Here is a 56,477-nt window from a genome sequence, read left to right as displayed (position 1 = left end):
GCAACTTATAAGGTTGGGCCGCTGGCTCTTGAGGAACTTGGAGCCAAGATAACTGTTATCGGCAACCAGCCCAACGGAACAAACATTAACGATAAATGCGGCTCGGTTTATCCTGAACTTATGTGTGAGGCTGTTAAAGAGAAGAAAGCCGACATTGGCATCGCTTTCGACGGCGACGGCGACAGGGTGATTTTCTCCGACGGTGACGGAGAGGTGGTTGACGGCGATATCATCATGGGTATCTGCGCAAAGCATATGAAAGAGCTGGGACTTCTCAACGGCGACACAATGGTGAGCACCGTAATGAGCAACCTCGGTTTCGAACGATCAATGAACAACGCAGGTATAGAGGTGGTGCGCACTGAAGTCGGCGACAGATACGTTATGGCTGAGATGCTGAAAAGCGGATACAACCTTGGCGGCGAACAGTCCGGACACATAATTTTCAGCGACTATAACACCACTGGCGATGGTCTGGTGAGCGCAATGCAGCTGCTCAAGGTGCTTGTGAAATCGGGCAAGAGCCTGAAAGACCTTAAAAATATGATAGAACTGTATCCCCAGACGCTTAAAAACTATAAAGTTAATAAAAAGATACCCCTTTCCGAACTTCCGAAGACCACGGCTGAAATTGCCTCTGTTGAAAAGGTTCTCGGCAAGTCGGGCAGGGTTTTTGTCAGATATTCCGGCACAGAGAACAAGATACGTGTGATGCTGGAGGGTGCTGACCTGAAACAGATAGAGGAATACGCCGAGAACATCGGCGCTGTTGCTCTGAAAGAGATAGAGGAGCTTTCATAAGATGGTAAGACTCGGAGTAAACATCGATCACGTTGCCACTGTTCGTCAGGCGAGACTGGCGGCAGAGCCGGACCCTGTCCATGCGGCGGTTCTGGCTGAGCTTGGCGGTGCGGATCAGATTACGATACATCTGCGTGAGGACAGACGCCACATATGCGACCGTGACCTTGCGATACTTCGCCAGACGGTGAAAACAAGGCTGAACCTTGAGATGGCAAGCACAGAGGAGATGGTGCGCATCGCACTTGAAACAAAGCCCGACATGGTGACACTTGTCCCTGAAAAGAGACAGGAGCTGACCACAGAGGGCGGTCTGAACGTGCTGGGCAATTATGACAGCCTCGCAGACAGCGTGCAGAGGCTTAAGGACGGCGGAATATTCGTCAGCCTTTTTGTGGATGCGGACGCAGACCAGATGGAAAAATGCGCAGAGATGGGTGCGGATGCTGTGGAGATACACACAGGACGCTATGCTGACACCAAAGGCGCACAGCAGAGAGAAGAGCTTTCCAGAATAATCTTCGCAGGGCAGAAATGCCGTGAGCTTGGTCTGGTGCTCAACTCCGGACACGGGCTGAACTATCACAACGTAGGCGAAATAGTGACCATCCCCGGTATGAACGAGGTGAACATAGGTCACTCCATTATCGCCCGTTCGATCTTCGTCGGTGTCGAGAGGGCGGTTCGTGAGATGAAAGAGACTATCCACAGGGCATTGATGGATGCTGGGCTGTGATATAGTCGAAACCGGACGGCTGAAAGATTCATACGAAAGGTATGGGAAGAAGTTTTTAGACAGAATTCTTAGTGAGCGTGAACAGGAGCTTTTTGAGAAAAAAGGCTCTAAACTGCAATTTCTTGCAGGCAGGTTCGCCGCAAAGGAATCCATAGCAAAGAGTTTCAAAACGGGTATCGGAGGCGATTACTCGTTTACTGATATAGAGATACTGAATGAAGAGTCCGGTGCGCCCCTTGTGTACATCAAGGGTGTTCTGCGTTCGGACATAGAGGTCAGCATCTCCCACGACAGGCATTATGCAATGGCTGTAAGTCTTATTAAGAGGTAATATTATGAGTGTTGTCGTCATTCCTGCCAGAATGGCATCCACCAGACTGCCGGGAAAACCGCTCAGAAAGATAGCGGGCGTACCTATGATTCTCAGGGTTGCTGAGAACTGCAAAAAATCAGTTGCAGGCAGGGTTATCGTGGCTACGGACTCCCAGGAGATTCTTGAGGCCTGCGAGGGCGTTGAGGGGATTGAGTCCACAATGACCGCTGACGATATCCAGTCCGGAACAGACAGGGTTGCCCGTGTGGCCAAATTCGTTGAGGACGACATAATTATAAATGTTCAGGGCGACGAACCCTTTATCGACCCCAACCTTATCAATGAACTGATAAAGGATCTGCGTGATAATCCTCAGGTGCTTATGAACACTGCGGCATGCGCATTTGACGAGGGTGAGGATGTAAAAGACCCTAACTGCGTTAAGGTTGTACTGGACAAAAACGGATTTGCACTGTACTTTTCTAGGTTGCCCATTCCATATGACAGAGACGGTTCGGGCAATGTAACATATTATAAACACATCGGTATTTACGGTTTCAGAAAGAGCTGGCTTATAAAGTTCGCCTCTCTGGAGCAGACCACGCTTGAAAACATTGAAAAGCTGGAACAGCTCAGGGCGCTGGAAAACGGCGTGAGCATAAAAGTGATAAAGACCGATTACAAGCCGGTGTCAGTGGACACCGAAGAAGACCTAATTAAAGCAGAAGAAATTATGGGCAGGAATAACTGATGGCTAAGTTTGTTTTTACTACCGGCGGAGTTCTATCATCACTTGGAAAGGGGATTACAGCGGCATCTCTCGGTGCGCTGCTGGAATCCAGAGGCTACAAAGTAGCTATTAAAAAATACGACCCCTACCTCAACGTTGACCCGGGCACAATGAGCCCCTTTCAGCATGGTGAGGTTTTCGTTACCGAAGACGGAGCAGAGGCCGACCTCGACCTCGGACACTATGAGAGGTTCCTTAACTTCAACACCTCCAAAGTGAGCAACGTTACGACCGGAAAAATATATAAGACCGTCATCGACAAAGAGAGAAACGGCGACTATCTGGGCGGCACAGTTCAGGTTATCCCCCACATCACTGACGAGATTAAGAACAACATCTATAAAGATGCTGATAAATATGACATAATCATTATCGAAATCGGCGGAACCGTTGGCGACATCGAGTCTCTGCCCTTCCTTGAGGCCATCAGACAGTTCAAGTTTGATGCCGGCGAAGACAACGTGTGCTACGTCCACCTGACACTCGTTCCCTACATCAAAAGTGCGGGCGAGCTTAAGACGAAGCCCACTCAGCACTCAGTTAAGGCTCTGCGTGAGATCGGTATTCAGCCGGACATCCTCGTATGCCGCTCCGAATATCCCCTTGATGAGTCCATCAGAAGCAAGATAGGTCTTTTCTGCAATGTATCAAAAGAATACGTTATCAATGCAATAGACGTGAGCACCATCTACGAGTCACCCCTCACCATGAGAAAAGAGGGCATCGACAAGCTGGTTCTGAAGAAATTCAGAATGGATGAGCGTGAATCCGATACTAAAGTATGGGAAGACATCGTCCACAGGCTTAAACAGCCCGATGATGAGGTGACAATCGGTCTTGTCGGTAAATATATTGATCTGAAAGATGCTTACATCAGTATCAATGAAGCCCTCATCCACGGCGGTATCGCAAACAGGGTGAAGGTGAACATCAAGCGTATCGATGCGGAAAAACTTGAAAACGGCGCAAAACCCGACGCATACCTTTCTGACGTTGACGGAATCCTTATCCCCGGCGGCTTCGGCGAAAGAGGCGTGGAAGGCAAGATAGTTGCGGTCAACTTCGGCCGTACCAAGGATATTCCTTTCTTCGGTATCTGTCTGGGACTTCAGTGTATCCTTATTGAGTTCGCAAGGAACGTTCTGAAGATGGAGAACGCCCACAGCGTGGAGTTCAATCCCAAAACTCCTTACCCTGTGATAGATTACATGAACGAGCAGAAGAACATCAAGCAGATGGGCGGAACAATGCGTCTGGGTGCATACGACTGTACTCTGGATGAGGACAGCACCGCTTTCAGGGCATACGGAGCGAAGCACATCTCCGAGCGTCACAGACACAGACTTGAGTTCAACAACGATTTCAAAGAAGACATGATAAAGAACGGTCTGCAGATGACAGGTGTTAACGAGGAGAGGGGACTTGCGGAGATTTTCGAATCAAAATCTCACAGATGGTTCCTCGGATGTCAGTTCCACCCGGAATTTAAATCCAAACCCTCTAAACCGCACCCTCTGTTTGCAAGCTTCATAAAAGCGGCATACGCTTACAAAAAAGAAAGAGAAAATCAAGGCGAATAATTTGACTGATAAAGACATCCTGTCCATAGGCAGGGAGACAATACAGACAGAGATTGACGCACTGAACGTCATGAAAGACAGGCTGGACGACAATTTTGTCCGTGCGGTGGAAATAATCCTCGCGTGCAGGGGCAGAGTGGTCATCACCGGAATGGGCAAAAGCGGCATAATCGGCAGAAAGATAGCCGCAACCCTCTCCAGCACAGGCACGCCGTCCCTTTTTCTGCATCCCGCAGAAGGGGTTCACGGAGACCTCGGCATGATAGTCAAGGGTGACGTATGCATCGCTCTGTCAAACAGCGGCGAGACTGCCGAAGTTATTAAACTTCTGCCGCTGATAAAAAGATTCAAAATTCCGCTGATATCAATCGTCGGCAGAATACCCTCAACACTTGCGGAGCGCAGCGACTGCGTTCTGGATGCATCAGTAGCAAAAGAGGCCTGTTCGCTGAACCTCGCTCCCACGGCAAGCACAACTGCGGCGCTGGCAATGGGGGACGCTCTCAGCGTTGCTCTCCTTGAAAAGCGAGGATTCGGGGCAGACGATTTCGCTCTGTACCATCCCTCCGGCGCACTGGGCAAAAGACTGCTCACAAGGGTAAACGATCTTGCCCACGGACAGGACAGAGTTCCCGTTATAGGACAGGACAAAAAGGTTTCCGATGCCGTGTTCGTCATGAGCGCAAAGGGCTTCGGCTGTACTGCTGTTGTTGACGATTCAGGCAGACTGGCAGGAATCATAACTGATGGCGACCTCAGACGTGGGCTTGAAAAGTATAATAATATTTTCTCCATGGATATAAAAGATTTACCATTGAAATATCCCCGAACGGTTGAAAGAAAGGCGCTGGCCGCAAAGGCTTTGCAGATAATGGAGGAGTTCTCCATTACCTCCCTTTTCACAGTTGACGAAGAAGGCAGACCGGACGGAATAATCCATCTGCACGACCTTCTGAAAGAGGGTATCGTATGATAAAGCTCCTTGTGCTGGATGTTGACGGGGTGCTTACCGACGGCGGGATCATCTATGATGATAACGGGGTCGAGATCAAACGCTTTGACGTTAAGGACGGACTGGGTATCAAACTTGCGCAGAACGCAGGGCTTGAGATTGCTGTCATATCCGGACGCAAGTCGAAGGTAACAGAGCTTAGATGCAGGGAACTTGGAATACGCCGCTGTTTCACAGGGGTTAAAAATAAGGTCGAGTGTTTCGAGTCGGTCAGGGATGAACTGGGTGTCGGATACGAAGAGACGGCTTTCATCGGCGACGACATAAACGATCTTGCTCTTTTAAAGCGTGTGGGTTTTTCCGCAACACTTTCCGATTCATTTGACTATATTAAGTCTCAGGTGAATTATGTGACGGTGCGTCAGGGCGGAAGGGGCGCTGTGCGGGAGTTCATAGAAAAGATTCTGGAAAAGAACGGCGTATGGGAAAATATACTAAAATCATTCTCGTAGTAACGGCGGTGGTGCTTGCACTTGCCTCGCTGACACTGCTTAAAAAGGACAAGAACAACATTAAGTTCAACCTGAAAGAGAATGAGGTCATCATAGACAACTTTGAGATGGGCAAGGTTCTGGACGAGCAGAATAACTTTTATAAAGTCACTGCAAAACAGGCCAGAATAAACAAAGCAAAAGAAACTGCGCAACTTACCGACTTCAAGGCTGTCTATAAGAAAGGTGATATCGACGTGGAGCTTCTGGCTCCTAAAGGATATATGGAAAAGGAATATATGGTGAGTGTCACCGGTGCGGTAAACGGCAGGCTCAATGAGTTTGATTTTAAATCCACCGATCAAAGCAGATTTCACTATGATTTTCTGACGGGAGTGGGTACGCTTTTGGGACGCTTTGAGATTTCCCATAACAACGGAAGCGTATCTGCCGATAAGATAATGGTATTCAGCAGGAATAACTATGCGGAGTTCATCGGAAATGTTCAGGTCACTTATTACAAATAGCCTTGTGGTTCTGCTTCTGGCAACAGCTCTCACCGCCTCTGCGGCAGAGGGGGTTGTTAAACCCGGACTGGGTAAAAAACCTATAAAGATTTTGTCCGACTATATGAAATATACGGGCAGCGACAATACATCCAGATTTTCAGGCAACGTTGTGGTCACAGACGGCGAGATGCGTGTTTCAGCCGACAACATGGACGTTACTTTTGACAAAAGCAATAATGTCAAAGAGATAAACGCTCAGGGCAACGTTAAGATAGAAAAGGAAGGGCTGCTGGCTCTTTCGGACAGGGCAAAGTTGTTCGCCGCTGAAGAGATGGCTGTGCTCAGCAGCAACGTAAGAGTCTGGCAGGGCGATAATTATCTTGAGGGTGAGAAGGTTACACTCTATAATGAGAACAACAGGATATTTGTCGACCGCGGAACGAACAACAGGGTCAAAATCATCATAGCACCGAAAGAGGCGAAGAAGTAAATTGGGACTTAAAGCTGAAAATCTGAAGAAAGTTTATAAGAAAAGAGCCGTTGTCAACGGCGTCAGTATCTCCGTCAGCAAAGGGGAGATAGTGGGGCTTTTGGGACCTAACGGTGCGGGCAAAACCACCACTTTCTATATGATAGTCGGTCTGGTGCGTCCGGATGCCGGAAACGTCTTTCTCAACGATGAAGATATAACCCGCAGCTCAATGCACAGGCGCAGTCTGAGCGGAATAGCATATCTGCCTCAGGAAGCATCCATCTTCCGCAAAATGTCTGTCTATGACAACATTTATGCGGCTCTTGAGCTTAAATACGAAGATAAGGAATACATGCGAGACCGTACCGAGACCCTGATTCAGGAATTCGGCCTCGAAAAGGTCAGAAAGTCTCAGGGTTATGCGCTTTCAGGCGGCGAGCGTCGCCGTGTTGAAATCGCCAGATGCATGGCGGGTGAGCCGGATATAATTCTTCTGGATGAACCTTTTTCAGGAATCGATCCCATCTCGGTCAGCGATATTCAGAAGATGGTTTTCGACCTCAAAAACAAAGGAATAGGCGTTCTTATAACGGATCACAACGTTCGTGAGACCCTGAAAATAACTGACAGAGCATACATTATAGCCGACGGAAGCGTGCTGACCCACGGAAATCCGCAGGAGATAGTAAAGGATCCGCAGGTCATCGACAGATACCTTGGCAAGGACTTCTCATTGTGAAAGGCGGAAAGCTCAATCTTGAAATAAGCGGCAAACTATCTCAAAAACTGCACATCACCCCACAGATGAAGCAGTCGCTTTCTATCCTTCAGATGCCGATCACTGAGCTGCTTCAGGAACTGAACAGCTACCTTGAGGACAATCCCGTTCTGGAAGAATCTGAGAACAAAGAGAATGAGGAATCATCAAAATCTTCCGACGACGACCGTGACGAAGAACCTGTTAAAGAGGATACGGACGGCGACGAGATCGATAAGATCGACTGGGAAGAATTTTACCGTGACAACAACGACATAACATATACTCCCACAGACGAGGAGGGCTACGACCTCGAAAAATTCGTTTCGGGTGAAAAGACCATCTACGAACATCTGATGTATCAGCTTAAAACATCCGGATGCTCCGGAGAAATAGGCGCAGCCGCAGAGAACATAATAGGAAACCTTTCCGACGAAGGGTATTTTCTGGATGAGTTCTGGGAAGTGGCGCAGGATGTGGACGTTGAGGAATCCGACGTTGAGAAGGCTCTGCTTCTGGTTCAGACTTTCGATCCTCCCGGCATTGCGGCCAGGAGTCTGAAAGAGTGCATCCATATTCAGCTTTCGCAGTTCAACGTTGAGCAGGTCTATGTGGACTTCATAGCCGAACTGCTTGAGAAACATGAAAAAGACCTCATCGCATACAGATACGATGAGATAAAGTCGTCACTGGGAATTGAGGACGACACGTTCGAATATATGATGTTCCTCATGCGCAAGACAGACCCCAAACCGGGATTAAATTTCGGCGGAAGAGGAAATCAGGCAATTAAACCTGATGTTTATATTGTAAAAAAAGAGAATGAGTACGATATTATACTTAATGAGGAGGGGATACCCGCCCTCAGGATGAATACTTATTATCTGAACCTGCTGAAAAATAAAGCTCTGGACGGCAACACGAAGGAGTATATCGAAGAAAAGGTCAAAAATGCTCTTTGGCTAATCAAAAGTTTAAATAAGCGTCAGAAAGCGATTTATCGTGTCGTTAAAGTTCTGACCGAGGTTCAGACTGATTTCCTCGAAAAAGGCATCAACTATCTGAAACCCCTTAAACTTAAAGATGTTGCCGACGAGACCGGACTGCACGAATCCACAGTGAGCCGTGTTACATCCGGAAAATATGCAATGACCCAGCAGGGACTCATTGAGCTGAAATCCTTCTTTGTGAAGGGGCTGGATACTGATACGGGGGATATGTCCACTCAGAAGGTCAAAAACATGATCAAAGATATCGTGGACAGTGAAAATTCCGACAAACCTTTCAGCGACCAGCGTATTGTTGAACTTTTGAATGGTCAGGGCATAAACATCGCCCGAAGGACCGTTGCCAAATACAGGGACGAACTGGGCATACCGACAAAATCACAACGTAAACGTATCAGGAGGTAAGTATGCAAATCTTAATCACTGCCAAAAACATCGCTCTAACCGATGCCATCAGAACTTATGCAGAAAAGAAAGTTGGCAGGCTCGAAAAGTACTTCGACAGCATCACGGAAGCTACCGTTGTTCTTGAGGTACAGAAAAACCTTCACATCGTTGAGGTCCTCATAGCCGCCAAAGGCGTGTTTATGAAAGGTCTTGAGAAGTCGGAAGACCTTTATGCGTCCATCGACCTTGCAACTGACAAGATCGAAAAACAGCTTGTAAAGTATAAGGAAAAACTGAAAACCAAAAAACTTCAGGACAAAGAGTTCGAAGCTCCCCTGAAGCTGAACGTTTTCGACTCCGCAAGCCTTGAGAGCATTGATGAGGACAACAAACTCATCATTTCAAAAGAAATTCCCGTTAAACCCATGGACGTTGAAGAAGCGGCCATGCAGATGGAGCTTCTGAACAAGGCTTTCTTTGTGTTCCGTAATGCCGAAGACGGTCAGATATCCGTTGTTTATCAGCGTGACGACGGCAACATCGGACTCATTGAGGCATAACGCAAAAAATGGAACTGACGCAACTTGTCAGCGAAAAGTTCATCATATCAGAACTTAGGGGCGAAACGAAAGAGGATGTCCTTAAGGAGATGATGAATCTGCTGGCGCAGAAAGGAATAGATGCCGAAGCTTCCCTCTCCGCAATAATGGAGAGGGAGGCCCTCGGCAGCACAGGTGTGGGCGAGCAGGTGGCCATTCCCCATGCCAAGGTATCAGACATCGAAGATGTGGCCGTTGCTGTGGCTGTGAAAAGGGAAGGGATAGAATTTTCAGCGGCTGACGGAATCCCCGTCAAGCTGCTTTTCATGCTTGTCTCGCCCGACAAACAGATGAACAGACACCTTAAAACACTGGCACGCATAAGCAAGCTGGTGAAGCTTACTGACTTTAAAGAGCGGATTCTGGCCGAAAGCCTGTCCGCATCGGATATCTATGCTATACTTCAGCAGGAGGAGTCACGGCTGGAATGAAAAGCGTACCCGTTGCCGAGCTTCTGTCCGATGATGCCGAACATCTCGGACTGAAACTCATATACGGCAAAAAAATTATTGATGATAAACACATTACGCATTTTCGCATCCAGAAGCCGGGGCTTGCCCTTGCGGGATACTGCGACCACATCCATAGCGGCCGCGTACAGATTCTTGGAAATACTGAGGTGTCCTACCTCTGGACTCTGGCTCCCGACCAGAGAAAGCAGGCAATGGCAGGGGTCTGTCAGAAGGGTGTCTGCTGTTTCATCGTAACAAAAGACCTGCATCTCCCTCAGGAAGTCATCGACACGGTCAAGGTCTTTTCAATTCCCCTTTTCAAAACCGACAGGGTCAGCTCCGAGACGATAATAGACCTCTCGGTATATCTTGAGGACAGGCTTGCTCCCGACACTGTTTGCCACGGTGTTTTTCTTGACGTTTTCGGCATAGGAACCCTTATCACAGGCCGAAGCGGAATAGGTAAGAGCGAATGTGCAGTTGAGCTTATCAAAAGGGGACACAGACTGGTTGCGGATGATGCGGTGCGTTTCAAGCGCATTCAGGATTATCTGGAAGGCTCCAGCTCCGACATTCTACGCTATCACATGGAGGTCAGAGGCCTCGGGATAATCAACATAAAAGACATGTTCGGCGTTGCGGCCATCAGGCTCCGCAAAAAGCTGGAACTTGTGATAGAGTTTACCGACTGGAACCCGGACATCTCCTATGACAGGCTTGGTCTGGACAACGTTTATCAGGAGATATTGAGGCATAGGATTCCCAAAATTGTTCTTCCCATCAGCGCAGGAAGAAACATGGCCGTTATTGTTGAAATAGCCGCCAGAAACCACCTGCTGAAAATAATGGGATACGACTCCGCAAAACAGTTTGCTGAGAAACTTACCAGTGCCATAAGCGACGGAGGTATCCACAACCCTATGGCGGATGAGATTGATAAGCGCATGGGAAGATGGGGGGTGGAGTAATGGAAGGTGATAAGTCACTTGTGGTGCTGACAGGTCTTTCCGGCGGAGGAAAGTCCGTTGCGGCCGCAACTCTGGAGGATCTCGGTTTTTATACCATAGACAACCTGCCGCTCAGGCTTCTGGACAAGTTTGTTGAGCTTATGCTGATGTATGAAAATGAGCTGAATAAAGTTGCCCTTGTTATCGACAGCAGAAGCAAGGACATTGCGGCGGCCGTTGAGAAGATAAAGATACTTCAGGAGAAGTATGCCGCAAAGGTTGTTTATCTTCATGCCGCAGACGATGTTCTAATAAGACGGTTCAAAGAGACGAGAAGGAAGCACCCTATGGGTGACAATCTGACGGACGCAATACATTCCGAAAGGGAAAAACTGTGTCCCATCAGAGACTACGCAGACCTTGTAATAGATACTTCAACGCTGAACGTCCACGAGCTTAAACGCCGTGTTGAGGACTTTTTCTCTGTTGAGATGCAGTCCGGACTGATAATCACCGTTCAGTCGTTCGGGTTCAAATATGGTCTGCCGCAGGATTCCGACCTCGTATTTGACGTTCGCTTCCTTAAGAATCCGTATTTTGTAGATGAGCTGAGAGAGAAAACAGGTCTTGAGCAGGCTGTGAGCGATTATGTTTTCAGCGACCACGCCACAAAGCAGTTTCTGTTCAAGCTGAAGGGGCTTCTGGGATTTCTTATCCCCCATTACATACGGGAGGGGAAGAAGTTTCTCACTGTTTCCATAGGCTGCACAGGGGGCAGGCACAGGTCTGTCGCCATTTCGGAATTTATTGCCAAATACCTTGAAAATAAAGCTAAGATCAAGGTAAATATCAGACATAGGGATGTAAACAGGTGATCATATGATCGGAATAATCTTGGTTACACACGGACTCTTTTGTGAAGAACTGGTGAAAACAGCGGAAATGATCGTCGGCAAGCAGGAATGCATCGAGACGATATCCATGCTGGACGGTTCCTCACTTGCAGGCATTGCGGACGATATCGAAAAGGCTATAGAAAAGTATGAATCCAGCGGAGCCATAGTGTTCACCGATATGTTCGGCGGAAGCCCTTCAAACATATCAATGGCATATCTGGGCGACAAAAATGTCGAGGTGGTCTCGGGAGTTAATCTGCCCATGCTTATCAAGGCGTTTTCCGCCAGAAAAGAGCATAAATCACTCACGGCTATCTGTGAGGATTGCGCAGAATCAGGAAAGAACAGCATTATAGTTGCCGGACAGCTTCTGAAAGGAAAGTCATGAAAAAGATCATCTTTCGGGTTGACGACAGACTTATTCACGGACAGGTCATTGAGGGCTGGATAAAGCATTTCAAGATAAATCACGTTATCCTCGTCAATGACAAAGTGTCCCGAAATCCTTTGCAGAAAATGATATATTCCAGCACCCTTCCGCCCGGCACGGAGATATCCATAATGTCGCTCGCCGAATTTCTGAATTCCTTTAAATCCGAACGTTATAAGAAAGATTATGTGCTTGTTCTGCTTGAGAGTGTGGACGACCTTTACACCATCCGCTCTCTCATAAGCGACGAGACATATGTGAATATAGGCTGCGTGGCCTGCCGTGAGCACAAGATCGAAGTTTCGAACACTGTGTTCCTGAACCCTGACGAGATTAGGAAAATATGCGAAATACGGCAGGACTACGAAGTGTTTATCCATAAGGTTTCATGGGAGCCCAGCGTTGAGATAAAGAATTTTAACGATGTGCTGGAGGGCAATCTGTGAACGTAGCTCTGGCTGTACTCTATTCGGGACTGATATCCGTGGACAGGTTTGCGGCATTCAATATGATGCTGTCCAGACCCCTTGTGGTCTCCCTTGTTCTGGGTCTTCTGTTCGGAAACAGCCTTGAGTGTTTCTTTGTGGGGATAATTTTTGAGGCAATCGGACTTGTGGACGTTCCTTTCGGCACAAGGGTTCCGAAAGAGGACAGCTTCGGCGCATTCGCAGGCTGTTCGCTGCTCTATTTTCTGCCCCATACCCACGAGCCTAACTACGTTCTGCTGTTCCTGCTGATTCTTCTGATGATGTATCCGGTGACCCTGTCTCTGCATATTACCAGAGCGGTCAATAAAAAGCTGTATCTCAGACAGCAGAGGAGCGGGCGGATATATCCGCTGAGGCTTCTGGTTACAGGCTTCTGCTTTTCCTATGCCAGAGGGGTTGTGTTTTATACCCTCGGCACTTTCATAATATTCCATGTATATTCCTTTCTCCACGGAAACAGGAATACCGATATCAATTTTTATCTGTTCTCGCTGATGGCTTTTGCTTTTCTTTCAGGTTATGTTCTGCGTTTTCTTTCAGCAAAAACCTATCTTAAATATGCAGCCTTCATGCTGGGGCTTCTCATCGGCTGGGTGATATTATGAGAAGCATAATAATAGGTTTTCTGAGTTTTTTTTATCAGGCCAACCTTAACCATGAAAATATGCAGGGAACGGGTTTTGCATATCTTATCCGCCGTGCGGCGAGGCTTAAAGGCATCGAGCTTGAAGTTAAAAAGGTTAACGAACAGACTTCGTATTTCCATACCCACCCTTATCTGGTGAATTTTATCGTGGGTATGTGGGTACGGGAGTTTGAACAGAACGGCGAAGAGGATTTTCATAAAAAAATATATTCTTCGGCCTTCGGTGCTCTCGGTGACAGCTTTTTCTGGCATTCCCTCCGCCCTCTTTGTTTCGCAACGGCGGCCATAGCAGGGCTTTTTGACCCGTTCGCAGGGATTTTGACGTATCTTCTGCTTTACAACATATTCCATCTCTCCTTCCGCTTTGCCGGATTCAACATCGGCTATAAGCTGGGCAGGGATGTGATCATGTTTTTCAACAGGATTCGCTTCAACAACTGGTCGACATATTTCGATATAGCGTCTTCGCTGATCTTCGGAATACTGCTTTCATACATGGCAAAGACCTGCGCAGACTTTAACTCGGTTCTGCTGGGAACGCTCACAGTGTATGTAATGCTGGGAATGGCATTGGCCAAAAAGCTGGATATTGTTCTGGGACTTACAATCATAATTATAACAACAGGCTTATTTCTTTTTATGACAGGAGTTTAGGGTGAGTATCAAGAAAGAACTTGAAATCGTGAACGAACTTGGCATGCATGCCAGGGCAGCAGGGGCATTCGTTAAGACTGCGGAGAAGTTCTCCAGCGAAGTTAAGGTTGCCAGAGACGGAATGGAAGTGAACGGAAAGAGCATTATGGGTTTGATGATGCTTGCGGCGTTCAAAGGCTCAGTTATTACGGTAAGCTGCGCGGGAGCTGACGAAGACGCCGCATTCTGCGCACTTGAGGAGCTTATCTGCAATAAGTTCGGAGAGGGCCGTTGAAAATATTAAAGGGTATCGCTTCCAGTGACGGCATCTCTTATGGTATATGCTATATTGTTGACAGAACTAAGGTTCCTGTCAAAAAATATAGTATTGCCCCGGAAGAGGCGCAGTATGAAACGGCACGCCTGAAATCCGCGGTAAAAAAGACCGCATGGTTCATTGAACAGTCGAAGAACATCAGCAAAGATTCCCTGTCCGAAGAGAACACCTTCATATTTGACATCTACCTTATGCTTCTGAAAGACACCATGCTTACGGGTGAGGCCGAAAGGCTGATAACCGATAAGCTGATAAATGCGGAATACGCTCTGGATACCGCCTGTGCGGGTCTGGTGGAGCGTTTCTCCATGTCTGAGAACGAGTATCTGCGGGAGCGCAAGACAGACGTTATCAATGTTGTTCAGAAAATTCTCCGCTTCATGGCGGGCGGCGGACCCGATTCTATTCTTAAAGTTGAGGATGCGGAGATAATCATAGCCCACGATTTAAGCCCTGCCGACACCTCCCACATGAAAAAGAACAATATCAAAGGCTTTGCCACCGATCTGGGAAGCAAAACCTCCCACACGTCCATTCTTGCCCGCTCACTGGGCATTCCCGCCGTTGTGGGACTTGCGGATATAGCAAAGGTCGCCCAGACGGGTGATTTCATCATAATCGACGGTTTTGAAGGGCTGGTGGTCATCAATCCGGATGACGAAACCCTCGAATCATATAAGCTGAAAGGAAACAGATACTCGGACTACGTCTGCGAGCTGGCTCTGATGCAGGGTGAGCCGTCGGTGACCAAAGACGGCGTTAATATCATGCTTTTCAGTAACATAGAGACCAACGACGAGTTCGGTAAGGTCAACGAATATAAGTCTGACGGTGTCGGGCTTTACAGAACGGAATATATCTACATGGAGCATGGGGACGTTGACGAGGACACCCAGTTCAACATTCTGAAAGAGGCGGCAGAGCTTAACTACGGCCGTCCGCTGACCATACGCACCTTCGACCTCGGCTCCGACAAGCTCTCGAAATACATGCCCCATCCGAAAGAGCAGAATCCAGCAATGGGACTGCGGGCCATCCGCTATTCCCTGAAATACAGCCATTTTTTCATGAAACAGCTTAGGGCAGTACTCAGGGTTTCAGCCTTCGGCAACGTTAAGCTCATGTTCCCAATGATATCCGGTCTGGAGGAACTGAGAGACTGCAAAAATGCCCTGAATGAAGCGAAAAGACAGCTTCGGGATGAGGGCGTTGTTTTTAATGAGAACATCAGGGTAGGCGTTATGATGGAGCTTCCTTCACTTGCTGTCATAAGCGAAATGGCGGCTCTTGAGGTGGATTTCTTCAGCGTAGGCACAAACGATCTCATTCAATATGCTCTGGGGATTGACCGCAACAACGAATACGTTGCCTACCTGTACGAGCCTTGCCATCCTGCCGTGCGGTCGCTTCTTAAAAAAATAGTATCCAGTGCCAACACGGCGAAGATAGAGTGCACCGTCTGCGGCGAAATGGCCGGAGAACCGAAATATATCCCTCTGCTGATAGGCATGGGGTACAGACAGCTCAGCATGAGCCCTTCGTCGATCCTTCGGGCGAGGATGATAATCCGCTCGCTGAATGTCTCGGACTGCGAGGAACTTGTGCGTGATCTCACCTCGTGCCCCTATGCGAAGGATGCTGAGGACAGACTGATGGAGTTTATCCGCAACAAATCCACGGATGTATATTTCCATTAAAAAGAATTTACTGGATAAATACTTGCGTTATCTGTATAATCACACCCGAAAAAGGGAGAGTATATGTCTTTATCCGCCCAAATGAACATTGCAAACTGGCTGACAATATTCAGAATCGCCATGGTTCCGGTTTTTATCTGGCTTATGTATGTCGGTGGATTCTGGATAGACGTGCTGGCTACAGTGCTCTACACAATTGCGGCCTCAACAGACTATGTTGATGGCTACATTGCCAGAAAATACAATCTTATTACTGATTTAGGTAAAATACTTGATCCGATAGCTGATAAAGTTCTTGTAACTGCAACACTGGTAGTGTTTGTTGATCTTCAGAGGCTCGAAGCGGCGGTGGTTATTGTACTCATCACCCGTGACCTTGCCATAAACGCTCTGCGCAGCTTTGCTGCCAGCAAAGGACAGGTCATAGCCGCCGGAATGGGCGGAAAGATAAAGACCGCATTCCAGATGGTTGGCGTCGGCTGTATAATCTTCTACAACCCGCTGTTCGGAATCGATATCCTCATGATAGGAAAAATACTTGTTTACCTGTCGGTGATACTCTCACTTCACTCCGCATGGGTATATTACAGAAACTTCATAAAGTCAGAAAATGCCTGAATTGTTTGCCGCAAGGTGCGAAAACTACCATGACGGTAGTCTGAAAGAGCTGATAGACAACTACTTTTGTTCCGAAAAGGACAGGCTTGCATCTGCGTCAAAAATCCTCCTTAAACCCAATCTGCTCTCCGCAACGCCCCCTGAGCGGGCTGTGACAACGCATCCGGACTTTGTTCGTGCGGTCATTTCGTCAATTCGGGAATTTACATCCGCTGAGATACTTCTGGGCGACAGCCCCGGAGCCAACTTCGGCAAGTATGAAAAAGTGCTTGAGGTCACAGGTGTCGGCAGAGCGGCGGAGGAGAACGGGGTAAAGATTGTCCGTGTGGAGGCTTTTGAGCCTGTTCAGAAGGACGGTTTCCTCTATTCCTCACTGGCGGACGAGGTTGACCTGATAATCAATCTTCCCAAAATAAAGACCCACTCGCTGACAGGGCTTACTCTGGCGGTGAAAAACATGTTCGGGCTTGTTCCGGGCAACACAAAGGTCGGCTTCCACAGATCCTATCCTTCGGATAAAGTGCTGGGAGCAAAGATCTTTCAGTACTTTACAATACTGGGGCACAAAACCATGAACATAATGGACGGAATCCTCGCCCATGAGGGGGACGGTCCATCCAGAGGAACACCCGTTGAGCTTGGCATAGCCGCCGCATGTTCCGATGCTGTGGGGCTTGATATCGCCGTCACACGCATGCTTGGCTTCAGAGACGGTTTCTGTCTGACCAGCCTTGAGGCACTGAATCAGGGCTACGACCCTTCATGGCTCGATGTTCCGAAGGCAAACGTGCCTGTTCTGAAAGTTCCTATGTCAAAAAGACTTTTCGTTCCCGATTTTCTTAAGAAATTCGTTGCGGAGCAGGTCTATGTAAAGCCTGTTATCCTGAACGAACCATGCATAAAATGCATGCTCTGTAAAAAGAGCTGTCCTGTGGACGCAATCACGATTGTGGATTCTTATCCTTTCATAAATAAAAACAAATGTATCGAATGCTACTGCTGTCATGAGGTTTGCGAGTCCGATGCCGTCGGACTGAACAGGTCATGGCTGCATAAGCGCATGGTGAAATCATGAGTTTTGTTTCGGTTCTTATCTATTTTTTAGTAATCGCTTTATGCTACCTTATCGGCTCGATACCGACAGCATATCTTGTGGTCAAAAGGATTAAAGGTATCGACATCAGAACAGTGGGGAGCGGAAACGTTGGCGCAAGCAACGCTGCAAGGGTGCTTGGCAAATGGGGATTCATCGGCGTTCTGTTCGCCGATGCCATGAAAGGTTTTTTGCCTGTGATGCTTCTCAAAGCTCTTTACGGTGAGGATACTCTGGTGCTTGCCGGAGCGGTTGCCCTTGTTGTGGGGCACAGTTTCACATGTTTTCTTAAATTCAAAGGCGGAAAAGGGGTTGCCACAGGGCTTGGTATCTTCCTTGCGCTGGCTCCCTTTCAGCTTCTCATAGCCGCTGTGATATTCGGCGTTATGCTGGCTGTTTTCCGCATGATATCCCTCGGCTCCATAACCGCCGCCGCCTTCCTTGCGGCCATGGTGTGGTTTGGCACCGAGTGGCACTATCTCAGATATATGACTCTTATCATTGCCGTTCTTGTTATCTGGCTGCACAGAGGCAACATAGCCAGAATAGTGAGAGGCGAGGAGAGAAAGGTTGGAGAAAGGACTTCTTAATCCCCTTGAAGTGATGCAGGAGTGTGTCCAGCTTGCTCTCATGGGCAAGGGATATACAAGGACAAATCCCTGTGTGGGTGCGGTTGTGGCGAAGGAGAACAGGATAATCTCCCGTGGATGGCACGAGAGATACGGCGAGGCGCACGCAGAGGTGAACTCAATTGACAACAGCCCCGAAAGCGTTGTCGGTGCAGACCTTTATGTCACCCTTGAGCCTTGCTCCCACTACGGGAAAACGCCCCCCTGTGCCGAAAAGATTGTTGCGTCAGGCATCAAAAGGGTTTTCATAGGCGTTGTGGATCCTAATCCGGTGAACGCCGGAAAGGGAATTGAAATATTGAAAAAGAACGGTGTCGAGGTATTCATCGGCTATATGGAGGAGCTTTGCGCCTCCATAATCGAGGATTTCTCGAAATATATTTATACCGGACTGCCTTACTATACCCTGAAAGCGGCTCAGTCGCTGGACGGGAAGATAGCGGCTCATAACGGTGATTCGAAGTGGATAACGTCTAAATCATCAAGGGCATATGCACACTATCTCCGTGCGGTTTCCGATGCGGTTCTGGTTGGCGTGGGCACTGTTGAGGCGGATGATCCGGAGCTTACTGTCCGGCTTATAAAGTCCGACCGTGACCCTTACAAGATCGTTATTGACCCCAAAGGCCGCATGAGCCTTGACCGCAAACTGGTGAAGAACTCTGCGGACAAACTGATATATGTTACGTCCGGCCTTAATAAAAATATTGATAAATATGAAAAATGTGGCATAGATGTAATACAGGCTCCGTTAAACGGAGATTCGCTCGACCTGCACTGGCTTTCCAAGAGACTGATAGAAAGACAGATCCTCAATGTTCTCATTGAGGGCGGCGGCAGGACATCGGGTGCATTTTTCGATGCTGGACTGATTGATAAGGCGGATATTTTCATTGCGCCCATCATAGTCGGCGGAGACAGAACCTCCGTTGGCGGAAAGGGTGTTGAATCTATCGCCGATGCGCATAAATTAACAGAAGTACAGACCAGAATGTTCGAGAGCGATCTGCTTTACAGCGGAAAGGTTTCCGACTACGCGAAACCTGTGCTTGAGCTTACTGAAAAAATGAGAGGCTGCGGCTCGTGCGGCTGCGGCAGAGGCTAAATGTTTACAGGGATAATTGAGGAGACCGGAAAGATTGTTTCAGTTGAGCGCAGAGGGGACTTTGCGGTCATAACTGTCGGCTGTAAAAAAGTGCTGGAAGGAACCGTTATCGGTGACTCCATCGCAGTGAACGGCACCTGTCTCACCGTAACATCCCTCACAGGCGATACCTTCAGGGCGGATATCTCCTATGAAACCCTGAAAAAAAGCTCTTTCGCATCAGCCTCCGGCGGCTCAAAGGTGAATCTGGAAAGGGCTTTGACCCTGACAACCCGTCTGGGCGGCCATATAGTCAGCGGCCATGTTGACGCCGTCGGCACAATAGAAAAACTGGAAAAAAAGAGCAGCGCATATATCCTTACTGTGCGCTATCCTCAGGATATAGACAGATACATAGCCGAAAAAGGCTCAATCTGCGTTGACGGCATAAGCCTCACCACAGCACGGGTGGGCGGTTTGACTTTTGATGTGGCGGTTATCCCCCATACCTACGAAAACACCTCGCTTGCAGACAAAAGGCAGGGTTCGCAGGTGAACCTTGAGGTGGACGCTATCGCAAGGTATCTGGAAAAACTGCTGAAAAAGGAAAAGGATGCCGCAAATTTTTTAAACGATCTCAATGACCTTATGGGTTAAGGAGTTTTTATGAGCGAATTCAGAAATGCCCTCTGCACTGTTGAAGAGGCGCTTGAGGACATAAGAAACGGAAAGATGGTCATTCTGGTGGACGATGAGGACAGGGAGAATGAGGGCGACCTTGTTTTTGCCGCTGATTTTGTCACTCCGGAGAAGATAAACTTTATGGCGAAATACGGCAGAGGACTCATCTGCCTTGCCATGCCTTCAAAGAGATGCGACGAACTGGGGCTGGATCTTATGGTGCGTGAGGAGAGAAACTCAGCCCGTTTCGGCACAGCTTTCACAGTGTCCATAGAGGCGAAAGAGGGTGTTACCACCGGAATATCGGCTCACGACAGGGCGCAGACAATCCGTGTTGCCAACGACCCCAAAAAGGGTGCGGCAGACCTTGCACGCCCCGGTCATATATTCCCCCTGCGTGCCAGAGAGGGCGGAGTGCTTGTCCGTGCCGGACAGACCGAAGGCTCCGTTGACCTTGCCAGAATGGCGGGACTTGCCAACCACGGCGCAGTTATCTGCGAAATAATGAACGACGACGGCTCAATGGCCAGAATGCCCCAGCTGACAGAGTTTGCGAAAGAACACGATCTTAAAGTGCTCACCATCGCAGATATGATAAAATACAGAATGGATCACGAACAGCTCATCGAGGAGACGGAGGCCGCTCAGCTGCCCACCAGCTTCGGCGACTTCAACATAACAGGCTTTAAAAGCCTTGTTGACGGACAGGAAGCTGTCGTTATCTGGAAAGGTGACATTAAAGCGTCTGACCCCGTTCTGCTCCGTGTGCACTCACAGTGCCTCACAGGGGACGTTTTCGGTTCGCAGAGATGCGACTGTCAGGCTCAGCTGCACGAGGCCATGAAAATGGTGGATGCAGAGGGCAGAGGTGTGATACTCTACCTTTTTCAGGAGGGCAGAGGAATCGGCATCCTGAACAAGATAAAGGCGTATCACCTTCAGGATGAAGGTATGGACACCATTCAGGCCAATATTCAGCTCGGCTTTGAAGAGGATATGCGTGACTACGGGTTCGGCGCACAGATAATAAGACATATGGGCATCAGGGATCTTAGACTTATCACCAACAACCCCAAGAAGATGCGCTGTCTTTCGGGCTACGGACTTGAGGTTGTGGAGCGTGTGGGCATGACATGCGGAGTGAACGCTCACAACGAATATTACATGAAGACCAAAAAAGAAAAGATGGGACACCATCTGGACGTATAGGAGATAAAGATGGAAACTAAGACCGTTCAGGGTATATACAGCGGTAAAGGGTTTAAATTTGCCATCGTTGCAGGCAGATTCAACGATTTCATATCAAAAAGCCTAATAGGCGGAGCAGTTGATGCTCTTGTCCGCCACGAAGCGGCCGAAAGCGACGTTGTGGTATACAAAGTGCCCGGCGCATTCGAAATTCCGCTTATGGCGAAAAAACTGGCCGACACAGGCAAATATGATGCGGTAATAACTCTCGGCGCAGTCATCAGAGGTTCAACTCCCCACTTTGACTACGTTTCCTCCGAAGTGGCAAAGGGCGTTGCGAAAGTGTCTCTGGACACAGGCATCCCCGTTATTTTCGGCGTTCTGACCACAGACACAATCGAGCAGGCTGTGGAGAGAGCCGGAACAAAACATGGCAATAAGGGCGCAGAGGCTGCAATGTCCGCCCTTGAAATGGTTAATGTGCTGAAGCTGGTATAATGAAGAAACTCTATAAAGACCGTACAACCGGAAGAAGATACGCATTTGAAATGATGTACAGGTTCTCTGTGAACAACGACGAGAACCCTAAAGACATCTCCGATTCCTACTGGAAATCCACCGAAGAAGAGAGCGAAGATATCAGAGAATTCGCATGCACTCTTTTTCTCGGCGCAGCAGCCGGGGTTGATTCCAACGATGAGATAATAAAAACTTTCATAAGAGAGGACTGGAACTACGACCGTATGGGCGAAGTGGACAGGAGCATCCTGAGGGTTGCCGTTCACGAGCTTTTCGGCGGAAAGGCTCCTTTCTATGCTGTAGTGAACGATTTTGTGACCCTTGCCAGAAAATATTCGGATGAAAAATCCGCCTCTCTGGTCAACGGAATCCTTGAGAACATCAGAAAGAAATACAATCTCTCGGAGGACAGGGTTGAGTCCTGAATTCCGTGTGACCAGGATAACATATAAAGAGCTGGACATCTTCCCCGTGCTCGTGGACTACGACATGGAGAACAAAAAATGCAGGGGCATGAGCGCCCGCATCGACCTGTTCAGCTATGGCGCCCTCAGTGCCGAGATTGAAAAATTCCATGGCGACAGGCTGGATTTTGCAATCGAAGAGGGCATGATGATACGCAAAAAAGGACTTATTTTCTCAAACGGATTCTTCCTGTTTGACTTTAGCTATTTCATGGATAATCCTGATAAATTTGCAGAAAAAATAAATAGTCTTAATATGCCTACAGTGTATATTGAAAACTCTGACAGGTTCGACCTCGCTCCGCTCTTAAAGTCCGGCATAAACTGCCATATCGAGCTTCTGGAGTTCTGATGCCGCACACTGTCAGGGTAAAATTCAACATAAGAAAGCAGGACGTTCTGCTGGTCAACAGCATCATAGATTCCCACGAGGGTATCGGGCTGGTGCGCACTGTGGATGCGAAGCAGGGCGCAATGGTGGTCTATTCCACCGACGACCAGTATGAAGTTGTTTTAAAAGTTCTCGAAGACCTGAAGAAGAACGGAATGGTCATTGAGAACATCCATACGGAAGTGAGCGAAAATATAGATGAATGGTAAGTTTTCAGAAGGGCTTATCCGAAGTATTCTGAAAAAGCTTGCGGCGCACGGACAGTATGCCGAGGCTTTTGCGGAGGAGACGGAACGCCTCATCGCCGTTTATGAGAACGGCAAACCGGACAGACTGGAAAACGTTCTGGAATCAGGTATCTCTTTCAGGCTGATAGAAGGCGGAAAAACCTTTTTCGGATACACCACCGACCTTGATGAGAAGACCATTACGGATACCGCCGATGCGCTTATCTACTCCGTTAAAAACGGCGAAAGGGATATAGCTTTCGGAAAGAACATCAATGTCAGAAACTATATAACACAGAGCAGGCTCTCCGCCGCAGATAAGATTGAGATCGTGTCTGCAATGGACAGGGCGGCCTCAGTTGACGAAAAGATAATTCAGAAGACCAGCATGTATTCGGAGGTTCTCAGAAACACCCGGATAATAAACAGTCTGGGCGATGATATAAGCCAGAGTCTGAACTACATTACGGCGTATACGGTGGCCACCGCTTCCGACGGAAAGACCATGCAGACGGCATATATTCCCGTGGGCGGCGCATTCGGTGCGGAAGAGGCCAGGGAGCTTGACTTCTGCGGTATAGCCGAAGAGGCGGGGAATCTGGCGATGCAGAATCTGGCGGCGAGGAACGCTCCGGCAGGCATGATGCCCGTTGTGCTGGGTTCAAAGGCAGGCGGCACTATGGTTCACGAGGCTGTGGGGCATGGTCTGGAGGCCGATCTGGCATGCAACGGAATGAGCGTTTATGCGGGCAGACTGGTCGAGAAGGTTGCTTCGGAGCTTATCTCGGTTGTGGACAACGGAACCCTTGAGGGTAAGCGGGGTAGCTATGCCTACGACGACGAGGGGCTGGCATCCGCAGAGAACGTGCTCATAGAGAACGGCGTACTGAAAAGCTATATGTACGACAGGCTTTATGCAATGAAAGAGGGCAAGGCTCCCACAGGCAACGGCCGCAGGGAGAGCTTCCGCTACAGACCCCTTGTGCGTATGACCAACACATACATAAAACCGGGTTCATCAAAACCCGAAGATATAATATCCTCCGTACAGAAAGGGCTTTATGTGGCCTCTATGGGCGGCGGACAGGTGAACACGGTCACAGGTGATTTTGTTTTCGAGGTCACCGAAGGATATCTGATAGAAAACGGACAGGTGGGCGAGCCTGTGCGAAACGCCACTCTGACGGGCAACGGCCCAGAGGTTATGGCTATGATAGATATGGTCGGATCTGATCTGGGATTCGGCATGGGAACCTGCGGCAAAGACGGACAGGGAGTGCCTGTCACCGATGCCCAGCCGACCCTGCGGATACCCGAAATTACAGTCGGAGGTCGTTAAGTGGAATTACCCGGAAGATACATGCTTACAGACATCATAAAAAGCAAGACCAAGGACGGCAAGCCCTATCTCAGAGCTATAATGTGCGACGGCGAAGGGAACAGGCGCAACGGCATAATGTTCGAGAGCAATAAGCTGGATTTTGATCCCCAGAACGGTGATATTGTCGATGCCATCGGCATGATCCAGCAGTTCGGCGGACAGGATCAGCTGAAAATATCCTCCATGACGGTGGTTAAGGATGCCGACCCTTCGGACTTCCTGCCGAAAAAAGGTATAGATTGTGATGAACTTTTGCAGGAGCTTGAGCTTCTGTTATTAGAGAAGATAACGGATCCTCATCTTGCGGCACTGGTGGACAGGTTCTTTAAAGACACAGAAACCATTGAAAGCTTTAAAAAAATGCCTGCCGCAAAATCTGTGCACCATGCATACGTAGGCGGCCTTATAGAGCATACTCTGAGCATAGTCAGGCTCTCTGTGCTGGTGGGCGACTATTACAAAAATATGGTCAACACCGAACATCTCATAATGGGTGCCCTTTTCCACGATCTGGGTAAGGTTAAAGAGATGCAGGCCGGAACCGGACTTGAATATACCGACAGCGGAAAACTTCTGGGGCATCTGCTTCTGGGAGTTGAGATGCTCAACAGATACATCTCTGATATCGAAGGATTTCCGGAAGACCTTAAATATCTGATATCGCACCTTATTGTGAGCCATCACGGCTTGCTGGAGTACGGTTCTCCCAAAAAACCGAAAACACCCGAGGCGTTCATCCTGCACCATCTCGACGACATGGATGCGAAACTGAACACCTTCTTCTCAATCTTCGATAAAGAGGGAGTGGAACAGGGCTGGAGCGGATACGACAGGCTGCTCGAAAGACAGCTCTTTAAGCATAGTTGATTTATTTGGAGGCTTTTGATGATTAGCAGGTTCAGGGTGTTTGTTCAGCGTTCGCTGATCACGGGGATTCTTGCGACTTTGCCCCTTGTTATCACCTTCTGGGTGATAAAGTTTCTTTTCGATAAATTTTCCAGCTTTTTCCTGCCCTATCTGGCTATGATAACCAGACACATGGAAATTGAGCTTCATATCTATGTTCAGAAGATAATCTCTTTTACTATCATACTTATATTCCTTATCCTGATTGGTGTGGCCGCAAAACACTATTTAGGCAGGGCAGTGCTTAAGTTCGTTGAGAATATGGCGGGAAAGATCCCTGTTGTCAGAAGCATCTATTCTTCTATCCAGCAGGTCGTTCATGCTGTTCAGACAGCGGGCGGAGGCAGTTTTCAGAAGGTTGTTCTGGTTGAATACCCCAGAAAAGGCATATACAGCATGGGTTTTGTTGCCCGTGAGTCTTCGGAGTTCCTGAACAAGGCCACCGGAGAGATCTGCATAAACGTTTTCATACCTACAACACCAAACCCGACATCCGGCTTTGTTCTGGTCATTCCGAAAAGCGAAATACTTGATGCTGAGATCACCGTTGACGACGGTATCAAATTCATAATCTCGGCAGGTCTTGTGGAACCTGAATATAAGGCTGTTGAGAGCAAAGATGTTTCTTAATCTAGCTCTAATCGGAAACCCTTTAAGTCACAGCTTTTCACCGTTCATACAGACCCGTTTTCTCAAAAATACCGGACTGAACGGCGGTTTCTGCTGTTTTGAGACAGAGGGCGGAGATGCTCTTTCCAAAACCATTGAAACTCTTAAACACTATTCATTCAGAGGCTTCAACGTCACAGTACCCCATAAGGAGGAGATACGTCAGTATCTGTGCTCCGAGGATGAAATAGCTTCCGGTGTGGGTGCAGTTAATGTTGTGCTCATCGACAACGGCCTGAAAGGGTTCAACACCGACGTGTGCGGTTTCGAAGGCATGCTGAAGGACGGCGGCTGCGACATGCAGGGTGCGAACGTGCTCCTTCTCGGCTGCGGCGGTGCATCCAAGGCTGTTCTGTATTCCCTGAAAAAATCCAACGTCAGGCTCACTGTCGTGAACCGTGACACAGTGAAGGCCGAGCGGGTTCTCAGCGCAATGAATTTTGACAGCGCATCAATTCAGGATTATAATTTCATTAAGAGTAACATAAATTTTGACTATGTCATAAACGGCACCAGCATGGGACTTAAAGACGGCGTTTTTGCCGATATGTCGAAAGTTGAGTGTGCAAAGGCCGCACTGGATCTGCAATATAAGAAAGGGCTTACCCCTTTTCTCAGCAATATGCGCCATTGCGGGTGCGCTCTTCTGGATGGTTTCCCGATGCTGGTTTATCAGGCTGCCAGAGCTTTTGAGATTTGGACTGGGGTGCGTCCCCCGTTCACAGTTGCAGAGATTGCAGGAGAACTGGGGCTTAACAACTAAGGAGCAGGCATATGAGCTACAGTTTACAGGAACTTCTCGCAAAAATGGTTGAGATGGATGCCAGCGACCTCCACATCACAGCGGGTTCACCTCCTGCTTTCAGAGTAAACGGCGACCTTGTTAAAATAGAGGGTGAGCCGCTCTCTCCGGCAGACACAAAGGCCATGTGCTACAGCATCATAAATGAATCCCAGAAAAAACGCTTCGAGGAGGAGTGGGAGCTTGACCTCTCTTTCGGAGTGAAAAACATGAGCCGGTTCCGGGCCAACTTCTTTATGCAGAGGGGCGCAGTTGCCGCTGCTTTCCGTGTTATTCCTTATAAAATAAGAACTTTTGACCAACTGAACCTGCCGCCTGTGGTTGCTTCGCTCTGCGAGAGGCCAAGAGGCCTTGTTCTGGTGACAGGCCCCACAGGAAGCGGTAAATCCAGCACCCTTGCGGCCATGATAGACAAGATAAACAGCGAACAGCCTGCACACATAGTCACCATTGAAGACCCCATAGAGTTCGTTCACCCACACAAAATGGCCACCGTTAACCAGAGAGAGCTGAACTCCGACACGAAATCATTTAAAACAGCTCTTAAATATCTGCTCAGACAGGATCCGGACGTCTGCCTCATAGGCGAGATGAGAGACCTTGACACCATTGAGGCGGCGCTTACAATAGCAGAAACAGGCCACCTTGCCATGGGCACACTCCACACCAACAGCGCAGTCCAGACCATAAACAGGATAATAGACGTGTTCCCGTCACACGCCCAGTCGCAGGTGCGTGCGCAGCTTTCGTTCGTTCTGGAGGGCATAGTTTCCCAGCAGCTTGTTCAGAGAGCTGACGGAAAGGGAAGGGTGATGGTTTGCGAGGTACTTATCCCTACGTCGGCCATCAGAAACCTGATCCGTGAGGACAAACTGCATCAGGTATATTCATCCATGCAGGCAGGACAGGGTGAACACGGAATGCAGACCATGAGCCAGTCGCTTATGGAAAACTTCCGCAAAGGACTGATAACAAAAGAAGAGGCTATAAACAGAGCTATCTATCCCGAAGAGGTCAGGCAGCTGATGAAACGGGAAGGACTGTATTAATCGCCTTTTTCGGCTATACGTTCGATCTCTGCAACAGCCTTGTAGATATTATATTTTGCAGTGTTCCTGTTACTCTCGGCACGGGTCAGCATGACACGGGCGTCGAGAACCTCGGTGTTCGTGGCAACTTTCTGAAGGAACCTGTTCTGGGTTATGCGATAGTTCTCTGCGGCTGAGGCGACCTCTTTTTCAGCCGTCTCAAGGCTTGATTTGGCCAGCGCAAGGTTTTCTAGTGCGGTTTTCAACTGCAGATCCATTTTGGACTTCATGTCTGTGAGCTGCCAGCCTATGGCAGTCTTTTCCGCCTGCTTTGCAGAGAGTGTTCTGTTCTTATAAAATCCGTCAAACAGATTAATCCCAACCGAGGCCGAAACCACAGTTTCATTGTCGTAGGTGTAGTCCCTGCCTTCCGGCGATAGATTCTGACCGTAGGAATAGAAGCCTGCACCTACGTTGACCTTGGGCAGATATCCCGCTCTGACAGCTTTCCGGGAATAGTCTGCGGCCTCAACAAGGCTCTGCATATATTTTATTTCACTGCGGTTATTGAACATTTCATCTTTCAGTGCGGAATAATCTCCGGCGTTCTTATTCAGGTTTGTTGTTTCGAAGGGTTCGTTAACAGGAATATTGATTCCCGTTATCTGTTCCAGACTGAATATTGCTGTTTTATAGCCGCTGTTTGCCGTCAGAAGCCCCTGACGTGCGGATGCCAGCTCAGATTCGACTTTGAGCACCTCGTTTCGTGCCACAAAACCGACGCTGAATGACAGGTTTATGTCTTTAAGCTGATTTTCAAGCAGTGCCACAGCTCTTTCGGCCACAGCTATGTTCTCTTTCGCTTTCAGTATCTCAATGTATGCTTTTTTAACGGACAGGATTGTGTCATTTTTCAATGCTGATTCGGCATACTGTTCGGCTTCATACTTTTTTGATGCTGACAGATAGCTGTATTTGTCGGCACCGCCGTTGAAAAGGTTATACGTCAGCTCAAGACCGATCTGTGAGAACTGCTCCTCAACATTTCCGAAGGCCTTTTCTGAGCTGTTTTTATACGCATATCCTGCATCGGCTCTGGGATAGTAGCCGCTTTTCTGTGCATCTGCGGAATGTTTGGCTGAAACGGAGGTGAACTGCGTGGCTCTCAGTTCTGCGTTGTTCTGAACGGCGGCCTCTATGGCGGCATCCAGAGTCAGTGCATTTGCAGAAAAAGAGCAGAGAAGGAGTGCAAAACAGAATGATTTTTTCATATAACCTCCGCCGGATATGGAATTATATCAGATTCCGCATAGGGGCGCAGTTATATTATCAGAGATTAAACAGGTGTTCAATACATTTGAAGGATGGATATCCGTCCTTAAATGTTATCTACTGCTTTGATATTTCTGATGAGTGTTTTCAGCACGTTCTTGGCGGAATCATATTCTTCTTTGGAGATGTCTTTCAGAAAGTTCTCCGAATAGAAGTTAATGATAGGCTCAACCGGAATGAGTGCTTCCTTGCCCGCATCTGTGATGAAAACATGTGTGACCCTGCGGTCTTTACGGTTTTTAACCTTTTTCACATATTTTTTCTTAACGAGGCGGTTGACAACGCCGGTTGTTGTGGGCTTGTCAAAATAAAGAAGGTGACCCAGTTCGGTCATGTTAAGCCCGTCCTGCTCGGAAAGGCGGATGAGCACTGCCCACTGTGCCGGAGTCAGGTCGAACTTGCGAAGTCTGCCTTCAAACTCCTGTCTGGCAAGAGTGGATGCGCGGTTAATCAGAAATGTGAGTGTGTCGTCTAGTCCTAACATGCGGATACATTAGTGATGTTTCGTGCTCTTGTCAATATAATAGTTCAGCCGATAAAATAAAATTTGAATAATAAAAATACTATTTTCATAACAAACGAATAGAACATTCGGCAAGATTTAATTGAAAAATCATCGGCGATTGTGTATCTTTATGGTTTCCAGTAAGTGGCGGTGATTATGAAAGATTGTAACGGAAACGAAGGAATGCAGTATCTGATTGATGATATGAAGGTGGGGGACACCTGGCGGATATTTAAAATTCTCGCCGAGTTTGTCGAGGGGTTTGAAAAACTTGCAGGAATAGACCCTGCGGTGACGGTTTTCGGTTCCGCCCGGGTAAAAGAGGGCGACCCTAAATATGAACTTTCCAGAGAGATAGGCCGAAGACTTGCGGCCGAAGGCATAACTGTCGTAACGGGCGGCGGCCCAGGAATTATGGAAGCGGCCAACAGAGGCGCTTTCGAAGCGGGCGGACAGTCGGTGGGGCTTAATATTGAGCTTCCGTTCGAACAGAAAATAAATCCCTATGTAAGAAAATCAGTGACTTTCGAGTATTTTTTTGTCAGAAAGGTAATGCTGGTTAAATATGCCAACGCATTCATCATTCTTCCCGGCGGATTCGGGACAATGGATGAACTTTTCGAGGCTCTCACCCTCATTCAGACAGGAAAGATAATGCCTTTCCCCATGATTCTGGTTGACAGGGAATACTGGAGCGGAATGCTCGACTGGATAAAAAAATCCATGGTAGACAACGGGTTCATATCCAAACAGGATCTGAACTACATTCAGTCGGTGGATACGGCTGAAGAGGTCATCACCATTGTAAGACAGTTTCTGGATACAAACAGGACGGTGTGATATGAAACTCTATGACCTGCACACACATACCACATTCAGCGACGGAGTGCTTATTCCGGCGGAATCGGTACGCAGGGCAATAACAGACGGCTACGGCGGAATGGCCATCACGGATCATGCGGATGAGTCCAACTATCTGCTGATACTTGAAAATCAGCTGAGATTCAAAGAGCAGTTCAACGCTAAAAGCGGCGATTTCAAAGTCATAATCGGCATTGAGATAACCCATGTTGAACCGGACAGAATAGGCGAGCTGACAGTGAAAGCCAGAAAGGCCGGAGCGGATATAATAGTGGTTCACGGAGAGACCATCGTCGAGCCTGTGGCGGAGGGTACTAACCTTGCCGCAGTTGAGGCCGGAGTGGATATCCTTGCCCACCCGGGACTTATTACGGAAGAGGAAGTGAAAAAAGGCATAGCCAACGGCGTGTTCTTTGAGATTTCCACCCGCAAAGGCCACAGCATAACCAACGGGCACGTCGCAAAGACCGTTCTGGAGCTTGGCGGCGAACTTGTGATAAACAACGACTACCACGCACCCGGCGACAGGGTCAGCCTTTCCCAGGCACAGCGTATCCTTATGGGAGCGGGGCTGACAGAGCAGCAGACCGAAAAAGTAATTAATAATAATAAAGTTCTTTTTAACAGACTTTACGGAGGAAGAAAGTGAGCAAGAGAAAACCTGTAATCGACATCGAAGAAGAACCTATTGATAAGGTGGAGCATTTTTTAGCCAAAAACCTGAAGAAAATGATAATCGGTCTGGCTGGAGTTTTTGTTCTGTTTATCATTGGCTACACCTTTACAAAACTGGACAACTCAAAGGACAGCATGCTGGTTAATAAGGTCGGAATGCTTGAACTCACTGCAATGATGAACAATTACGAAACGGCAAAGGTTGCGGACTATAACAAGTCTGCCGCAGAGTTCAAAGATGCCGCAAGCTACATAAACCTGCGCTCAGCTCAGATGTACGTTCTCAGCAATAATGCTAAAGATGCCGCAGAGCCCCTTTCAAAAGCCGGCGGCGAAATGAAGGAACTCGCAGACAGCCTTAAGGCTGACACTGAAGGCAAAATTGACGCTAAAGCATACATCGCAAGCGGTAAACTTACATCCGTATGGTATTACAGAGCCTGCCTTGACGCCACAGGTGCAGAGAAACAGAAACTGATGAAAGACTTCGAAACAGCATATCCCAAAAGCGAGCTTCTTAAGCAGCTGAAAAGGTGGAATGGCTGATGAAGAAGGTTTTAAGCGGAAACGAGGCTTTTGCACGTGCGGCCTATGAGGCAGGAGCAGGGGTTGTCAGTTCATACCCCGGAACCCCCAGCACGGAGATAACAGAGAACGTAGCTCAGTACAGAGAGATATATACCGAGTGGGCGACAAACGAAAAGGTCAGTCTTGAGGTGGCTATCGGAGCCAGCCTTGGCGGAAAGCGTGCCATGTCCTGCATGAAGCACGTCGGCCTTAACGTTGCGGCTGACCCCCTCATGACACTGTCATACACAGGTGTAAACGCCGGACTTGTCATTATAGTTGCGGACGACCCAAATATGTACAGCTCTCAGAACGAGCAGGACAGCAGACATTTTGCCCGTTTCGGCAAAGTGCCCATGTTCGAACCCTGCGACAGTCAGGAGGCGAAGCAGTTCACCAAAGACGGTTTCGCAATTTCCGAAGAGTTCTGCACCCCCGTACTGGTTCGCTCAACCACCAGAATCTCACACGTTCAGACCATCGTTGAACTGGAAGACAGGGTTGAAGCTCCCAAATTTGCGCCGGAAAACAATATCCCCAAATGGGTTATGATCCCCGCAAACGCCAGAAAAAGACACAGATTCGTTGAGAACAGAATGGAGCTTCTCACCGAACTTGCCGAAGGCGACAAATATAACAAAATAACCATGAACGACAAGAGTATAGGTGTAGTATGCTCAGGTGTTGCTTACACTTATGTAAAGGAAGCACTGCCCAACGCATCCATCCTGAAACTCGACCTCGCATGGCCGCTCCCCATGAAGAAAATTGCTAAATTCGCCGCATCCGTTGATAAGCTGTATGTGGTTGAAGAGCTTGATAAATTTTATGAAACAGAGATCAGAGCCGCAGGTGTCAAGGTTGAAGACCTTGACAGGGACATCTGCGGAGAGCTTTCTGTTGATGCGGTGCGCAAAATGTTCGGACTGCCCTGCGCAGAGGCGGACGTGGACACCACGCTCCCTTTCCGCCCGCCCAGCATGTGCCCCGGCTGTTCCCACAGAGGCATATTCTATGCCATCAACAGGCTTAAGCTGTTTGTAACAGGCGATATCGGCTGCTACACACTGGGTCTTCTGCCGCCCCTTCAGGCAATCAACACCACAGTATGCATGGGCGCAAGCATCGGTATGGCGCATGGTCTGGACAAGGCCGCTGACGATATGTCACGCAAGTCCGTAGCCGTTATCGGCGACTCGACCTTCCTGCACACAGGTATCAACTCGCTGATAAACACTGTATATAATCAGGGTCACTCCACGGTCATCATCCTTGACAACACCATCACAGGCATGACAGGCCATCAGGCAAACGCAGGCTCAGGAAAAGACATCCACGGCAACGCTCTGCCCTATAAAATAGACTTTGCGGCCATCTGCAAGGCTGTGGGCGTTAAAGAGGAGAATATCCGTGTGATAGACCCCTTTGATATCGCAAATGCTATGGAAGTTCTGAAAGAAGAGACCAGCAAACCCGAACCCAGCGTGATCATCACCAATAAACCATGCATATTCGCCGACAGAACAGTCATCGAACAGCCTTACTTCATCCATGAGGATAAGTGCAGCGGATGCCGCATATGCACAAAACTCGGCTGTCCCGCAATTCTCTGGAATGCTGAGAAACGCATCGCCGTTATCGATGAGAACCTCTGCACCGGATGCCATCTGTGCATCAAGGTCTGCAAATTCGGCGCAATCGAGCAAAGGAGCAAATGATGAAACTGGATATACTTATGGTCGGTGTCGGCGGACAGGGCACGGTTCTTTCCAGCAACATTGTGTGTGATGTGGCTCTGGCGGCAGGTTACGACGTTAAAAAAAGCGAAATCCACGGTATGGCTCAGAGGGGCGGAAGCGTTGTTACGCATATCCGCATAGGCGAAACTGTCTCCTCGCCCACCATTCCGCTCAAAAGTGCTGATATAGTAGTTTCATTTGAAAGAATGGAATTTTTGAGATATTCTGAGTATATTTCGGATAACACTACGCTTATTCTGAATACTCAGATGATATTCCCGCCCTCTGTTGCGGACGGTGCGGCTGAATATCCTCAGGATAAGGTTGATTCGGTGAAATCGAAATTCAGCAAAGTGTATGAAATCGACGCTATTTCAAAGGCTATTGAGCTGGGCAACCAGAAGATAGCCGGTATGGTGGTTCTCGGTATTCTGGCAAAGGCTGTTCCCTTCGGCAAAGAGGCATGGGAACAGGCTGTTAAAGACCGTGTACCGCCGAAGACAATAGACCTGAACCTTAAAGCGTTTAATACTGGATACAATCTATAAAATTTACCGTACGGAGGTGTGGCTTGGAATATTCGGTAGGCAGTTTTGATCTGCATATGCATTCAAGCCACAGTTCCGACGGTGTCCTCTCTCCCGCCCAGATACTGACCATCGTCCGGACAAGGGGCATCAGCACATTTTCCATAACCGATCACAACACATTGGCCGCTTGCAACGAAATGAAATGGAACAAGGGCAGATACGGCTCTAAGACCTTATTCATTAACGGTGTTGAGCTGTCTACCTTCCATGGCGACAGGGAGATACACGTCTGCGCATACGGATTTAACGAAAGCTGCCACACTCTGCTGGGTATTCTGGAAACTTTCAAGCGCAATCGGGATCTTCAGACGCAAATGCGTGTGGAAAAACTTCAGGATATGGGTTTTATTCTGGACTACGAAGAGCTGCATAAATCATCCGGCGGGAAGACACCCTCAGGGGTCACTTTCCTTACGGAGCTCTCGAAGCATAAGGAGAACGCAGAAAAGCTTTACGACTATCTTGAAGGCGAAAAATCTCTTTCACCGTTCACAAACTTCTATTTCGACTATTTTGTGAAGGGCGGAAAGGCCTGGGTTGACGTCCGCATGCTGGATTATTACGAAACAATAGAAAAGCTGAAGGACAAAGCGGTTCTCTGTATTGCCCATCCGGGACTTTATAAGGACAGGGAGATAGAGGAACTGATCACCGACGGCATTTCATGCATAGAGGCATACAGCACCTATCACAGCTCCGAACAGGTTCAGAAATACCTCGATATAGCCAGAAAGCACAACCTCCTCGTAACGGCCGGAAGCGACTTTCACGGCGACCGCATCAAGCCCGGAATCCACATCGGCGGACACGGCTGCACCGACAGTTCCGTTATAGATCCGTTCATTGAAAGGGTGGTTGATCTGAAATACGGCTTCTATTTCATCTGACAACCTGCATCGCAGGGAGAAAATGCTTGCTATTTAAACATCCATGTGCTAGAAACTAAATCAGGTGGGCATTGCCCGCCGATTTTTTTGTAAGGTATCGGATACCAATATTCGGAGTCAGATGAAGAACCCTGTAAGCAAAACCATTCTTGATAAGATAAGACCTCAGATCGAATCTATCGTCAAAAGCAAGAGCTATGAGCTCTTTGATATTACGCTTCGGAGCGAACCCGAAGGCAAAGTCCTCAGAATAACCATCGACAATGACAGCGGGACGGGGATTGAAGACTGCTCTGAAATCAGCAGGCTGGTATCGGCTTATCTGGATTCGGATGAGTCCCTCATTCCTTATGCCAACTATATGCTGGAAGTCTCCACACCGGGGCTTATGCGCCCTCTGCGGACAGAGACCGAGTTCAAAAGGTTTGCCGGACGCAAATGTAAAGTGGTTACAAAAACAAAGGATGAATCCGGCAGATCAAACTACACAGGCGTTATTAAAAATGCCGAAAACGGTGTTGTTGATCTGTTCGTTGAGAAAGAGAATAAAATTTTTAAACTGAGTATAGAAAACATTTCCAAGGCCAATCTGGAGATTGAGTTTTAGGAGGAATAATGAGCAAGGAACTTACTAAAGTTGTCGATGAACTGGGCAGAGAGAAGGGCATATCCAGAGATATCCTTTGCGATGCGCTTAGAGAAGCTATTCTGGCTGCCGTTGCAAGAAAGATCGGCAAGCTCCTTGAACCCGACGTTGTAGTTGACATAGACAGAGGCATCATAGAGATTCTGCTTCCCAAAGAGGTCTGCGAAGGCGTGGACGAGAAGTGGACGGAAATATATATAGACGATGCTCAGCAATATAAAGAGAACGCTCAGCTCGGCGATGTTATCATGGTTCCCACAACCCTTGAGGAACTGGGACGTCAGGCCGCACTGGTTGCCAAGCAGAAACTTTTTGAAAAGATCCGTGAGGCTGAAAAACAGGTTGTTCTCGACCAGTTTCAGGACAGAGTGGGTGATGTTGTTAACGGTGTCGTTCTTAAGACCGACAGAGACAACCTCATCATAAACATAGGCAAGACCGAAGCCGTTCTCCCGAAAAGAGAGATGATCAATGGTGATTTCTATAACAGAGGCGACTATGTCCGTGCGCTTCTTCTGGATATCAAAATTGTGAAGGGCTGGCCTCAGCTTATCCTTTCCAGAACTCATCCCCAGTTCCTTAAGAAACTGTTCGAGGTTGAGATTCCCGAAGTTTACGAAGGAATCATAGATGTTAAGGCCGTTTCCAGAGAACCCGGAGATAGAGCGAAAGTTGCGGTTTACACAATGAACAGCAGCATCGACCCTGTGGGCGCATGTATCGGTCTTAAAGGTGTGCGTATCAACGCCATCAGCAACGAGCTGAGAGGCGAAAAGATAGATGTTATCGAATGGTCTCCGGACCCCATCAAGTTTGTGTGCAACGCAATATCTCCTGCGGAAGTTGTGCTGACCAACGTGTTTGAGGACGAAGACACAATCGAAATCGTTGTTCCCGACGATCAGCTTTCTCTGGCAATCGGTAAGAAAGGCCAGAACGTAAGGCTTGCGGCCAAACTCTCCGAGTGGAGACTGGACGTTCTGAAGGAATCAGAGTATGCAGAGATAAGAAAAGAGCGTATGCAGGATCAGGAGCAGGAGCTTAAAGAGTTTTATGAAATATACAACCTTGAGAACCTGTCCGTACTCTCTGCCGATGAAGTTGGAAAACTCATCGAGGCAGGACTTGACGACATAGAAAAACTTTCAAACGCCAGCCCCCATGAGGTTGCTGATGCTGTAAGCAAGGGTGAGGACGAAGCCGTTAACATTATCAACGCCGCAATCGACTTCCTTGCAAGCAAGTTTGAAGATATGGACTCAGAGGAGAACTAGAAAACAGCTTACGATGAAAAGGGTTATAAGAACCTGCGTGTCCTGCGGGGTTAAGAGGGAGAAAACGGAGCTTATCCGCTTTGTTTATTCCGATGAACCGCAAGAGGATGCAAAAGGGAACAGGCAGGGGCGCGGAGCCTATGTCTGCGATAATGAGAAATGCAGAGAAATCGGGCTGAACAGGAAGAAGCTGACAAGATCTCTGCTAAGCAACCAACTAAGACGTACCCGCTAAACAGGTGAAATTATATGTCTGGAATCAAACTGACTGATGTGGCTAAAAAACTTGGAAAAAACGAAGACGAGATTCAGAACAGCCTTCAGGGCTCGGGACACAAAATAGCAGACGACGGAAGTGTGTCCGACGATGCTGTTAAGTCTCTCGGACTCGACCCGAAGCACCTCCATCTCGACAGGAGACAGGAGATGCTGAAAAAGGCTATGGAGCGTCATAAACGACACCCCAAGTCCCGTGAAGTGAAGATGGGGCAGGGTGAAAACGATGCAGTCAGAAAGATTTCCAAACAAGAGCTCATGGAACGTAAGAATAAACTTGCGAATAACATTCGCAGTGTTGATGAAATAAGAGAAAACCATAAAGAAGAGACTGTTGAGCATGTTGCTGAAGAGAGAGTGACAGCCGCTCCCGCAGCACCTGTTCAGGAAGAGGTCAGAACCGTTAAGCCCGAACCTCAGGTTCAGGCGCCTGCGGCTCCTGCTGAACCCGCTGCAAGACAGGAACAGCCCCAGAGACCTCCCAGAGAGGAACGCCCCCAGCAGGAAAGACCTCAGTACGAGCGTTCTAATGAGCGTCCTCAGGGCGACAGACCCCAGTATAACCGTGACGGTCAGCAGGGTGACAGACCTCAGTACAACAGAGACAACCGTCCTCAGGGCGACAGACCTCAGTACAACCGTGACAGCAGCCCGAGACCTCAGGGTGACAGGCCTCCCTATCAGGGCGGTGACAGACCCCAGTACAACAGAGACAACCGTCCCCAGGGCGACAGACCTCAGTATAACCGTGACGGCAGCCAGAGACCTCAGGGCGACAGACCTCCCTATCAGGGCGGAGACAGACCCCAGGGCGACAGACCGCCTTACCGTCCTCAGGGCGACAGACCTCAATATAACCGTGACGGAAGCCAGAGACCTCCCTATCAGGGCGGTGACAGACCCCAAGGCGACAGACCGCCTTACCGTCCTCAGGGCGACAGACCTCAGTATAACCGCGACGGCAGCAGACCTCCCTATCAGGGCGGCGACAGACCCGCTTATAACCGTGACGGCAGTCAGAGACCTCCCTATCAGGGCGGCGACAGACCCCAGTATAACCGTGACGGCAACAGACCCCCTTATCAGGGCGGTGACAGACCTCCCTATAACCGTGACGGCAACAGACCCCAGGGCGACAGACCGCCTTACCGTCCTCAGGGCGGCGGCGCAGGCCGTGGACCCGGCGAGGAGAAATCCATAGCCGAACTGGCAGAAAAGAAAAAGGTTATCCGTGAAAAACCCAAAACTGAAGTGGTTGAGACCAAGAAGGTTAAAGCCAAAGCAGTTGTGGGCAAAAAGGACAAGAATATACATAAGGGTGTGGATGAAGGTATTGAGCTTTTCGAACTTGAAAAGCAGATACTCTCTTCCGACGGCACGCCTGTCGTTGAGAAGGTAGAAGAAACTGAAGAGGCACCCAAAGAGAAAAGACCCGATAACAGAAACAACCGCAGACCTATGAAAAAGCACAAAGGCAGGAGAGAGGAGAAGCAGGAACCTGTAATTATCCGTCCTTCCAGTGTTCAGATAGGCGAGAACATTGTTGTTTCCGAATTCGCAAAACTCATAGGCGTCAAGGCTACAGAGGTTATCAGAAAACTCATCGGTCTTGGTGTAATGGCGAGCGTTAATCAGGCAGTGGACGCCGATACGGCAACTCTGCTTGCGGCTGAATACGGCATAGATGTTAAAGTGAAGTTCCTCACCGAGGAAGACCTTATCCCCAAACATGAGGATAAGGACGAAGATCTCGTTCCCAGACCCCCCATCGTTACCGTTATGGGTCACGTTGACCACGGTAAAACATCGCTTCTGGACAGAATCAGAAGCACTGCGGTGGCTGAAGGCGAGGCCGGCGGTATCACACAGCACATCGGTGCGTATGAGGTTAAGCTGGAGCACGGAACCATCACATTCCTCGACACACCCGGTCACGAGGCGTTCACAACTCTTCGTGCCAGAGGAGCCAGCGTTACCGACGTTGTTATCCTTGTTGTTGCGGCAGACGACGGTGTTATGCCCCAGACAAAAGAAGCTATCGACCACGCAAAAGCGGCGGGCGTTAAACTTATCGTTGCTATCAACAAGATAGACAAAGAGAACGCCAACCCTGATATGGTTCGTACTCAGCTCGCAGACCACGGAGTAATCTCCGAGGACTGGGGCGGCGATACGCAGTTTCAGGAGATTTCGGCCAAGCAGAACCTCAACGTTGACGCACTGCTTGAAAGAGTCCTCCTTGAGGCGGAACTGCTTGAGCTTAAAGGCAACCCCAAAGCTCCCGCAGAAGGTATCGTAATCGAATCGAAACTTGACAAACAGAAAGGCCCCGTTGCCACAGTTCTTATCAACAGAGGTACGCTGAATAAAGGCGATAACTTCGTTGTCGGCACTGAATATGGCAAGGTAAGGGCTATGTTCAACTATAAAGGAGCGGCCATCAAGGAAGCGGGACTCTCTGTTCCTGTTGAGATTATGGGCTTCTCCGGCGTTCCGGAATCGGGCGACAGATTCATCGTTACAGCCGATGAAAAATCAGCGAAAGCCATCGCCGAGTTCCGTACTGATGAGAAACGCAAGAACACTCTGGCTGAGAAATCGGCTGTCAGCCTTGCGGATATCTTCAATAGAATTAAAGAGGGCAAGCTGAAAGAGCTTAACATAGTTCTTAAAGCCGACGTTCAGGGTTCACTTGAAGCTCTGAAATCCTCTCTGATAAAACTGTCCAACCCCGAGATCAAGATCAACATCATCTCAAGCGGCGTGGGCGGTATCTCGGAGAACGACATCATCCTTGCCACAGCGTCCAGCGCAATCATAATCGGCTTCAACGTCCGCCCCGGACAGCAGGCGAAAGCCAAGGCCGAACAGGAAGGCGTGGAACTGAACCTGTATTCTGTCATCTATAAAGCTATAGACGACGTTAAGCAGGCGATGGAAGGTATGCTTGACCCCAGCCGCAAAGAGGAGATCCTCGGCCGTGCGGAAGTCCGTCAGGTGTTCTCAGTTCCGAAGATCGGCAAGATCGCAGGTTCTTACGTTACAGAGGGCAAGGTGGCCAGAAACGCCAGCGTCAGGGTCATCAGGGATTCCATCGTTATCTACGACGGAAAGCTCCACTCTCTTAAACGTTTCAAAGACGATGCGAAAGAGGTTGCACAGGGCTACGAGTGCGGTATCGGTGTTGAGAAATACAACGATATCAAAGAGGGAGACGTTTTCGAATTCTACATCATGGTAGAAGAGAAGAGAACTCTGGAAGACGTCCGCAGAGATGCCGACGCTAAAGAAAAAGAAGAGAGCAGCAACAATTAATTCTTGACCTTTTAAGAATATTGTACGAATATACTTGTTCCGCACCTATCGGGGTGCGGAACGCAATTTGCCGGCCGTTGAAACGGTTTCCGCTCATGATGGGGCGGTTGCTGTGCAATCGGAAACAGAGCAGGAGATATTTTGGTGAGAGACAGAAGAGTAGCGGAGCTTTTACGCTCAGAGATAGCAAACGTGATTCAGAACGGAGTCAAAGACCCTAAGGTTAAAGACGTTGTTATCACCGGTGTGGAAATTTCCAAAGACCTGTCCAGCGCCAGAGTATTTTTCAGCACTTACAACAAAAGTGCTAAAGAAGGTATTGAGAAAGGGCTCAACCGATCCGCAGGGTTCATCAAACACTGCATCGTTAAGGGTCTCACCATCAAAAAAGTACCCGACCTCCGCTTCATCTACGATGACTCATCCGATTACGGCCACAAGATTGACGAAGTTTTAAAGACCATCAATCCTGAGCAGTAATGGATGGCGTTGTAAATATCTACAAAGAAAAAGGTATTTCATCATTTGCCGTTGTGAGGGCAGTTCGCAGAATCTTCAACACGAAGAAATGCGGCCACACAGGCACCCTTGACCCGCTGGCGGAAGGAGTTCTTCCCGTCTGTCTGGGTTACGCCACCAAACTTGCAGATTACATGATGGCCATGGACAAGGAATACGTTGCTCAGTTTCGTCTGGGCGAGGCCAGAGACAGCTATGACACCGACGGCGAGATAACCGCCGAAAACCGTGACATACAGCCTTCCAAAGAGGAGGTTGAAGCAGTTCTCAAGGGCTTCATAGGCGAAGTGGAGCTTACTGTTCCGGCTTACTCCGCAGTCAAGATAAACGGTGTCCGTGCCTATGACCTTGCCAGAAAGGGCGAGATAGAGGATGCCGGAAGCAGAATAATGTCCATAAAGGATATCGAACTGATGGACTACAGCTATCCCGACGGGCTTTTCCGCATGAAGTGCGAGAAGGGCACATACGTCAGAAGCGTTATCCACGAGGCAGGGCTTAAGCTGGGAACCTACGGAGTTATGAGCGGACTTATCCGCACCATAAACGGAAGATTCACTCAGGCGGCTGCCTATAAACTGGGCGACCTTGAGAAGATGAAGGAGGAGGGCAGGCTTAACGAAGCTGTCATCCCCGTTGACAAGGCTCTTGAGTGGCCGAAGGCGATCATTCGTGAAGAGGCTGTCAAGCTGGTTAAAAACGGTGTGTCGGTCAAAAGACACAACTACCAGACAGTGCCCGATTCTGAGAGCAGATATGCTTTTCTGGCGGCACAGAACGGAGAACTGCTGGCTTTTGCCGAAAAGGGAAGCCTTGCAGACCAGCCCTATGTAATAGTGAAATTACTGGTTTAGTCCGGAAAACGGCTGAATCAGGTGAACAAATAAACTGACTTAAATTTACCACGGAGGTATTTGACAAATGGTAATGACTAAAGAACGTAAAACGGAAGTTATCGCAGGTAACAAAACCCACGAAAGCGATACAGGTTCTCCCGAAGTGCAGATTGCTCTTCTGACAGAAAGAATCACTTATCTGACAGAACACTTTAAAAGCAACCCCAAAGACCACCACTCAAGAAGAGGCCTTCTTCTTCTCGTTGGTCGCCGTAGAAAGCTTCTCGATTATGTAAAAAAGAAAGATTACATGAGATACAAAGGCATCATCGAAGCTCTCGGAATCAGGAAGTAATTTTAAATGGATAAAAATGTACAGATTTTCCCTATTCGCCTGCGTGAAGACGCTGACGAAATAATTTTTGAAACCGGTTGGAAAGCAAAACAGGCCAACGGCAGCATCTGGGTTAAACAGGGCGGCACAATCGTCCTCGTCACAGCTGTAGGCCAGAAGAAAGCAGCGGCTAATCAGGGATTTTTCCCCCTTACCGTCAACTACTTCGAAAAGTTCTACGCAGCTGGCAAGATCCCCGGCGGTTTCTTCAAGAGAGAGGCTAAACCCTCCGACAAAGAAACCCTGATCTCACGTCTGATCGACAGACCCCTGCGCCCCATGTTCCCCGATGGTTTCAGAAATGAAACTCAGGTGATAGCTACAGTTGTGTCATACGACGGCGTAAACTCGCCCGATATGCTCGCAATGAACGCTGCCAGTGCAGCTCTTATGATATCCGATGTTCCCTTCAACGGACCCATCGCAGGTGTCAGAGTGGGCAGACTGGACGGTCAGCTTCTCATCGATCCCCCCGCAAACCGCACTGACGAACTGGACATCAACATTATCCTCGCAGGTACTGACGATGCCATCGTTATGGTTGAGGCCGGAATGAACAACGTTTCCGAGGAAGAGGTTGTTGAAGCCCTTCAGTTCGGTCACAAACACATCCGTATGCTTGTTGCTCATCAGCTCGAAATGGTCAAAGCTCTCGGCAAAGAAAAGTTTGCTTACGAGACATTTGCCGTTCCCGCTGAGGAAATTGATGAGGCTATGGCTCTTATCGGCGAAAAGATCAAAGCGGCTCTGGTTATTCCTCAGAAACTTGAGAAATACGCCGCAATCGATAAACTCGGCGAAGAGTTTCTCGTTCTTATGAAAGAGAAGGTCGGCGAAGAGGTTTATAAAGAGAAAGAAGGCCACTACAAAAACGTTTACCACGAAGTAGAGAAAAAAGCCTTCAGAGACTTCACAATCGACTCTAAAACCAGAATCGACGGACGTTCATACGCTGAAGTTCGTCCCATCGACATCGAGCACCAGCTTCTGCCCATGGCTCACGGTTCGGCTCTGTTCACCAGAGGCGAAACTCAGGCTCTGGTCGTTGCAACGCTTGGAACAAAAATGGACACCCAGATTCTGGACAACATCGAAGGTGAAGGCAGAAAACGCTTCATGCTGCACTACAACTTCCCCCCCTTCTGCGTGGGCGAGGTTGGCTTCATGAGAGGCCCCGGCCGTCGTGAGATAGGCCACGGAGCCCTTGCTGAGCGTGCACTCTCCTACATCCTTCCCCATGAGGACAACTTCCCCTATACCATGCGTATAGTTTCCGAAGTTCTGGAATCAAACGGTTCCTCCTCAATGGCCACAGTTTGCGGCGGATGCCTCAGCCTTATGGATGCGGGCGTTCCGATCAAAGCTCCCGTTGCGGGCGTTGCTATGGGTCTTATCTATGAAGGAAAAGACAGATACGCAATCCTCAGCGACATCATGGGAACAGAAGACCACCTCGGCGATATGGACTTCAAAGTTGCCGGTACTAAAGACGGTATCACAGCACTTCAGATGGACATCAAGATCGAAGGTCTCTCAAAAGAGCTTCTTGAAACAGCTCTTGATCAGGCGAAAGCTGCAAGACTCCACATCCTCGGCAAAATGGTCGACGTTCTGCCCGAGCCTAAGGAAGACCTTGCACCCACAGCTCCCAGATACCTCACCATGAAGATCAACCCCGAGAAGATCGGTATGGTTATCGGACCGGGAGGAAAGATGATCAAATCTATCATCGAGGAATCCGGAGCATCCATCGATATTGACGACACAGGCAAAATCAACATCTTCGCTGTCAGCAAAGATGCGATCAACATCGCTCAGAGACGCGTCAACGAAATCGTTGCCGAAGTTGAAGACGGTGCTGTTTACGATGCTACAGTCAAAAAGATCATGGAATACGGCGCTTTCGTGGAACTTATCCCCGGAATCGAAGCTCTGCTTCACGTTTCCCAGTACAGCAATGAGCGCATCAACAAGATTGAGGATTTCCTCAGCGTGGGCGATGTTGTTCAGGTTAAAGTTGTGGGCAAAGACCCCAACGGACGCTACAAGCTGTCCAGAAAAGTACTTCTTTCTGCTGATAAACCCGCAGAAGAGAAATAGATCTAAAGGCGGCTTCGGCCGCCTTTTTTCTTCTAAGCCTCCCTTTAATAAAGGGAGGTTTGGAGGGATTTTCTTTTATTTGCAGGCAAATCCACCCCAGCCCTCCTTTGCCAAAGGAGGGGGAAACACATTACTTGACCCCTTCCCATTTGCAGTGTAAAATTCCCCTTCATTCAACCCAAAAGGATACTTAATGAGAGAAATTTTCAATGTCGGCAATATCCCCGTCATTTTCGAACGGGTGACAAGTCTTCCCGGGCTTTTCACCATATCCGTGTTCTTCGACACAGGTTCCTCAAACGAAACAAAAGCCAATAACGGCGTTTCCCACTTCATAGAGCATATGGCCTTCAGAGGCACGAGGGACTACTCATCCGAGGAGATAAGCAGGCTTTCCGAGATGTACGGCGGATATATGAACGCCTATACCTCGAAAGAGACAACAGCTTATTACATAAAAGGTTTTTCAGGCAATCTGGAACTTTTCATAAAACTGATGGCAAATATCTGTTTCTATCCGGTTTTCGAGAAAGAGGATTTCGAACAGGAGAAGCAGATAATCATCGACGAGATAAACTCTATCATGGACAACCCCGAGGAATATCTGGGGGAGGTGGCCGAAGAAGAGCTTTTCAAAGGCTGTTCCCTTGAGCTGCCTGTTTCCGGCACGGTGGAGTCTGTCAGCGCATTGGAGTTTGACGAACTTAAGCGGTTCTACACCGAAAACTATATATCCGACAACTGCGTGATAGCTGTCTGCGGCGATGTTGACAGAGAGGATGTCCTGAACTGTGTTTCAAAATATTTTCCTTCCGCAAAAGACAATTACGCAGGAAAGTTCAATCACTGCATCCCCGCTTATTCTGTGGTAAATCGAGACTTCAGCTTCAAATCCGGACAGAGTTACGTCCAGCTGATGTACCCCGCTTTTGAATACGGCAGCGAAGAGAGATACCCGCTTTCAGGCGGAATAATGCTGCTTGGGGGGCTGATGAGCTCTCGCCTGTTTCAGGAGATCCGTGAGAAGCGTGGACTCTGTTACAACATAGAGGCGGAATCCGTTCTTTACAAATGTGCGGGCTATGCGAACATTCTTTATTCATGCGCAGAAAAGAGCGGCGACAAGGTGCTTGAACTGGTTCTTTCCGAGATCAGAAAACTGGTGGAAAAGGGAATCTCCGACGATGAGCTGACAACAGTTAAGAATCAGCTTATCTTTTCGTACATATCAAATTTTGAGACTCTGGAAAGCAGGGTTCAGATGAATTTCAGACATATTTACCACTACGGCAGGCTCCTTGAGAGCGATGAGATAATGTCCAGAATAGAATCTCTGGACAGAAAAAGCATTCAGGAAACTGCTCAGAAGATATTCGGAGGGGAGTATTCAATATGCAGACTTGTAAAGTAAAGATAAAAGCTGATTTTCCGGAGCTTATGCCGGAATATAAGACCGAACACGCCGCAGGAATGGATATTATGGCGGCTCATGGCGGCGAGATAAAGCCTTTTGAGCGTGCACTGGTTAAAACCGGACTGTACATCGAGCTTCCCGAAGGATTCGAAGCCCAGATACGCCCCAGAAGCGGCCTTGCCCTTAAAAACGGAATAAGCATCCCCAACTCCCCTGGCACAATAGATGCCGATTACAGGGGCGAGATAGGTGTGATCCTTATAAACCTTTCCAATGAAACATTTGTCTACAGCAAAGGGGACAGGATAGCCCAGATGGTTGTTGCCCCAGTTGCAAAAGCTGTTTTCGAAGCTGTTGATGTGCTGGGTGAAACTGAGCGTGGCGCAGGCGGTTTCGGACATACGGGCGTTTAACATAATTATAATTATAAAAATTATTATTTATGTGTTAGTATAATGTATCAAGAAGTAAGGGTGGTTCTATGAAAGTTTATGAATTTAACGTGAAGACAAAACTCCCCGACAAACTCCGTCCGCTGGAAATGATAGCCCACAACCTGTGGTACAGCTGGAACTGGGAAGCCAGAGAGCTTTTCCGCATGATAAGCATGGAGCTTTGGGAGCAATGCGAGCACAACCCCGTCTGGATGCTGTCGAAACTTACCGACAAAGACTTCCGCAGACTGGTTGGCGACCCTGTTTTCATGAATTTCATGGACAACGTATACGAACGCCTGAACGAATACAGAATGCTTCCCAAATGGTTTGACCTCGCCCACAGCGGCAAAAGGGAAGAGGGAATGCAGATAGCCTATTTCAGTGCGGAATACGGCATACACGAATCCGTTAAGCTCTATTCCGGCGGTCTCGGGGTTCTCTCCGGCGACCACTGCAAATCCGCAAGCGACCTTGGTCTGCCTTTTGTGGCGGTGGGTCTGCTTTACAGAAACGGGTATTTCCACCAGTATCTTAACTCCGACGGCTGGCAGCAGCAGTCGATTCCTTACAACGAATTTCACCGTATGCCCGTCTCACCTGTTAAGGACAAGGACGGCAACTCAATATATGTTAAAGTGCGCATAGCCGAAAATGATGTGGACGTTAAGGTCTGGAAAATGGAGGTCGGCGGGATAACCCTTTATCTGCTCGATACCGACCTTATCAGCAACACGCCCCAGAACAGAGGCATCACCGCACAGCTTTACGGCGGCGATTCAGATCTGCGTATGAAACAGGAGATAATTCTGGGCATCGCAGGGGTAAGGGCGCTGAAAGCCATCGGAATCAAACCCACCGTGTTCCACCTGAACGAAGGTCACCCGTCTTTTGCGGCTCTGGAGCGCATCAGGCAGTATGTTGAAGACGGAATGGGACTGCGCCATGCAGCGGAAGTGGTCAAAAAGAGCACTCTTTTCACCACCCACACACCCGTTCCCGCAGGTTTTGACGTGTTCAGCTTTGAACAGATAAAAAAATACCTCGGCCCCATATTCGAACCGTCAGGTTTCAATATCAACCAGATAATGGGCTTCGGCCGTGAGAACCCGTTCAACGAGTCCGAGGACTTTGCAATGGCCATCGCAGGCATCCGCCTCAGCACCTTCCGTAACGGCGTCAGTGCCCTCCACGGAGAGGTTTCAAGGCAGATGTTCAAGAACCTCTGGAGCAACGCTCTGGACGGTCATGTGCCGATAGGTCACGTTACGAACGGTGTCCACCTGCCTACTTTCATAGCCGAAAGTTTCAAGGCGATATACACCAGATACCTTTCAGAGGCATGGTACTACAAGCCCTATGACTTCGCAGTGTGGCAGGATATTGAAAAGATACCCGACAACGCATTTTTCGAAGCCAAACGCAAACAGAGGGAGAGGCTTGTCCTTTTTGCCCGTGAGAGGCTGAAAAAACAGGTTATGAAGCGTGGCGGAACCGCCAGCGAGATCACCAAGGCGGACGACGTTCTCAACACCGACACCCTCACCATCGGCTTCGCACGCAGATTTGCGACCTATAAACGCGGCTATCTGCTGTTCATGGACGAAGAGAGGCTGGCAAAAATACTGAATAATCCCGAAAAACCCGTTCAGATCATCATAGCGGGCAAGGCACACCCGAAGGATGACGGCGGAAAAGAGATCATCAAAAAGATATTCCATATCTGCCGCAAACCTGAATTCAGAGATAAAATAGTCTTCATTGAAGACTATGACATAGAAGTGGCCAGACACCTCGCCCACGGCGTGGATATTTGGCTGAACACCCCTCTGCGCCCCATGGAGGCATCAGGAACCAGCGGCATGAAGATAGCGGCCAACGGCGGCCTGAACCTGTCGATCCTTGACGGATGGTGGGCGGAAGGCTACAACGGCGAGACCGGATGGGCCATCGGAGCTGGCGAGGAGTACGACAGGCAGGAGTATCAGGATTTTGTCGAGAGCATGGAGCTTTACGACAAGCTTGAGAACGAGATAATCCCCCTGTTCTACAACCGTGACAGAGTTGGCATCCCCAGAGAGTGGACGCATATGATGAAGCAGGCTGTAAAGGTCTGCGCTGCATTCTTTAACACATCCAGAATGGTTGTCGACTACACTGATAAATATTATGTTCCTCTTCATGAGCTTTATGCCGATATCTCACCCAATGGTTTCGAAGGTGCGGCTAAGTATCTTGACTGGAAAGATAATGTTATCGGCGGATGGAGCGACATGGAGATAATAGAGACCAACGTCTATGCCGAATCCCTTGAAATGGGCGGCAGTGTGACATTTGAGGCGAGGGTTAGATCTCCTAAGATAGCTTCCGAAAGCTATGCTGTTTATGCTGTGGTTGAGTTTGACGGCGAAAGCGGAAAACTGACCAATCCGGAGTTCATCAGGCTGGATTTTGCAGAAAACGGCGGCGATGTCAGCACCTATAAAGCTGATTTCAGAATTGAGAACGCAGGCAAGATGAAGGTCGCTTTTGCGGTTGTTCCCTGCCATAAGTATCTCAAAAATATATTTGAGCTCAATCTGGTGATGTGGGCTAAATGAGAGAATACATTCCCCACTCAACGGGCTGCTTTATCTGCGGGCAGCATAATCCGGTGGGATTGAAACATAGGTTTTATGCAGAGAACGGAATGCTTTACAGCGATGTGTTCGTTCCGGCTGACTATTGCGGCTTCAAGGACGTTGTCCACGGAGGCATCTGCACGGCACTGCTTGACGAGACAATGGGGTGGGCTCCGTTCATTTTTGAGGAATCGCTGGACAGGCTGTGTTTCACACGCAGTCTGGAGGTTAAATTCCGGAAAAACACCCCAACCATGACCGAATTGCTGGTGGAAGCCAGATATCAGGGCATGAACAAAGGGATATGCGAGGTTGCGGGCGAGCTGAAAGACCTGTCCGGGAACGTTTACGCATCCGCCCACGGACGGTTCATACCGATTCCGCAGGAAAAAATGAATGAGACGATACAATACCTCATAATGGAGGAGGGTGTCGTTTATCACGAAAAATGCAGAAGGTATCTTAAGTGATTCGTGAAAACCGCAGGGACATGTTTCTGTTCCTGCTTCTTTTAAATCTTGCTGTTTACATCTCGTTTCAGAGCTGGTCGACCATATTCAACAACTTTGCGGTGGAAAATGCCGGAATAGACGGCTTTTATATGGGGCTGACCCAGTCTGTGCGGGAGATTCCGGGCTTTCTGTCCCTTCTGGTGATTCTGGCAATCGTTGTTCTGCCGGAGCATAAGCTGGCCGTTGTCAGTCTTATCGTTCTGGGGCTTGGAATCGCCGTTACCGGCTATCTGCCCACCCCTATGGGTGTCATAGTTTCAACTCTGATAATGTCTTTCGGGTTCCATTTCTTTGAAACGGTTAACCAGTCGCTGACCTTGCAGTATTTCAATAAACTTGAGACTCCGCTGGTTCTGAGCCGCCTGAGAAGTGTTGCCGCAGGCGGAAACATAGCTGCGGGAGTGCTGGTTATCGTTCTGCTCAAATTTATGGAATATAAGTATATTTTTCTTATAACCGGAATGCTTGCCGTTGCGGCGGGGCTCTACTGTCTGAAGCTGAACCCTGTGGATTCAAGCCTTCCCGTTCAGAAGAAAAAACTCCAGCTCAAGTGGAAATACTGGCTCTATTATGCGCTGACATTTCTTTCCGGAGCCAGAAGACAGGTTTTCACAGCCTTTGCAGTATTTCTTATGGTTGAGAAATTCGGATTTTCCACCAAAGAGATTGCAATTCTCTTCATCGTCAACAACATGGTCAGTTTCTTTTTTAACCCCGTCATCGGCAGAATGATCAATAAATACGGCGAGCGGAGACTGCTGAGTATCGAATACAGCACACTTGTTTTCGTTTTTATAGGCTATGCGTTCCTCGACAGCAAAATTCTTGTGGCTCTGCTCTACATCGTTGACAATCTCGTGTATAGTTTTGTCATATCCATCAGAACTTTTTATCAGAAAATAGCCGAACCGGAGGATTTTGCCAACGGTTCCGCCATGGGATTCACCATAAATCACATCGCCGCCGTTTTCATACCATTTGCGGGCGGGATTCTCTGGATGATAGACAAACGGATACCGTTCATCGTTGCCGCAGTGCTGACACTCATGTCGCTCGGCCTCACCCAGCTGATACCGTCTCATCTTCAAAAACACCAGAAGGCGTAGCATGGAGCCTGTCTATTACGAGACAAAACCCGCCGTACACCTTACGCCGTACATTTCGGCATACTGGGTTTCAAAAGGTTTTTATCGTGACACTGTCATGTTTCCTGTGTTTGCGGATGGATGCTGTGATATTATCTATGACCGCACTGAACATATCGCCAAAATGGTGGGCACAGGTGCGGAGCTTGCACATGTACCGCTGAACGGCATGGTGGATATGGCGGGTATACGTTTCCGTCCGGGCGGATTCACCGCTCTGACAGGCATTCCCGCCGGTGTAATAGCCGACGGAACTTTTCTTTCAGATATCCTTGAAAAAGGACTGGCCGAGCATATATCAAAACAGTTTGAAGCCGCCACAACGGAAGGGTTTGACCGGATATTCTCCGGCCTGATAAACAACCTTAACCCCTTGATAGCCTTCTGGCTGTCTGAATCCTTCGCCGGAATCGGCGACATATCTGACTATTTCAAATGTTCGGAGAAGACCGTCAGCAGGGCGTTTCTGGCGCACACAGGGGTGTCTCCGGTCAGAATGATAGCTGTTAAAAGGTTCAGACATGCTCTGGAACTTGTTCTCAGTGAAAAAAAGTCTATGACAGAAATAGCTTATGATTCCGGATACTGCGACCAGTCACACTTTATAAAAGATTTCAGAAGATTTGCCGGAACCAGACCGTCAGATTTTTTGCGGTATAAAGATTCGCTAGGTGTCCGATTTATACAATTTCCGTCAGGATGCTTATGATACTCTGGGATACGGAGGTGCTCTATGGTTAAATACGGCGGAACGGCTGTTCTGAGTGATGATGTGCGAGCGGCCATGGCGTTTTACAGGGATGTGATGGAGCTTGAACTGCTGATGGACAACGGTGAGCATGCGCTTTTCAAGTGCGGCGTAGCTGTCTGGAACAGAAGCATGGCTCAGGGGCTTATTTTCGGAAAGGTATCCGACGACAGGGCGGCGCTTTTCGAGCTGTTTTTCGAAAGTGACAGCATTCAGGCTGACTATGACAGGATATCAAAGTCGGCCAGAGTTGTGAATCCGCTGGCGGAGCAGCCATGGGGGCAGCTTACGTTCAGGATTACCGATCCGGACGGACATCTTATCGAAGTAGGTGAAAAACTTTCTGAAACCATCAGAAGGTTCAGGGCGCAAGGAATGACCGACGACGAGATAAGCGCACGGACTCATACGCCGAAGGAACTTCTGGACAGTTTATAAAATTAACTCCGCTTTGGCGGAGTTTTTTCGTTTTAATACTTGAAGAACTGACTAAGCGGTTGTATTATAAGCGCAAAATAGGGGAACTACGCTTATATGGATAACCGGATAATCATCAATTCTTATAAAACACTGCCCGATACTGTGGAGTGCTTTGTCACAACACGCCACGGAGGCTACAGCAAAGGGGAATACGGCAGTATGAACCTTGCGGTCAGCACAGGCGAAGACCACCGCATCGGCATGAAGAATATAGAGCTTCTTAAAACCGCCTTTAACCTTAAAACTCTGGTGAACCTCAATCAGGTGCACGGAAACAGGGTCTATGAGGTTACTTCCGGGAATTATCATGAGGTGATGTACAGCGAAGGGGACGGACTTTTCACCGTTGAAAAGAATGTTGCTCTCGGTGTGCTCACTGCCGACTGTTACAATGTCTTTATGGCGGGCAGAAAGGGCATAGCCGCTCTGCACTGCGGTCATAAATCCGTTTCATCCGACATTATGAGCGAGGCCATACGCATGTTCGAACGCCACGGCGATTTTCCCGTTTTCGCTGGAATAGGTCCCGGAATCTCATGCGAAAATTATGAGATAGGTCCCGAACTGGCCGACGTCTTCGGAAAAATCTGCCACGACAGCATAGTGGTCAAGGACGGCAGAATGTTCCTCAGCCTGCGCACCGTTATCGAGCAGAACCTCTCCAAAGCGGGCATAAGAAACATTGAACATATACGTAACTGCACATTTGCCGATCCCGACCTCTATTCCCACAGAAGGGACAAAGGGGTAACCGGACGCATGATGGGCGTTATCGTAAGGAGAGGCGATGTTCTCTGATCGGCTGGCCGAAATTCAGAAAAATATTGATGCTTCGCTGAAAAAAGCCGAAAGAAGTGATAAAGTAGATGTAGTGGCGGTGAGCAAATATTACCCCGCCGATGCCATAAAAGACGCATACGAACAGGGACACAGGGTGTTCGGTGAAAGCCGTGTTCAGGATGCGAATGAAAAAGTTGAAATATTGAAAGAGCTTAAAGAGCTTGAGTTTCATTTTATCGGTCATCTTCAGACCAACAAAGTGAAATATCTCGGCTCAAATTTCAGCCTGATCCACTCTGTTGACAGCGAAAGGCTGGCAGAGGAGCTTGATAAATATTTCGGCAAAATTGGTCGGATACAGGATATACTCGTTCAGGTGAATATAGCCGATGACCCTGATAAATCGGGTGTTTCGGGAGATGGAGCCGAGGCTCTTTGCGACAGGATCTCGCAGATGCCCAACCTTAGGATCAGAGGGCTGATGATGATTCCTCCGCTGACGGACGAGGAAGAGAAAAACAGGAAATATTTCGCTGCCATGAAAGAACTTTTCGACAGACTGTCTGTCGGTAAAGAGTACACCATGGAAATTTTATCCATGGGCATGAGCGATGATTACACAATTGCGGTTGAAGAGGGCAGTACCATGGTGCGCATAGGCACGGCTCTTTTCAGCGGAAGATAAAAGGGGATACAATGCCGATAATTTCAATGCTGATAAAATCTTATCTTGTCATTCTGCTTCTGCGCAGTGTCATGACCAGACAGGAGCTTTATTTTAACCCCATCGGCAAAATAGTGGGCAGACTCACCGATCCTCTTATTGAAAAAGCATTGAAACTGAACAAGAAAAACGCAGACAACCTTACATTCGTCTTCGTTCTGATTGCGGCGGTTCTCATTGCGCTGATGTATTACGCATTGGGCGGAATGAGCATTGCAGTCGCTTCGTTTTTTGCAGTTTCGGAGATGCTGACCTTCATGATGATGTTCTACATCGTCTGTATCATTCTCGGTGTTTTTGTCGGCAACAGCCGTATGTCATATTTTACAATGTATTTTAACCGTCTCGCATCCTTCTGGGTTAAGGCGGTAAGGGTTGTTTTTCCTATCAAAAGCAATGCGGTGGTCATTCCCGCCATATTGCTTGTTTTCGCATTTTTTACCGTGGTTAACGGAGCAGTAATTCTTTTTATGCAGCACGGAACAGATTTTTCATTTGTTTCATCCAGTCTTACTTCATCAATGTTCATGTCTCTCAAATCAGGTCTTTTGTCCATGGTCAGCCTTCTGGGTATCTATATCTGGATCATCATTATCCGCGCTCTTATGAGCTGGGTAAGCCCCGATCCTTCGAACCCCGTTGTTCAGACCATCCATGCGCTGACTGATCCGGTTCTGATACCCTTCAGCCGCATGATCCCCCCTTTGGGGCCGGTGGATTTAAGCCCTATGATCCTGATCTTCCTGCTGTATTTTCTCAAGAACATGCTCCTCAGGCTCATCGGAATGATGCTTTGACATCATACTGAAACGGCTGCCTTTTTACCGTGTGAAAGCACGGCGGCAGGTGCACGGAAATTCTGTGCAGGGGAGGCGGAGCATCCGCACCCGGAAAATACTAACTAAGAGGATTTTATGTGGATTTTCAGGGTCTTATACGCAATTTTCATAATGGTGGCATTCGTTTTGGCCAGAGACACTCTGGGCATAGAGATGCTTCCGGCAATTCTTTATTCTCTGGGAGTAATATTCGCAATCGTCTTTATCGAAACCTTAGTAGCTGATATCAAAAGCTATAAGTTCTTTGCGGGAGCTGTCGGCGCTATCCTGTTTCTGGTGATAGGCTATTCAATCGCATCAATATTTGATGCATATTTCAAAAACGAAGCTCTCAGGCTGGCTCTCTATTTCTTCGTACTGTATCTGGGTGTGAACACCGGACAAAAATTCTCATGGATTCTAGAGGGTGCTCTTTCAAAACTGATGGCGAAACAGCCGAAATTCATCAAATTCAGCGCTTCGCCCAAAATACTTGATACCTCAACACTTATTGACGGCCGCATGGCAGATATAGTCGATACGGGGCTTATTGAGGGCGGATTGGTGATCCCCACTTTCGTTCTGAAAGAACTCCAGAACATCGCCGACTCCCATGACCACCTTCGCAGACAGAAGGGACGCAGAGGACTGGACGTTCTCCAGAGGCTTCAGGAGCAGACCCTGCTGCCTGTTGAGATAAACAACAGCGATTTTCCTGATGTGGCAACGGTTGACGAAAAGCTTGTTGCTCTGGCAAAAAAGCTGAAAGCAGACATCATTACAACGGATTTCAACCTGCTTAAGGTTGCGGAAATTCAGAATATCAAGGTTCTGAACATAAATACCCTTTCAATGGCCATGCGCCAGTCGGTTCTTCCCGGTGAAGAGTTTGAGATAAGCGTGGTTAAAGAGGGTAAGGAGTCCAATCAGGGCGTGGGCTATCTGGACGATGGTACTATGGTTGTTGTCGAGAACGGCCGCAGACTGATAGGAAAATCTGTTAAAGTCAACGTTACCAGCCTTTTGCAAACTGAGTCCGGACGTATAATTTTCACTAAGGTGAAGTATTGAATATAACCGCAGTAATACCCGCCGCCGGAATGGGCAAACGTTTCGGCGGCGATGTTAAAAAGCAGTTTTTCGAAATTTTTGACCATACTGTTATGTATTACACCCTGAAGGCTCTGAACAGAGCCTATCCCTTCAAAGAATTTATCCTCGGCGCAAATCCTGACGACTTCTATTATCTCTATTCACAGCTTGCTCAGGCGGACATAAAGTCTTATCAGCTGGTGCAGGGCGGCGGCGAAAGATACGAAACTGTCTACAACTGTCTGAAAGCTGTAACCACAGAATACGTGCTGATACATGATGCTGTCAGGCCGTTCATAACTCCTGATGTGGTCCGCTCGGTGGTTGAGGCGGCAAAGGACACCGGAGCGGCTATATGCGGGCTTCAGGTGAGAGATACGCTGAAAAAGATAGCAAAAGACACGGTGGAAAAAACTGTCAGCCGTGACGAATATATCCTTTCTCACACACCGCAGGTTTTCAGAACCGCACTGCTTAAAAAAGCGGTTGAGAATGCTGACGAGCGGGGGATTCTCATCACTGACGAAGCGCAGGCGATGGAGCTTTACGGAGTGGATGTAAGATGGACGCCGTCACTGCCTGATAATATCAAAATAACCTATCTGAACGACATTAATATGACCGAAGGGCTTGTTAATAAGTATTTCGGGGAATGAGATTCTTCGCTTTGCTCAGAATGACGAAGACTTACAAAAGACTGTCATTCTGAGTGCAACGAAGAATCTCAATTGAAAAGGGAGCCGAAGCTCCCTGTATATTATTCTGAAACAACTGTAAATCTCTTTTTAATGTGTTTGGGGTTTTCCGCTTCATCAAGCATTGCTATTGCGTAGTCCGCATAGCTTATCTCGCTTTTTCCCTCGGAGTTGAGTATCAGTTCGTCTCCGCCGACCTTATATTTTCCCGTGCGTGTACCCTCATACATAAAAAAGGCGGCGGGACTTAAGAACGTCCAATTGACATCGTCACGTTTTTTAAGGGCATCAAACGCATCAGCCATGCTTGTTGCAACAGGTTTCCATGCGTCCGGAAATTCGGGTGTATCAAGCAGGCGAACCTTATGTTCAGCATCAACATAGAGGGTGCTGGCTCCGCCCACAACAAGCAGCCTGTTGGGTTTGCCCGACAGAATGTCCGCAAGATGCTTCATTGTAGTCTGGTGAAGCATCACATCATCGTTCATTCCGGTTCCGAATGCGTCTATTATAACTTCATTGTCCTTAAGGTCGTCATATGTCAGCGCAAGAATATCTTTTTCAATGATTCTGCCGCTGAAATCTCCGAGTTTTGATCTGTTCCTGACAACAGCCGTGACATCATGTCCCCTCAGCAGTGCCTCTCTGACCAGCATTTGTCCCTGTTTTCCCGTGGCTCCGATAACTGCAATTTTCATAACTTTCTCCTTGAAATCAGTATCAATAAGGATAAAGTATGTCCTTAGGGGCTTATTGTAAAGTAAGCACAAAAATGTGCTATAGTTACCTTTTGGATACTAATGGAGACTGACATGGTGAAACAACTGCCCGCATGCCCTGTGGAGCTGACTATTGATCTGCTGGGAAACAAATGGAAAGTTCTGATAATCCGGGATCT

At 48.4% G+C, this 56,477-nt stretch carries 66 protein-coding genes (2 of these 66 running past the window's edge); 63 read left to right on the top strand and 3 right to left on the bottom strand.

Annotated features, from left to right (window positions below):
• The 36 genes from glmM to C8D98_RS08420 form a co-directional block, all read left to right on the top strand.
• Positions 1-801: the 3' portion of a phosphoglucosamine mutase gene (glmM, locus tag C8D98_RS08595; protein ID WP_132873725.1), read on the top strand. It extends 564 nt beyond the left edge of the window; 801 of the gene's 1,365 nt are visible here — the last part of the coding sequence; its start codon lies beyond the left edge, outside the window; the stop codon is at positions 799-801.
• A gap of 1 nt (position 802) precedes the next feature.
• Entirely contained in the window at positions 803-1,537 is a 735-nt protein-coding gene (locus C8D98_RS08590) for a pyridoxine 5'-phosphate synthase (RefSeq protein WP_132873724.1), read from the top strand.
• On the top strand, positions 1,524-1,868 hold the full coding sequence (gene acpS, locus C8D98_RS08585; RefSeq protein ID WP_132873723.1) for a holo-ACP synthase: 345 nt from the start codon (positions 1,524-1,526) through the stop codon (positions 1,866-1,868). The genes C8D98_RS08590 and acpS overlap by 14 nt, the downstream gene beginning before the upstream one ends.
• 4 nt (positions 1,869-1,872) lie before the next feature.
• On the top strand, positions 1,873-2,601 hold the full coding sequence (gene kdsB, locus C8D98_RS08580; RefSeq protein ID WP_132873722.1) for a 3-deoxy-manno-octulosonate cytidylyltransferase: 729 nt from the start codon (positions 1,873-1,875) through the stop codon (positions 2,599-2,601).
• Positions 2,598-4,220, top strand: coding sequence for a CTP synthase (pyrG, locus tag C8D98_RS08575; protein WP_165871271.1), 1,623 nt, complete (start codon positions 2,598-2,600; stop codon positions 4,218-4,220). The genes kdsB and pyrG overlap by 4 nt, the downstream gene beginning before the upstream one ends.
• A gap of 70 nt (positions 4,221-4,290) precedes the next feature.
• A complete protein-coding gene (locus C8D98_RS08570; protein WP_132873935.1) occupies positions 4,291-5,193 on the top strand; it encodes a KpsF/GutQ family sugar-phosphate isomerase in 903 nt (300 codons plus the stop codon).
• Positions 5,190-5,684, top strand: a complete 495-nt coding sequence (locus C8D98_RS08565; protein WP_132873720.1) for a KdsC family phosphatase — start codon at positions 5,190-5,192, stop codon at positions 5,682-5,684. Before C8D98_RS08570 ends, C8D98_RS08565 begins: the two co-directional genes overlap by 4 nt.
• Positions 5,654-6,190 (top strand): LptA/OstA family protein, encoded by a 537-nt coding sequence (locus C8D98_RS08560; RefSeq protein WP_132873719.1) that lies wholly within the window; start codon positions 5,654-5,656, stop codon positions 6,188-6,190. Before C8D98_RS08565 ends, C8D98_RS08560 begins: the two co-directional genes overlap by 31 nt.
• Positions 6,165-6,662 (top strand): lipopolysaccharide transport periplasmic protein LptA, encoded by a 498-nt coding sequence (gene lptA / locus C8D98_RS08555; RefSeq protein ID WP_165871243.1) that lies wholly within the window; start codon positions 6,165-6,167, stop codon positions 6,660-6,662. The genes C8D98_RS08560 and lptA overlap by 26 nt, the downstream gene beginning before the upstream one ends.
• 1 nt (position 6,663) lies before the next feature.
• Positions 6,664-7,383, top strand: a complete 720-nt coding sequence (gene lptB / locus C8D98_RS08550; RefSeq protein ID WP_132873717.1) for an LPS export ABC transporter ATP-binding protein — start codon at positions 6,664-6,666, stop codon at positions 7,381-7,383.
• Positions 7,380-8,813 (top strand): RNA polymerase factor sigma-54, encoded by a 1,434-nt coding sequence (gene rpoN / locus C8D98_RS08545; protein ID WP_132873716.1) that lies wholly within the window; start codon positions 7,380-7,382, stop codon positions 8,811-8,813. Before lptB ends, rpoN begins: the two co-directional genes overlap by 4 nt.
• A 2-nt stretch (positions 8,814-8,815) precedes the next feature.
• On the top strand, positions 8,816-9,355 hold the full coding sequence (gene hpf, locus C8D98_RS08540) for a ribosome hibernation-promoting factor, HPF/YfiA family (RefSeq protein WP_132873715.1): 540 nt from the start codon (positions 8,816-8,818) through the stop codon (positions 9,353-9,355).
• Between the two features lie 8 nt (positions 9,356-9,363).
• Positions 9,364-9,825 carry a PTS sugar transporter subunit IIA gene (locus C8D98_RS08535; protein WP_132873714.1) on the top strand — a complete coding sequence of 154 codons (462 nt, stop codon included), beginning with the start codon at positions 9,364-9,366 and terminating at the stop codon, positions 9,823-9,825.
• The gene (hprK, locus tag C8D98_RS08530; RefSeq protein ID WP_132873713.1) at positions 9,822-10,814 is read left to right on the top strand and encodes an HPr(Ser) kinase/phosphatase; all 993 of its coding nucleotides are present in this window, start codon (positions 9,822-9,824) and stop codon (positions 10,812-10,814) included. The genes C8D98_RS08535 and hprK overlap by 4 nt, the downstream gene beginning before the upstream one ends.
• The gene (rapZ, locus tag C8D98_RS08525; protein WP_132873712.1) at positions 10,814-11,668 is read left to right on the top strand and encodes an RNase adapter RapZ; all 855 of its coding nucleotides are present in this window, start codon (positions 10,814-10,816) and stop codon (positions 11,666-11,668) included. Before hprK ends, rapZ begins: the two co-directional genes overlap by 1 nt.
• A 4-nt stretch (positions 11,669-11,672) precedes the next feature.
• Positions 11,673-12,077, top strand: a complete 405-nt coding sequence (locus C8D98_RS08520; protein WP_132873711.1) for a PTS sugar transporter subunit IIA — start codon at positions 11,673-11,675, stop codon at positions 12,075-12,077.
• On the top strand, positions 12,074-12,565 hold the full coding sequence (locus tag C8D98_RS08515; protein ID WP_132873710.1) for a PTS sugar transporter subunit IIB: 492 nt from the start codon (positions 12,074-12,076) through the stop codon (positions 12,563-12,565). The genes C8D98_RS08520 and C8D98_RS08515 overlap by 4 nt, the downstream gene beginning before the upstream one ends.
• The gene (locus tag C8D98_RS08510; protein WP_132873709.1) at positions 12,562-13,212 is read left to right on the top strand and encodes a PTS sugar transporter subunit IIC; all 651 of its coding nucleotides are present in this window, start codon (positions 12,562-12,564) and stop codon (positions 13,210-13,212) included. The genes C8D98_RS08515 and C8D98_RS08510 overlap by 4 nt, the downstream gene beginning before the upstream one ends.
• Complete coding sequence (locus tag C8D98_RS08505) at positions 13,209-13,907, top strand: PTS system mannose/fructose/sorbose family transporter subunit IID (RefSeq protein WP_132873708.1); 699 nt, start codon at positions 13,209-13,211, stop codon at positions 13,905-13,907. The genes C8D98_RS08510 and C8D98_RS08505 overlap by 4 nt, the downstream gene beginning before the upstream one ends.
• A gap of 7 nt (positions 13,908-13,914) precedes the next feature.
• The gene (locus tag C8D98_RS08500) at positions 13,915-14,181 is read left to right on the top strand and encodes an HPr family phosphocarrier protein (RefSeq protein WP_415238146.1); all 267 of its coding nucleotides are present in this window, start codon (positions 13,915-13,917) and stop codon (positions 14,179-14,181) included.
• Positions 14,178-15,920: a phosphoenolpyruvate--protein phosphotransferase gene (ptsP, locus tag C8D98_RS08495; RefSeq protein ID WP_132873706.1), complete on the top strand. Its 1,743-nt coding sequence runs from the start codon at positions 14,178-14,180 to the stop codon at positions 15,918-15,920. The genes C8D98_RS08500 and ptsP overlap by 4 nt, the downstream gene beginning before the upstream one ends.
• A 63-nt stretch (positions 15,921-15,983) precedes the next feature.
• Positions 15,984-16,538, top strand: a complete 555-nt coding sequence (gene pgsA / locus C8D98_RS08490; protein ID WP_132873705.1) for a CDP-diacylglycerol--glycerol-3-phosphate 3-phosphatidyltransferase — start codon at positions 15,984-15,986, stop codon at positions 16,536-16,538.
• Positions 16,531-17,613: a DUF362 domain-containing protein gene (locus C8D98_RS08485; RefSeq protein WP_132873704.1), complete on the top strand. Its 1,083-nt coding sequence runs from the start codon at positions 16,531-16,533 to the stop codon at positions 17,611-17,613. The genes pgsA and C8D98_RS08485 overlap by 8 nt, the downstream gene beginning before the upstream one ends.
• The gene (gene plsY / locus C8D98_RS08480) at positions 17,610-18,221 is read left to right on the top strand and encodes a glycerol-3-phosphate 1-O-acyltransferase PlsY (protein WP_132873703.1); all 612 of its coding nucleotides are present in this window, start codon (positions 17,610-17,612) and stop codon (positions 18,219-18,221) included. The genes C8D98_RS08485 and plsY overlap by 4 nt, the downstream gene beginning before the upstream one ends.
• A complete protein-coding gene (gene ribD / locus C8D98_RS08475) occupies positions 18,202-19,365 on the top strand; it encodes a bifunctional diaminohydroxyphosphoribosylaminopyrimidine deaminase/5-amino-6-(5-phosphoribosylamino)uracil reductase RibD (protein ID WP_132873702.1) in 1,164 nt (387 codons plus the stop codon). The genes plsY and ribD overlap by 20 nt, the downstream gene beginning before the upstream one ends.
• Positions 19,366-20,001 (top strand): riboflavin synthase, encoded by a 636-nt coding sequence (locus tag C8D98_RS08470; RefSeq protein ID WP_132873701.1) that lies wholly within the window; start codon positions 19,366-19,368, stop codon positions 19,999-20,001.
• A 9-nt stretch (positions 20,002-20,010) separates the two neighbouring features.
• Positions 20,011-21,234: a bifunctional 3,4-dihydroxy-2-butanone-4-phosphate synthase/GTP cyclohydrolase II gene (locus tag C8D98_RS08465; protein ID WP_132873700.1), complete on the top strand. Its 1,224-nt coding sequence runs from the start codon at positions 20,011-20,013 to the stop codon at positions 21,232-21,234.
• Between the two features lie 9 nt (positions 21,235-21,243).
• Positions 21,244-21,711 carry a 6,7-dimethyl-8-ribityllumazine synthase gene (ribH, locus tag C8D98_RS08460; protein ID WP_132873699.1) on the top strand — a complete coding sequence of 156 codons (468 nt, stop codon included), beginning with the start codon at positions 21,244-21,246 and terminating at the stop codon, positions 21,709-21,711.
• On the top strand, positions 21,711-22,157 hold the full coding sequence (gene nusB / locus C8D98_RS08455) for a transcription antitermination factor NusB (protein WP_132873698.1): 447 nt from the start codon (positions 21,711-21,713) through the stop codon (positions 22,155-22,157). Before ribH ends, nusB begins: the two co-directional genes overlap by 1 nt.
• On the top strand, positions 22,147-22,548 hold the full coding sequence (locus C8D98_RS08450) for a hypothetical protein (protein WP_132873697.1): 402 nt from the start codon (positions 22,147-22,149) through the stop codon (positions 22,546-22,548). Before nusB ends, C8D98_RS08450 begins: the two co-directional genes overlap by 11 nt.
• A complete protein-coding gene (locus C8D98_RS08445; RefSeq protein ID WP_132873696.1) occupies positions 22,548-22,796 on the top strand; it encodes a DUF4911 domain-containing protein in 249 nt (82 codons plus the stop codon). The genes C8D98_RS08450 and C8D98_RS08445 overlap by 1 nt, the downstream gene beginning before the upstream one ends.
• A complete protein-coding gene (locus C8D98_RS08440) occupies positions 22,786-24,153 on the top strand; it encodes a TldD/PmbA family protein (protein WP_132873695.1) in 1,368 nt (455 codons plus the stop codon). Before C8D98_RS08445 ends, C8D98_RS08440 begins: the two co-directional genes overlap by 11 nt.
• A complete protein-coding gene (locus C8D98_RS08435; protein ID WP_132873694.1) occupies positions 24,154-25,062 on the top strand; it encodes a 3'-5' exoribonuclease YhaM family protein in 909 nt (302 codons plus the stop codon).
• Positions 25,063-25,080: 18 nt separating this feature from the next.
• Positions 25,081-25,731, top strand: a complete 651-nt coding sequence (locus C8D98_RS08430) for a DUF502 domain-containing protein (protein ID WP_132873693.1) — start codon at positions 25,081-25,083, stop codon at positions 25,729-25,731.
• Positions 25,721-26,533: a shikimate dehydrogenase gene (gene aroE / locus C8D98_RS08425; protein ID WP_132873692.1), complete on the top strand. Its 813-nt coding sequence runs from the start codon at positions 25,721-25,723 to the stop codon at positions 26,531-26,533. The genes C8D98_RS08430 and aroE overlap by 11 nt, the downstream gene beginning before the upstream one ends.
• Positions 26,534-26,544: 11 nt before the next feature.
• Complete coding sequence (locus tag C8D98_RS08420; protein WP_132873691.1) at positions 26,545-27,621, top strand: type IV pilus twitching motility protein PilT; 1,077 nt, start codon at positions 26,545-26,547, stop codon at positions 27,619-27,621.
• On the opposite strand, the gene C8D98_RS08415 is transcribed toward C8D98_RS08420, so the two are convergent.
• Positions 27,618-28,871, bottom strand: a complete 1,254-nt coding sequence (locus tag C8D98_RS08415) for a TolC family protein (RefSeq protein WP_132873690.1) — start codon at positions 28,869-28,871, stop codon at positions 27,618-27,620. The two genes, C8D98_RS08420 and C8D98_RS08415, sit on opposite strands and share 4 nt — an antisense overlap.
• 107 nt (positions 28,872-28,978) lie before the next feature.
• A complete protein-coding gene (locus C8D98_RS08410) occupies positions 28,979-29,416 on the bottom strand; it encodes a MarR family winged helix-turn-helix transcriptional regulator (RefSeq protein ID WP_132873689.1) in 438 nt (145 codons plus the stop codon).
• Positions 29,417-29,593: 177 nt separating this feature from the next.
• Here C8D98_RS08410 and C8D98_RS08405 point away from each other — a divergent pair, with 177 nt between their 5' ends.
• The 26 genes from C8D98_RS08405 to ispD all read left to right on the top strand — a co-directional run bounded on the left by C8D98_RS08405 (position 29,594) and on the right by ispD (position 55,540).
• A complete protein-coding gene (locus C8D98_RS08405; RefSeq protein WP_132873688.1) occupies positions 29,594-30,277 on the top strand; it encodes an LOG family protein in 684 nt (227 codons plus the stop codon).
• A gap of 1 nt (position 30,278) precedes the next feature.
• Positions 30,279-30,947, top strand: coding sequence for a histidinol phosphate phosphatase domain-containing protein (locus tag C8D98_RS08400; RefSeq protein WP_132873687.1), 669 nt, complete (start codon positions 30,279-30,281; stop codon positions 30,945-30,947).
• Positions 30,944-31,519 carry a YfgM family protein gene (locus C8D98_RS08395; protein WP_132873686.1) on the top strand — a complete coding sequence of 192 codons (576 nt, stop codon included), beginning with the start codon at positions 30,944-30,946 and terminating at the stop codon, positions 31,517-31,519. The genes C8D98_RS08400 and C8D98_RS08395 overlap by 4 nt, the downstream gene beginning before the upstream one ends.
• On the top strand, positions 31,519-33,258 hold the full coding sequence (gene iorA, locus C8D98_RS08390) for an indolepyruvate ferredoxin oxidoreductase subunit alpha (protein ID WP_132873685.1): 1,740 nt from the start codon (positions 31,519-31,521) through the stop codon (positions 33,256-33,258). The genes C8D98_RS08395 and iorA overlap by 1 nt, the downstream gene beginning before the upstream one ends.
• Positions 33,258-33,827 (top strand): indolepyruvate oxidoreductase subunit beta, encoded by a 570-nt coding sequence (locus C8D98_RS08385; protein ID WP_132873684.1) that lies wholly within the window; start codon positions 33,258-33,260, stop codon positions 33,825-33,827. Before iorA ends, C8D98_RS08385 begins: the two co-directional genes overlap by 1 nt.
• 23 nt (positions 33,828-33,850) lie before the next feature.
• Positions 33,851-34,756, top strand: coding sequence for a PHP domain-containing protein (locus C8D98_RS08380; RefSeq protein ID WP_132873683.1), 906 nt, complete (start codon positions 33,851-33,853; stop codon positions 34,754-34,756).
• 121 nt (positions 34,757-34,877) lie between these two features.
• On the top strand, positions 34,878-35,363 hold the full coding sequence (locus C8D98_RS08375; protein WP_132873682.1) for a ribosome maturation factor RimP: 486 nt from the start codon (positions 34,878-34,880) through the stop codon (positions 35,361-35,363).
• Positions 35,364-35,371: 8 nt separating this feature from the next.
• Positions 35,372-36,676: a transcription termination factor NusA gene (nusA, locus tag C8D98_RS08370; RefSeq protein WP_132873681.1), complete on the top strand. Its 1,305-nt coding sequence runs from the start codon at positions 35,372-35,374 to the stop codon at positions 36,674-36,676.
• Between the two features lie 13 nt (positions 36,677-36,689).
• Positions 36,690-36,911 (top strand): YlxR family protein, encoded by a 222-nt coding sequence (locus tag C8D98_RS14055; RefSeq protein ID WP_132873680.1) that lies wholly within the window; start codon positions 36,690-36,692, stop codon positions 36,909-36,911.
• A 248-nt stretch (positions 36,912-37,159) separates the two neighbouring features.
• A complete protein-coding gene (gene infB / locus C8D98_RS08360; RefSeq protein WP_430717333.1) occupies positions 37,160-40,267 on the top strand; it encodes a translation initiation factor IF-2 in 3,108 nt (1,035 codons plus the stop codon).
• A 144-nt stretch (positions 40,268-40,411) separates the two neighbouring features.
• Complete coding sequence (rbfA, locus tag C8D98_RS08355) at positions 40,412-40,747, top strand: 30S ribosome-binding factor RbfA (RefSeq protein WP_165871242.1); 336 nt, start codon at positions 40,412-40,414, stop codon at positions 40,745-40,747.
• Positions 40,747-41,640 (top strand): tRNA pseudouridine(55) synthase TruB, encoded by an 894-nt coding sequence (truB, locus tag C8D98_RS08350; protein ID WP_132873677.1) that lies wholly within the window; start codon positions 40,747-40,749, stop codon positions 41,638-41,640. The genes rbfA and truB overlap by 1 nt, the downstream gene beginning before the upstream one ends.
• Before the next feature lie 73 nt (positions 41,641-41,713).
• A complete protein-coding gene (rpsO, locus tag C8D98_RS08345; protein ID WP_415238502.1) occupies positions 41,714-41,977 on the top strand; it encodes a 30S ribosomal protein S15 in 264 nt (87 codons plus the stop codon).
• 6 nt (positions 41,978-41,983) lie between these two features.
• Entirely contained in the window at positions 41,984-44,116 is a 2,133-nt protein-coding gene (pnp, locus tag C8D98_RS08340) for a polyribonucleotide nucleotidyltransferase (RefSeq protein WP_132873675.1), read from the top strand.
• Between the two features lie 193 nt (positions 44,117-44,309).
• Positions 44,310-45,527 carry a M16 family metallopeptidase gene (locus tag C8D98_RS08335; RefSeq protein WP_132873674.1) on the top strand — a complete coding sequence of 406 codons (1,218 nt, stop codon included), beginning with the start codon at positions 44,310-44,312 and terminating at the stop codon, positions 45,525-45,527.
• Positions 45,509-45,943, top strand: a complete 435-nt coding sequence (gene dut / locus C8D98_RS08330; protein WP_132873673.1) for a dUTP diphosphatase — start codon at positions 45,509-45,511, stop codon at positions 45,941-45,943. The genes C8D98_RS08335 and dut overlap by 19 nt, the downstream gene beginning before the upstream one ends.
• A gap of 68 nt (positions 45,944-46,011) precedes the next feature.
• A complete protein-coding gene (gene glgP, locus C8D98_RS08325) occupies positions 46,012-48,564 on the top strand; it encodes an alpha-glucan family phosphorylase (protein WP_132873672.1) in 2,553 nt (850 codons plus the stop codon).
• A complete protein-coding gene (locus C8D98_RS08320; protein WP_132873671.1) occupies positions 48,561-49,055 on the top strand; it encodes a PaaI family thioesterase in 495 nt (164 codons plus the stop codon). Before glgP ends, C8D98_RS08320 begins: the two co-directional genes overlap by 4 nt.
• Positions 49,052-50,203: an MFS transporter gene (locus C8D98_RS08315; protein WP_243640943.1), complete on the top strand. Its 1,152-nt coding sequence runs from the start codon at positions 49,052-49,054 to the stop codon at positions 50,201-50,203. The genes C8D98_RS08320 and C8D98_RS08315 overlap by 4 nt, the downstream gene beginning before the upstream one ends.
• A gap of 1 nt (position 50,204) precedes the next feature.
• Positions 50,205-50,951, top strand: a complete 747-nt coding sequence (locus C8D98_RS08310) for a helix-turn-helix domain-containing protein (RefSeq protein ID WP_132873670.1) — start codon at positions 50,205-50,207, stop codon at positions 50,949-50,951.
• Positions 50,952-50,975: 24 nt separating this feature from the next.
• Positions 50,976-51,428, top strand: a complete 453-nt coding sequence (locus tag C8D98_RS08305; RefSeq protein ID WP_132873669.1) for a VOC family protein — start codon at positions 50,976-50,978, stop codon at positions 51,426-51,428.
• 96 nt (positions 51,429-51,524) lie between these two features.
• Entirely contained in the window at positions 51,525-52,268 is a 744-nt protein-coding gene (locus tag C8D98_RS08300) for a purine nucleoside phosphorylase YfiH/LACC1 family protein (RefSeq protein ID WP_132873668.1), read from the top strand.
• Positions 52,258-52,935 carry a YggS family pyridoxal phosphate-dependent enzyme gene (locus C8D98_RS08295; RefSeq protein WP_132873667.1) on the top strand — a complete coding sequence of 226 codons (678 nt, stop codon included), beginning with the start codon at positions 52,258-52,260 and terminating at the stop codon, positions 52,933-52,935. The genes C8D98_RS08300 and C8D98_RS08295 overlap by 11 nt, the downstream gene beginning before the upstream one ends.
• An 11-nt stretch (positions 52,936-52,946) precedes the next feature.
• Complete coding sequence (locus C8D98_RS08290; RefSeq protein WP_132873666.1) at positions 52,947-53,771, top strand: YggT family protein; 825 nt, start codon at positions 52,947-52,949, stop codon at positions 53,769-53,771.
• A gap of 117 nt (positions 53,772-53,888) precedes the next feature.
• The gene (locus C8D98_RS08285) at positions 53,889-54,863 is read left to right on the top strand and encodes a PIN/TRAM domain-containing protein (RefSeq protein ID WP_132873665.1); all 975 of its coding nucleotides are present in this window, start codon (positions 53,889-53,891) and stop codon (positions 54,861-54,863) included.
• The gene (gene ispD, locus C8D98_RS08280; RefSeq protein ID WP_132873664.1) at positions 54,860-55,540 is read left to right on the top strand and encodes a 2-C-methyl-D-erythritol 4-phosphate cytidylyltransferase; all 681 of its coding nucleotides are present in this window, start codon (positions 54,860-54,862) and stop codon (positions 55,538-55,540) included. The genes C8D98_RS08285 and ispD overlap by 4 nt, the downstream gene beginning before the upstream one ends.
• A gap of 101 nt (positions 55,541-55,641) precedes the next feature.
• On the opposite strand, the gene C8D98_RS08275 is transcribed toward ispD, so the two are convergent.
• Positions 55,642-56,277, bottom strand: a complete 636-nt coding sequence (locus C8D98_RS08275; RefSeq protein WP_132873663.1) for an NAD(P)-dependent oxidoreductase — start codon at positions 56,275-56,277, stop codon at positions 55,642-55,644.
• Positions 56,278-56,391: 114 nt separating this feature from the next.
• Here C8D98_RS08275 and C8D98_RS08270 point away from each other — a divergent pair, with 114 nt between their 5' ends.
• Positions 56,392-56,477: the beginning of a winged helix-turn-helix transcriptional regulator gene (locus C8D98_RS08270; protein WP_132873662.1), read on the top strand. 238 nt of this gene lie beyond the right edge of the window; only the first 86 of its 324 coding nucleotides appear in the window; its start codon is at positions 56,392-56,394; its stop codon lies off the right edge, out of view.

The organism is Seleniivibrio woodruffii (genome assembly GCF_004339245.1).
GTDB lineage: Bacteria > Chrysiogenota > Deferribacteres > Deferribacterales > Geovibrionaceae > Seleniivibrio > Seleniivibrio woodruffii.
The sequence above is the reverse complement of the archived record's forward strand: the minus strand, read 5'-3'. Positions and strand labels throughout refer to the sequence as shown.

Excerpts from the sequence above, each read along its gene's own strand:
- C8D98_RS08590 (WP_132873724.1), top strand. The coding sequence starts at position 803 with ATGGTAAGACTCGGAGTAAACATCGATCACGTTGCCACTGTTCGTCAG.
- acpS (WP_132873723.1), top strand. The coding sequence starts at position 1,524 with ATGCTGGGCTGTGATATAGTCGAAACCGGACGGCTGAAAGATTCATAC.
- kdsB (WP_132873722.1), top strand. The coding sequence starts at position 1,873 with ATGAGTGTTGTCGTCATTCCTGCCAGAATGGCATCCACCAGACTGCCG.
- C8D98_RS08570 (WP_132873935.1), top strand. The coding sequence starts at position 4,291 with ATGAAAGACAGGCTGGACGACAATTTTGTCCGTGCGGTGGAAATAATC.
- C8D98_RS08565 (WP_132873720.1), top strand. The coding sequence starts at position 5,190 with ATGATAAAGCTCCTTGTGCTGGATGTTGACGGGGTGCTTACCGACGGC.
- C8D98_RS08560 (WP_132873719.1), top strand. The coding sequence starts at position 5,654 with ATGGGAAAATATACTAAAATCATTCTCGTAGTAACGGCGGTGGTGCTT.
- lptA (WP_165871243.1), top strand. The coding sequence starts at position 6,165 with ATGTTCAGGTCACTTATTACAAATAGCCTTGTGGTTCTGCTTCTGGCA.
- hpf (WP_132873715.1), top strand. The coding sequence starts at position 8,816 with ATGCAAATCTTAATCACTGCCAAAAACATCGCTCTAACCGATGCCATC.
- C8D98_RS08535 (WP_132873714.1), top strand. The coding sequence starts at position 9,364 with ATGGAACTGACGCAACTTGTCAGCGAAAAGTTCATCATATCAGAACTT.
- hprK (WP_132873713.1), top strand. The coding sequence starts at position 9,822 with ATGAAAAGCGTACCCGTTGCCGAGCTTCTGTCCGATGATGCCGAACAT.
- rapZ (WP_132873712.1), top strand. The coding sequence starts at position 10,814 with ATGGAAGGTGATAAGTCACTTGTGGTGCTGACAGGTCTTTCCGGCGGA.
- C8D98_RS08520 (WP_132873711.1), top strand. The coding sequence starts at position 11,673 with ATGATCGGAATAATCTTGGTTACACACGGACTCTTTTGTGAAGAACTG.
- C8D98_RS08515 (WP_132873710.1), top strand. The coding sequence starts at position 12,074 with ATGAAAAAGATCATCTTTCGGGTTGACGACAGACTTATTCACGGACAG.
- C8D98_RS08505 (WP_132873708.1), top strand. The coding sequence starts at position 13,209 with ATGAGAAGCATAATAATAGGTTTTCTGAGTTTTTTTTATCAGGCCAAC.
- pgsA (WP_132873705.1), top strand. The coding sequence starts at position 15,984 with ATGTCTTTATCCGCCCAAATGAACATTGCAAACTGGCTGACAATATTC.
- C8D98_RS08485 (WP_132873704.1), top strand. The coding sequence starts at position 16,531 with ATGCCTGAATTGTTTGCCGCAAGGTGCGAAAACTACCATGACGGTAGT.
- plsY (WP_132873703.1), top strand. The coding sequence starts at position 17,610 with ATGAGTTTTGTTTCGGTTCTTATCTATTTTTTAGTAATCGCTTTATGC.
- C8D98_RS08470 (WP_132873701.1), top strand. The coding sequence starts at position 19,366 with ATGTTTACAGGGATAATTGAGGAGACCGGAAAGATTGTTTCAGTTGAG.
- C8D98_RS08465 (WP_132873700.1), top strand. The coding sequence starts at position 20,011 with ATGAGCGAATTCAGAAATGCCCTCTGCACTGTTGAAGAGGCGCTTGAG.
- ribH (WP_132873699.1), top strand. The coding sequence starts at position 21,244 with ATGGAAACTAAGACCGTTCAGGGTATATACAGCGGTAAAGGGTTTAAA.
- nusB (WP_132873698.1), top strand. The coding sequence starts at position 21,711 with ATGAAGAAACTCTATAAAGACCGTACAACCGGAAGAAGATACGCATTT.
- C8D98_RS08445 (WP_132873696.1), top strand. The coding sequence starts at position 22,548 with ATGCCGCACACTGTCAGGGTAAAATTCAACATAAGAAAGCAGGACGTT.
- C8D98_RS08440 (WP_132873695.1), top strand. The coding sequence starts at position 22,786 with ATGAATGGTAAGTTTTCAGAAGGGCTTATCCGAAGTATTCTGAAAAAG.
- C8D98_RS08430 (WP_132873693.1), top strand. The coding sequence starts at position 25,081 with ATGATTAGCAGGTTCAGGGTGTTTGTTCAGCGTTCGCTGATCACGGGG.
- aroE (WP_132873692.1), top strand. The coding sequence starts at position 25,721 with ATGTTTCTTAATCTAGCTCTAATCGGAAACCCTTTAAGTCACAGCTTT.
- C8D98_RS08420 (WP_132873691.1), top strand. The coding sequence starts at position 26,545 with ATGAGCTACAGTTTACAGGAACTTCTCGCAAAAATGGTTGAGATGGAT.
- C8D98_RS08415 (WP_132873690.1), bottom strand. The coding sequence starts at position 28,871 with ATGAAAAAATCATTCTGTTTTGCACTCCTTCTCTGCTCTTTTTCTGCA.
- C8D98_RS08410 (WP_132873689.1), bottom strand. The coding sequence starts at position 29,416 with ATGTTAGGACTAGACGACACACTCACATTTCTGATTAACCGCGCATCC.
- C8D98_RS08405 (WP_132873688.1), top strand. The coding sequence starts at position 29,594 with ATGAAAGATTGTAACGGAAACGAAGGAATGCAGTATCTGATTGATGAT.
- C8D98_RS08400 (WP_132873687.1), top strand. The coding sequence starts at position 30,279 with ATGAAACTCTATGACCTGCACACACATACCACATTCAGCGACGGAGTG.
- iorA (WP_132873685.1), top strand. The coding sequence starts at position 31,519 with ATGAAGAAGGTTTTAAGCGGAAACGAGGCTTTTGCACGTGCGGCCTAT.
- C8D98_RS08385 (WP_132873684.1), top strand. The coding sequence starts at position 33,258 with ATGAAACTGGATATACTTATGGTCGGTGTCGGCGGACAGGGCACGGTT.
- C8D98_RS08375 (WP_132873682.1), top strand. The coding sequence starts at position 34,878 with ATGAAGAACCCTGTAAGCAAAACCATTCTTGATAAGATAAGACCTCAG.
- nusA (WP_132873681.1), top strand. The coding sequence starts at position 35,372 with ATGAGCAAGGAACTTACTAAAGTTGTCGATGAACTGGGCAGAGAGAAG.
- C8D98_RS14055 (WP_132873680.1), top strand. The coding sequence starts at position 36,690 with ATGAAAAGGGTTATAAGAACCTGCGTGTCCTGCGGGGTTAAGAGGGAG.
- infB (WP_430717333.1), top strand. The coding sequence starts at position 37,160 with ATGGGGCAGGGTGAAAACGATGCAGTCAGAAAGATTTCCAAACAAGAG.
- truB (WP_132873677.1), top strand. The coding sequence starts at position 40,747 with ATGGATGGCGTTGTAAATATCTACAAAGAAAAAGGTATTTCATCATTT.
- rpsO (WP_415238502.1), top strand. The coding sequence starts at position 41,714 with ATGACTAAAGAACGTAAAACGGAAGTTATCGCAGGTAACAAAACCCAC.
- pnp (WP_132873675.1), top strand. The coding sequence starts at position 41,984 with ATGGATAAAAATGTACAGATTTTCCCTATTCGCCTGCGTGAAGACGCT.
- C8D98_RS08335 (WP_132873674.1), top strand. The coding sequence starts at position 44,310 with ATGAGAGAAATTTTCAATGTCGGCAATATCCCCGTCATTTTCGAACGG.
- dut (WP_132873673.1), top strand. The coding sequence starts at position 45,509 with ATGCAGACTTGTAAAGTAAAGATAAAAGCTGATTTTCCGGAGCTTATG.
- glgP (WP_132873672.1), top strand. The coding sequence starts at position 46,012 with ATGAAAGTTTATGAATTTAACGTGAAGACAAAACTCCCCGACAAACTC.
- C8D98_RS08320 (WP_132873671.1), top strand. The coding sequence starts at position 48,561 with ATGAGAGAATACATTCCCCACTCAACGGGCTGCTTTATCTGCGGGCAG.
- C8D98_RS08310 (WP_132873670.1), top strand. The coding sequence starts at position 50,205 with ATGGAGCCTGTCTATTACGAGACAAAACCCGCCGTACACCTTACGCCG.
- C8D98_RS08305 (WP_132873669.1), top strand. The coding sequence starts at position 50,976 with ATGGTTAAATACGGCGGAACGGCTGTTCTGAGTGATGATGTGCGAGCG.
- C8D98_RS08300 (WP_132873668.1), top strand. The coding sequence starts at position 51,525 with ATGGATAACCGGATAATCATCAATTCTTATAAAACACTGCCCGATACT.
- C8D98_RS08295 (WP_132873667.1), top strand. The coding sequence starts at position 52,258 with ATGTTCTCTGATCGGCTGGCCGAAATTCAGAAAAATATTGATGCTTCG.
- C8D98_RS08290 (WP_132873666.1), top strand. The coding sequence starts at position 52,947 with ATGCCGATAATTTCAATGCTGATAAAATCTTATCTTGTCATTCTGCTT.
- C8D98_RS08285 (WP_132873665.1), top strand. The coding sequence starts at position 53,889 with ATGTGGATTTTCAGGGTCTTATACGCAATTTTCATAATGGTGGCATTC.
- C8D98_RS08275 (WP_132873663.1), bottom strand. The coding sequence starts at position 56,277 with ATGAAAATTGCAGTTATCGGAGCCACGGGAAAACAGGGACAAATGCTG.